Origin of the sequence: Citrobacter sp. Cf072, assembly GCF_030334485.1 — a bacterium.
Classification (GTDB): Bacteria; Pseudomonadota; Gammaproteobacteria; order Enterobacterales; family Enterobacteriaceae; genus Citrobacter; species Citrobacter freundii.
In genome coordinates this window covers 1-55,396 of the sequence record NZ_JAOWDX010000006.1, presented here as the reverse complement: position 1 = coordinate 55,396, position 55,396 = coordinate 1, and the positions used below count along the sequence as shown (strand labels likewise).

Here is a 55,396-nt window from a genome sequence, read left to right as displayed (position 1 = left end):
GAAGCTGACGACGGCGGTGCTCATCGCCACTAACCCGTCCACGTCGAGCGTAAAGCGCAGTCCCTGCTGTGACATGAGTTTATCTCCATGATATATCATCCGAAAGTCACCATACGCCAGTAAAGTCAGCACAGGTAGAACCGAAAGGTTGTTTGGGTGAGATTCAGAAAACGTTTAGGTCTGGAGATAAAAAACTATCATCAGTTTGTCGCTACTCGCGGCGGAAGCAACCTTTTACACAATCTATGATAGATGTTTTGATTAAAGTTATTTAAAAGCTAATGATTCCATTTAAAGCAAATGAACTTCTTTGATTTCTACATAAAATCCATGCGCTTCACTTTTTATTCCCCCTTCTCTTAGTGATCTACTTCACCTTTTAAACCTGGTTGCCGAATTTTGTTATTTACTCTGACAAAAAATTGCCACGATAAGGGCAGTTTTAGCGGAGGCGGTGAGCAATGGAAAAAGAACGCATTATTCAGGAATTTGTGCCGGGGAAACAGGTCACGCTGGCGCATCTCATTGCGCACCCCGGCGAGGAATTAGCGAAAAAGATCGGTGTTCCCGAAGCGGGCGCTATCGGCATCATGACGCTGACGCCAGGCGAAACCGCGATGATTGCCGGTGACTTAGCCATGAAGGCGGCGGATGTACATATCGGTTTTCTCGATAGATTCAGCGGCGCACTGGTGATCTACGGCTCGGTAGGCGCAGTAGAAGAAGCGTTATTACAGACGGTAAGCGGTCTGGGTCGATTATTAAATTTCACTTTGTGCAACCTGACAAAAAGTTAATCAGAGGCGGCGATGAAACGTATTGCGTTTGTCGGTACGGTGGGGGCGGGGAAAACAACGCTCTTTAATGCGCTACAGGGGAATTATTCCCTCGCCAGAAAAACACAGGCCGTGGAGTTTAATGAAAATGGCGATATCGATACGCCAGGGGAATATTTTAGCCATCCGCGCTGGTACCACGCCTTAATTACCACGCTGCAGGATGTCGATACGTTGATTTATATACACGCGGCAAATGATAAAGAAAGTCGCTTACCTGCCGGGCTGTTGGATATCGGTGCCAGTAAACGACAAATCGCCGTTATCAGTAAAACGGACATGCCGGATGCCGACGTCGCCGCAACGCGACAACTACTTCGCGGGATGGGGTTTCAGGAGCCGATTTTTGAGCTCAATAGCCATGACCCGCGCAGTGTGCAGCACCTGGTGGATTATCTGACTGAGCTCAGCCAAAAGGAGGAAAGGGCAGGTGAAAAAACTCATCACAGCTAACGATATTCGTGCGGCCCACGCACGCGGCGAACAGGAAATGTCGGTTGTTCTGCGCGCCAGCATCATCACCCCGGAGGCGCGCGAAGTTGCGGAGCTGCTGGGCGTTACCATCAGTGAATGCGATGAATCCGCGCCAGGAGCCGTCGCTGCTGCTCCGGCAGCGGTGACTGATGGCAAAACGGAAAGCCAGCGCATTCGCGAAACCATCATTGCGCAGTTACCGGAAGGGCAGTTTACCGAAAGCCTGGTCGCGCAGTTGATGGACAAAGTCATGAAGGAAAAGCAGTCGCTGGAGCAGGGCGGAATGCAGCCGAGCTTTAACTCGGTGACCGGCAAAGGCGGTGTGAAAGTCATCGACGGCAGCAGCGTGAAGTTTGGTCGTTTTGACGGCGCGCAGCCGCACTGCGTGGGCTTAACCGATCTGGTGACCGACCAGGACGGTAGCAGCATGGCCGCCGGGTTTATGCAGTGGGATAACGCCTTTTTCCCATGGACGCTGAACTACGACGAAATCGACATGATTCTGGAAGGAGAGCTGCATGTTCGCCACGAAGGCGAAACCATGATTGCAAAAGCCGGGGACGTGATGTTTATCCCGAAAGGCTCCAGCATCGAATTTGGTACGCCATCGACGGTGAAGTTTCTGTATGTGGCCTGGCCTGCGAACTGGCAGTCCTGCTAAGGCGGATGTATGAAGGATTTCATTACCGAAGCATGGCTCAGAGCGAATCATACGCTCAGCGAAGGGGCTGAAATTCATCTCCCCGCTGACGCTCGCCTGACGCCGTCTGCCCGGGAATTACTGGAAAGCCGACATCTGCGCATTAAGTTTATTGACGAGCAGGGCAGCCTGTTTATTGATGACGAAGAACAGCAGCCGCAGCCGGTGCATGGGTTAACCAGCAGTGATACGCATCCACAGGCCAGCTGCGAACTGTGCCATCAACCGGTGGCGAAGAAACCGGACACCCTGACGCATCTGACGGCGGACAAGATGGTCGCCAAAAGTGACCCTCGGCTGGGATTTCGCGCCGCGCTGGACAGCACCATCGCCCTGGCCGTGTGGTTGCAGATTGAGATGGCAGAACCGTGGCAGCCGTGGCTGGCGGATATCCGCTCGCGCCTGGGCAATATTATGCGCGCAGACGCCATGGATGAGCCACTGGCAGCACAAGCTGTCGTGGGTTTAAGTGACGAAGATTTACACCGTCTTTCGCATCAACCGCTGCGCTATCTGGACCACGACCATCTGGTGCCTGAAGCCAGCCATGGACGTGATTGCGCGCTGCTTAATCTGCTGCGTACCAAAGTCCGTGAAACGGAGACGGTGGCGGCCCAGGTATTCATCACTCGCAGTTTTGAGGTTATACGACCGGACATTATGCAGGCGCTCAACCGCCTTTCCAGTACGGTCTACGTGATGATGATTCTGAGTGTTGCAAAGCATCCGCTGACGGTTAGTCAAATTCAACAGAGACTGGGGGAGAAGCAATGATCATTGAACGTGCTCGTCAACTCGCCCAACGCTCACCTGCACGAGTAGTGTTCCCGGATGCGCTGGATGTCCGGGTGCTGAAGGCGGCGAATTACCTGCATCAGCACGGTCTGGCGCGCCCCATTCTCGTCGCCAGCCCGTTTGCGCTACGCCAGTTTGCGCTCAGCCATCGCGTAGCCATGGACGGTATTCAGGTTATTGATCCACAAAGCAATGTACAGATGCGTGAAGAGTTTGCCCTGCGCTGGCGGGCAACGGCGGGTGAAAAAACGCCGCCGGATGCGCGGGAGAAGCTCAACGATCCGCTGATGTTTGCCGCCGCGATGGTCAGTGCCGGTAAAGCCGATGTGTGTATTGCGGGCAACCTGTCATCAACGGCAAACGTGCTGCGTGCAGGGTTGCGCATTATCGGATTACAGCCTGGTTGCAAAACGCTGTCGTCAATTTTCCTGATGCTGCCGCAGTATCTCGGGCCGTCATTAGGATTTGCAGACTGTAGCGTTGTGCCGCAGCCCACCGCTGCACAGCTGGCGGATATCGCCATCGCCAGCGCTGAAACCTGGAAGGCGATCACAGGTGAAGAGCCGCGCGTGGCCATGCTGTCGTTTTCAAGTAATGGCAGTGCTCGCCATCCTAACGTCGCTAACGTGCAGCAGGCGACCGAGATCGTTCGTGAGCGTGCCCCGCAGCTTACAGTGGACGGTGAACTGCAATTTGATGCCGCCTTTGTTCCGGATGTCGCTGCGCAAAAAGCGCCCGCTAGTCCGTTAAAGGGCAATGCCAATGTGATGGTCTTCCCATCGCTGGAGGCAGGCAATATTGGCTACAAAATCGCTCAGCGTCTGGGAGGGTATCGCGCAGTAGGGCCATTGATTCAGGGGCTTGCCGCACCGCTTCATGATCTCTCTCGTGGCTGTAGCGTACAGGAAATTATCGAACTGGCGTTGGTGGCAGCAGTGCCGCGCCAGACTGACATGAGTCGTGAAAACGCCTCGCACACACTGGTTGTATAAGGTCCCGTTCAGGACCCCTTAATGAGAGGAAAACACAATGGAAGCATTAGGAATGATTGAAACCCGGGGCCTGGTTGCACTGATTGAGGCTTCTGACGCAATGGTTAAAGCGGCACGCGTGAAACTGGTTGGCGTGAAGCAGATCGGTGGCGGTCTGGTCACTGCCATGGTCCGTGGCGACGTAGCGGCATGTAAAGCTGCAACGGACGCAGGTGCTGCGGCAGCACAGCGTATTGGCGAGCTGGTTTCAGTGCACGTGATCCCGCGTCCGCACGGCGATCTGGAAGAAGTGTTCCCGATCAGCTTTAAAGGCGACAGCAACGACATGTAAGTCGTCCATGTGACGCCACAGACTTCATTGCTGGCGTCACCCTCTCTCCTTTTCACATTACCTTCTGCGGAGGGTAGGGGGAGGTTTTACCTGAAATATGCCACGGAGGCGCGTATGAAACTGGCAATCGTTACAGGACAAATTGTTTGTACCGTACGCCATCAGGGGCTCGCGCACGACAAGTTGCTGATGGTGGAAATGATTGACGCCCAGGGAAATCCCGACGGGCAATGTGCTGTTGCTATCGACAGCATCGGGGCGGGAACCGGAGAGTGGGTGCTGCTGGTCAGCGGAAGCTCCGCCCGTCAGGCGCACCGGAATGAATCATCGCCTGTCGATCTGTGCGTGATTGGCATTGTCGATGAAGTGGTGGCAGGTGGTCAGGTGATCTTCCATAAATAAGGCAGAAAATCATGAATCAACAGGATATTGAACAGGTCGTGAAAGCGGTACTGCTGAAAATGAAAGACAGCAGCCAACCCGTCAGTGCCGTTCAAGAAATGGGCGTTTTTGCCTCCCTGGATGACGCAGTGGCGGCAGCAAAACTGGCCCAGCAGGGGCTGAAAAGCGTCGCTATGCGCCAACTGGCTATCACGGCGCTACGTGAGGCGGGCGAAAAGCACGCCAGAGAATTAGCGGAACTTGCCGTCACTGAAACCGGCATGGGACGCGTCGAAGATAAATTTGCCAAAAACGTGGCGCAGGCGCGCGGCACGCCGGGTGTGGAATGCCTGTCTCCACAGGTTCTGACCGGCGATAACGGTCTGACGCTGATTGAAAACGCGCCGTGGGGCGTGGTGGCCTCGGTAACCCCATCCACCAACCCGGCCGCGACCGTTATTAACAACGCCATCAGCCTGATTGCCGCTGGTAACAGCGTGGTTTTCGCACCGCATCCGGCGGCGAAAAAAGTCTCTCAGCGCGCTATCACTCTGCTTAACCAGGCGGTAGTTGCCGCAGGCGGTCCGGCAAACCTGTTGGTGACGGTTGCCAACCCAGATATCGAGACTGCCCAACGTCTGTTCAAGTACCCTGGTATCGGCCTGCTGGTGGTGACCGGTGGTGAAGCCGTAGTAGATGCCGCGCGTAAGCACACCAACAAACGTTTGATTGCCGCTGGCGCAGGTAATCCGCCGGTGGTGGTTGATGAAACGGCTGACCTGGCACGCGCGGCGCAGTCGGTAGTCAAAGGCGCATCGTTTGACAACAACATCATCTGCGCTGACGAAAAAGTGCTGATCGTGGTCGATAGCGTCGCTGATGAACTGATGCGTCTGATGGAAAGCCAGCATGCGGTGAAACTCACCACGGCCCAGGCCGAACAGCTGCAGCCGGTGCTGCTGAAAAATATCGATGAGCGCGGTAAAGGCACGGTCAGTCGTGACTGGGTAGGTCGTGACGCAGGCAAAATCGCTGCGGCGATTGGTCTGAACGTACCGGATCAAACCCGTCTGTTATTCGTCGAAACCTCCGCGACGCATCCGTTTGCCGTCACCGAACTGATGATGCCGGTTCTACCAGTCGTGCGGGTCGCTAACGTCGATGAAGCCATTGAACTGGCGGTCAAGCTTGAAGGTGGTTGCCACCATACGGCGGCGATGCACTCGCGCAATATCGACAACATGAACCGTATGGCAAACGCCATTGATACCAGCATCTTCGTTAAGAACGGACCGTGCATTGCCGGTCTTGGACTCGGCGGCGAAGGCTGGACCACGATGACCATTACCACACCAACCGGGGAAGGGGTGACCAGTGCGCGTACGTTTGTGCGTCTGCGTCGCTGTGTGTTGGTAGACGCCTTCAGAATTGTATAAGGAGTAAATGAGATGGCGCACGACGAACAACGTTGGTTGACACCCAGACTGCTAAAAGCGGCAACGCTATGTAACCAGACGCCCACAAAGAGCGATTCACCGCTGTGGTTGGGCATTGATTTGGGAACGTGTGATGTGGTGTCGATGGTTGTGGACAGTGACGGACAGCCGGTCGCGGTTTGCCTGGACTGGGCCGATGTCGTGCGCGATGGCATCGTCTGGGATTTCTTTGGTGCGGTGACCATCGTTCGTCGCCATCTCGATACGCTCGAACAACAGTTGGGGTGCCGCTTTACCCATGCGGCAACCTCATTTCCACCGGGAACTGACCCTCGTATCTCTATTAACGTGCTGGAGTCTGCCGGGCTTGAAGTGAGCCATGTGCTCGACGAACCGACAGCGGTGGCGGATCTGTTGCAGCTCGATAACGCCGGCGTGGTGGATATTGGTGGTGGCACTACCGGGATTGCGATCGTTAAACAAGGCAAGGTGACCTACTCCGCTGATGAAGCAACCGGTGGGCATCATATCTCTCTGACGCTGGCCGGGAACCGTCGTATCCAGTTAGAAGAAGCCGAGCAGTACAAGCGTAGCAATGGCAAAGAAATCTGGCCGGTGGTGAAGCCTGTTTACGAAAAAATGGCGGAAATCGTGGCTCATCATATTGCGGGTCAGGGCGTTACCGATTTATGGCTGGCCGGTGGTTCCTGCATGCAGCCGGGCGTTGATGAGCTGTTCCGTAAGCGTTTCCCGGAACTGCAGGTGCATTTACCCCAGCACAGCCTGTTTATGACCCCGCTGGCGATTGCCAACAGCGGAAAAGAAAAAGCGGAAGGAATCTATGCAAGCTGAATTGCAGACCGCGCTCTTTCAGGCATTCGATACCCTGAATCTGCAACGCGTAAAAACGTTTAGCGTTCCACCGGTCACCCTTTGTGGGCTGGGAGCGCTCAGTACCTGCGGACAGGAAGCACAAACGCGCGGATTGACGCATATGTTCGTCATGGTGGACAGCTTCCTGCATCAGGCGGGGATGACCGCCGCGCTGGAACGCAGTCTGGCGATGAAAGGCGTGGCGATGACGCTATGGCCATGTCCGGTAGGCGAACCGTGTATTACGGACGTCTGCGCGGCGGTCGCGCAATTGCGTGAATCGAAGTGCGATGGTGTTGTGGCCTTTGGTGGTGGCTCCGTACTGGATGCCGCCAAGGCAGTGGCGTTGCTGGTGACCAACCCCACTCAGACGCTGGCAGACATGGACGAGCGCAGCGCGTTACGCCCACGTCTGCCGCTGATTGCCGTACCGACTACCGCCGGAACGGGCTCAGAAACCACCAACGTCACGGTAATAATCGACGCCGCGACTGGACTCAAAAAAGTGCTGGCCCACGCAACCCTGATGCCGGATGTGGCGATCCTGGACGCTGCATTGACGGAAGGCGTACCTGCACATGTAACGGCAATGACCGGGATTGATGCACTGACGCACGCCGTTGAAGCGTATAGCGCGCTGAACGCGACGCCGTTTACCGACAGTCTGGCGATTGGCGCGATTGCGATGATAGGTAAATCGCTGCCGAAGGCCGTCGGCTACGGTCAGGATCTGGCGGCGCGCGAAAGCATGCTGCTGGCTTCCTGTATGGCCGGGATGGCGTTTTCCAGCGCAGGGCTGGGCCTGTGCCATGCGATGGCACACCAGCCGGGAGCGACGTTGCATATCCCACACGGACAGGCTAACGCCATGCTGCTTCCTACGGTAATGGGGTTCAACCGCATGGTGTGTCGTGAGCGCTTCAGCCATATCGGACGCGCGTTAACCAACAAGAAATCGGACGATCGTGATGCTATCAACGCGGTCAGCGAGTTGATTAGCGAAGTGGGCCAGACCAAACGGCTCTCAGACGTTGGAGCAAAACCCGAGCATTACAGCGCATGGGCACACGCCGCGCTGGAGGATATTTGTATTCGCAGTAACCCACGCACCGCCACGCAGGAACAGATTATCGACCTGTACGCGGCTGCCGGGTAATGCCTGTAGGCCGGATAAGGTGCTCGCACCGCCATCCGGTAATAACACGGCGTTAATGCCGGAGGCGACGTAAACGTCTTATCCGGCCTACAAATCACAAATGACAGGGAGTAGGGGCTATGGGAATTAACGAAATCATCATGTACATCATGATGTTCTTTATGCTGATTGCCGCCGTGGACAGGATCCTGTCGCAGTTCGGCGGTTCGGCGCGCTTCCTCGGTAAGTTCGGTAAGAGCATTGAGGGATCGGGCGGTCAGTTTGAAGAAGGCTTTATGGCAATGGGCGCGCTGGGTCTGGCGATGGTCGGTATGACCGCGCTGGCGCCGGTACTGGCGCATGTGCTCGGGCCGGTAATTATTCCGCTGTACGAAATGCTGGGCGCGAACCCGTCGATGTTTGCCGGAACGCTGCTGGCGTGCGATATGGGCGGCTTCTTCCTGGCGAAAGAGCTGGCGGGCGGCGATGTGGCGGCGTGGTTGTACTCTGGCCTGATTCTCGGCGCGATGATGGGGCCGACGCTGGTGTTCTCCATTCCGGTTGCGCTGGGAATTATTGAACCGTCTGACCGTCGTTATCTGGCGCTGGGCGTGCTGGCCGGTATTGTCACCATTCCGATTGGCTGTATTGCGGGTGGTCTGGTCGCGATGTACTCCGGCGTGGAAATCAACGGTCAGCCGGTGGAGTTCACCTTTGCGTTGATCCTGATGAACATGATCCCGGTGCTGATCGTAGCCGTGCTGGTGGCGCTGGGACTGAAATTCATCCCGGAAAAAATGATCAACGGTTTCCAGATCTTCGCCAAGTTCCTGGTAGCGCTGATCACCCTCGGTCTGGCTGCGGCAGTCATCAAGTTCCTGCTCGGCTGGGAGCTGATCCCAGGTCTTGATCCTATTTTCATGGCGCCAGGCGACAAGCCGGGTGAAGTGATGCGCGCCATCGAAGTTATCGGTTCTATCTCCTGTGTGCTGCTGGGGGCCTACCCGATGGTGCTGCTGCTGACCCGCTGGTTTGAAAAACCGCTGATGAGCGTCGGCAACCTGTTAAAAGTCAATAACATTGCGGCTGCGGGTATGGTGGCAACGCTTGCCAACAACATCCCAATGTTCGGCATGATGAAAAACATGGATACCCGCGGCAAAGTGATCAACTGCGCCTTTGCGGTTTCCGCGGCCTTCGCTCTGGGTGACCACTTAGGTTTCGCCGCTGCCAACATGAACGCCATGATCTTCCCGATGATTGTCGGCAAGCTGATCGGCGGCGTGACGGCGATTGGCGTGGCTATGCTGTTAGTACCGAAAGACGAAGATGTTCCGGCACCAGCAGAAACCAATCCGGAGGCGCAATCGTGAATACTCGCCAGCTACTCAGCGTCGGTATCGATATCGGCACCACCACCACTCAGGTGATCTTCTCGCGCCTTGAGCTGGTTAACCGTGCGGCAGTGTCGCAGGTGCCGCGCTACGAATTCATCAAACGCGAAATTAGCTGGCAAAGCCCGGTGTTCTTTACCCCCGTTGATAAGCAGGGCGGGTTGAAAGAGGCCGAACTGAAAGCACTGATCCTCGCCCAGTATCAGGCGGCGGGGATTGCGCCAGAGACCGTCGATTCCGGCGCGATCATCATTACCGGGGAAAGTGCCAAAACGCGCAACGCGCGCCCGGCGGTGATGGCGCTCTCCCAGTCGCTGGGGGATTTCGTGGTTGCCAGCGCCGGTCCGCATCTGGAATCAGTGATTGCCGGTCACGGTGCGGGGGCGCAAACCCTTTCCGAGCAGAAGTTGTGCCGCGTACTGAATATCGACATCGGCGGCGGTACGTCGAACTACGTTCTGTTCGATGCCGGAAAAGTCAGCGGATCGGCCTGTCTGAATGTCGGCGGACGGTTACTGGAAACGGACGGTCAGGGGCGCGTGGTGCATGCGCATCAGCCGGGACAAATGATTGTGGATGACGTATTTGGTCCAGGCACTGATGCCCGAACCCTCAATGCGGCGCAGCTTGTTCAGGTGGCCCGACGGATGGCGGCGCTGATTGTGGAGGTGATTGACGGCACGCTTTCACCGCTGGCACAGGCGCTGATGCAAACCGCTCTGTTACCGGCGGGCGTGAAGCCGGAAGTGATTACGTTGTCCGGCGGGGTGGGCGAGTGCTACCGCAACCAACCTGCCGATCCGTTCTGTTTTTCCGACATTGGGCCGCTGTTAGCGACGGCGCTGCATGAACATCCGCGCCTGCGTGAGATGAACGTGCAGTTCCCGGCGCAAACCGTGCGCGCCACAGTGATTGGCGCCGGTGCGCATACGCTGTCGCTTTCGGGCAGCACTATCTGGCTGGAAGGTGTGGCGCTTCCGCTGCGCAATCTGCCGGTGGCGATTCCGGTTGATGAGGCTGATCTGGTGGCCGCCTGGCAACAGGCACTAATGCAGCTCGATCTGGACCCGCAAACGGACGCCTACGTGCTGGCGCTGCCCGGTTCTCTGCCGGTGCGCTACGCCGCGCTGTTAACGGTGATTGATGCGCTGCTGGCCTTTGTCGCGCGCTATCCGAATCCGCATCCCCTGCTGGTGGTAGCCGAGCAGGATTTTGGTAAGGCCCTGGGCATGCTGTTACGCCCACAGTTACAGCAACACCCGCTGGCGGTCATCGATGAGGTGGTTGTCCGGGCGGGGGACTATATCGACATTGGTACGCCTCTTTTTGGCGGATCGGTTGTGCCGGTGACGGTGAAATCACTCGCATTTCCTTCCTGAGGGAACGACTTATGAAACTAAAGACCACATTGTTCGGCAATGTTTATCAGTTTAAGGATGTTAAAGAGGTGCTGGCAAAAGCCAACGAACTGCGTTCGGGGGATGTGCTGGCAGGTGTCGCTGCAACCAGTTCGCAAGAGCGCGTGGCGGCTAAGCAGGTATTGTCGGAAATGACGGTAGCGGATATCCGTAATAACCCGGTGATTTCCTATGAAGAGGACTGCGTGACGCGTCTGATTCAGGATGACGTCAACGAAACGGCCTATAACCGCATCAAAAACTGGAGTATCAGCGAGCTGCGCGAGTACGTGCTAAGCGATGAAACCTCTGTTGATGATATTGCGTTTACGCGTAAAGGGTTAACGTCGGAAGTGGTCGCTGCGGTAGCAAAAATCTGCTCTAACGCGGACCTGATCTACGGCGGTAAGAAAATGCCGGTGATCAAAAAGGCTAACACCACCATCGGTCTACCGGGCACCTTTAGCTGCCGTTTGCAGCCGAACGATACCCGTGACGATGTACAGAGTATTGCGGCGCAAATCTATGAAGGACTGTCTTTCGGTGCGGGCGATGCGGTGATCGGTGTCAACCCGGTCACGGATGACGTGGAAAACTTAAGCCGTGTGCTCGATACCGTGTATGGCGTTATCGACAAGTTCAATATTCCGACCCAGGGCTGCGTACTGGCGCACGTCACCACCCAGATTGAAGCGATTCGTCGCGGTGCGCCGGGCGGGCTGATTTTCCAGAGTATCTGCGGTAGCGAAAAAGGCTTAAAAGAGTTTGGCGTTGAGCTGGCCATGCTGGATGAAGCGCGTGCAGTGGGTGCTGAATTCAACCGTATCGCCGGGGAAAACTGCCTGTACTTTGAAACCGGGCAAGGGTCTGCGCTCTCCGCTGGCGCTAACTTTGGTGCCGATCAGGTGACGATGGAAGCGCGTAACTACGGGCTGGCGCGTCACTACGATCCGTTCCTGGTGAACACCGTGGTGGGCTTTATCGGGCCGGAATATCTCTACAACGACCGTCAGATTATTCGCGCGGGCTTAGAAGATCACTTCATGGGCAAACTGAGCGGCATCTCAATGGGCTGCGACTGCTGTTACACCAACCATGCTGATGCTGACCAGAACCTCAATGAAAACCTGATGATTCTGCTCGCCACCGCTGGCTGCAACTACATCATGGGCATGCCGCTCGGTGACGACATCATGCTCAACTACCAGACCACCGCCTTCCACGACACCGCGACCGTGCGCCAGTTGCTGAACCTGCGCCCGTCGCCGGAGTTTGAACGCTGGCTGGAAACCATGGGCATTATGGCAAACGGTCGCCTGACCAAACGGGCGGGCGATCCGTCACTGTTCTTCTGATGACGCGGGGATGACACACGATGGATCAAAAACAGATTGAAGAAATTGTACGCAGCGTAATGGCGTCAATGGGAGAGCCGCAGGTTCAAGCGCCATCAGCGGAAGTGAAATGTAGCACTACGCAGTGCGCCGCGCCGACCGGTGAAAGCTGTGCGATGGACTTAGGTTCAGCTGAAGCGAAAGCGTGGATTGGCGTTGAGAATCCGCATCGTGCAGAGGTATTGACCGAACTGCGCCGTAGCACCGCTGCGCGTGTATGTACCGGTCGTGCCGGTCCACGTCCGCGTACCCAGGCGCTGCTGCGCTTCCTTGCTGACCACTCGCGTTCGAAAGATACGGTATTGAAAGAAGTGCCGGAAGAGTGGGTAAAAGCCCAGGGACTACTGGAAGTGCGCTCGGAAATCAGCGACAAAAACCTGTATCTGACGCGCCCGGACATGGGACGTCGTCTGAGTGCGGAAGCCATTGAAGCACTGAAATCACAGTGTGTAATGAATCCGGATGTGCAGGTGATTATTTCTGATGGCCTGTCTACTGACGCCATCACCGCCAACTACGAAGAGATCCTGCCGCCGCTGTTGTCGGGTTTAAAACAGGCCGGATTGAAGGTCGGGACGCCGTTCTTTGTTCGCTATGGGCGCGTGAAAATTGAAGATCAGATCGGCGAACTGCTGGGTGCAAAAGCGGTGATCCTGCTGGTTGGTGAACGTCCGGGCCTTGGCCAGTCGGAAAGTCTTTCTTGCTACGCCGTCTATTCGCCGCGTGTGGCAACCACCGTTGAGGCTGACCGTACCTGCATCTCGAACATTCACCAGGGCGGTACGCCACCGGTTGAAGCGGCGGCGGTGATTGTGGATTTGGCCAAGCGCATGCTGGAGCAAAAAGCATCCGGCATCAATATGACCCGTTAAGGAGGCATCATGCCAGCATTAGATTTGATTAGACCTTCAGTCACCGCGATGCGTGTGATTGCCTCGGTAAATGACGGTTTTGCCCGCGAACTTAAATTACCGCCACATATACGTAGCCTCGGACTCATCACAGCAGACTCTGATGACGTAGCGTATATTGCCGCAGATGAAGCGACAAAACAGGCGATGGTGGAAGTGGTTTATGGCCGCTCGCTGTATGCCGGTGCGGCGCACAGTCCCTCTCCAACCTCGGGCGAAGTGCTGATTATGCTCGGTGGACCAAACCCGGCCGAAGTTCGCGCGGGTCTGGACGCGATGGTGGCCAATATTGAAAGCGGTGCGGCATTCCAGTGGGCGAATGACGCAGAAGATACCGCCTTCCTGGCGCATGTGGTTTCGCGTACCGGTTCGTATCTTTCCGCGACCGCGGGATGCCGACTGGGCGATCCGATGGCGTATCTGGTAGCACCGCCGCTGGAAGCGACATTTGGTATTGATGCCGCGCTGAAATCTGCCGATGTACAACTGGTAACCTATGTACCACCGCCGTCAGAAACCAACTATTCAGCAGCGTTTTTGACCGGTAGCCAGGCCGCTTGTAAAGCCGCATGTAACGCCTTTGCCGATGCCGTTCTGGATATTGCCCGTAATCCAATCCAGCGCGCGTAAGAGAGGTAGTGATGATCAATGCACTGGGATTACTGGAAGTGGATGGCATGGTGGCTGCCGTGGACGCGGCCGATGCCATGCTGAAAGCCGCGAATGTGCGCCTGCTTAGCCACGAAGTGCTCGATCCTGGTCGGCTGACGCTGGTGGTGGAAGGCGATCTGGCGGCATGCCGAGCAGCGCTGGATGCTGGCAGTGCAGCTGCAGCGCGTACAGGCCGTGTTATCAGCCGTAAGGAAATAGGCCGGCCGGACGATGACACCCAGTGGCTGATCGGCGGTTTTAAACGCCAGCCGAAGAAACCAGAACCGAAGAAACCAGAGCAGAAGCCTGAAGTGAAGTCAGATGTGGCCCCAGAGAAGACGCAGGAAGCACCTGTGTCATCTGAATCCTCTGATGAATTGCTGGCGCTGTTAACATCGGTCCGTCAAGGAATGACGGCAGGGGAAGTGGCTGCCCACTTTGGCTGGTCACTTGATGAAGCCAGAAATGCGCTGGAACAGCTCTTTTCTGACGGAGCGTTGCGTAAACGCAGTAGTCGCTATCGCTTAAAAAATTAACCTGTCGGAGGGCCGGGGGCTTCGTTGAAGCTTCCGGCTTAAAAGATCATGAAAAAGAACCGTACTGCAAACTTGCACCATCTTTATCATGAAGTATTACCCGAAGACGTTAAATTGACGCCGAAAGTGGAAGTGGACAACGTTCACCAACGGCGAACAACGGATGTGTATGAGCACGCGCTGACGATTACAGCCTGGCAGCAGATCTACGACCAGCTGCATCCGGGAAAATTTCATGGCGAGTTCACGGAAATCCTGCTCGATGATATTCAGGTGTTCCGTGAATACACCGGACTGGCGCTGCGTCAGTCATGCCTTGTCTGGCCAAACTCATTTTGGTTTGGCATTCCGGCCACGCGCGGCGAGCAGGGATTTATTGGTACCCAGTGTTTGGGTAACGCTGAAATTGCCACCCGCCCAGGCGGGACGGAGTTTGAACTAAGTACGCCGGATGACTACACCATTTTGGGAGTCGTCATTTCTGAAGAGGCCATTGCCCGTCAGGCCAACTTCCTGCATAACCCGGAAAGGGTGTTGCATATGCTGCGCAACCAGTCGGCGCTGGAAGTGAAAGAACAACACAAAGCCGCGCTATGGGGCTTTGTGCAGCAGGCGCTGGCGACGTTTAGCGAAAACCCGGAAAACCTTCGCCAACCTGCGGTACGCAAAGTGTTGGGCGATAACCTGCTGCTGGCGATGGGGACTATGCTGGAAGAAGCGCAGCCGATTATGACTGCGGAGAGCATCAGCCATCAGAGCTATCGTCGCTTGCTGTCGCGTGCGCGCGAATATGTGCTGGAAAATATGTCAGAGCCGCTGACTGTGCTCGACTTATGCAATCAACTGCACGTTAGCCGCCGGACGTTGCAAAACGCCTTTCACGCGATCCTCGGTATTGGCCCGAATGCCTGGTTGAAACGTATTCGCCTGAACGCCGTGCGCCGTGAGTTGATAAGCCCGTGGTCGCAGAGTGCGACGGTGAAAGACGCCGCCATGCAGTGGGGATTCTGGCATTTAGGGCAGTTTGCTACCGACTACCAGCAACTGTTTGCGGAGAAACCGTCGCTGACGCTGCATCAGCGTATGCGCCAGTGGGCGTGATGGTATAGCTTGAGTAGGCCTGATAAGGCGTTAGCCGCCATCAGGCAATTGTGCTTGCTGCGCTGCCGGATGGCGACGCCTTGCGTCTTATCCGGCCTACGAATTGTGTCGCTATCAGGCCATTACACCCAGTCGCGGACCTGAATAAACTCGCTAAGGGCGGCTTCCGGGCTGTTCGCTTCTGGCTGCCAGTCATACTCCCAGCGTACCAGCGGCGGCATCGACATCAGAATCGATTCCGTGCGCCCGCCGGTTTGCAAACCGAATAATGTGCCGCGATCCCACACCAGGTTAAATTCCACATAGCGTCCGCGACGATAAAGCTGAAAATTGCGTTCACGCTCGCCCCAGCTCATTGCTTTGCGGCGCTCAACGATGGGCAAATACGCCTCGGTATAACCCTTTCCAACAGCCTGCATAAAGGCGAAGCAGTGGTCGAAATCTGGCGTATTCAAATCATCGAAGAACAGCCCGCCAATACCGCGCTGCTCGTTGCGGTGCTTGAGGAAGAAGTAGTCATCGCACCACTTTTTGTAACGGGGATAAATATCTTCGCCGAACGGCTGGCATAGATCCCGCGCCGTGCGGTGCCAGTGAACTGCATCCTCATCAAAGCCGTAGTAGGGCGTTAAGTCAAAGCCGCCGCCAAACCACCACACCGGGTCGGCGTCCGGTTTCTCCGCGATAAAAAAACGTACGTTGGCATGGCTGGTCGGAATGTAAGGATTCTGCGGATGCACCACCAACGAGACGCCCATCGCTTCAAAGCTACGCCCGGCAAGCTCCGGGCGATGTGCAGTAGCCGAGGCCGGCATTGCATCGCCATGGACATGAGAGAAGTTGACGCCTGCTTGCTCGAAAATACCGCCGTTACGCAACACTCGACTGCGCCCGCCGCCGCCCGCTTCGCGTTGCCAGTTATCCTCAACAAATTCGGTGCCGTCTACGGTGGATAACTGCTGACAAATCTCATCCTGCAGGCTGAGCAGGAACTGTTTTACGCGTTGTACATCGGGCTTCATGGTTAACGTTTCTTCGAGTGTGCTTTCTGGTTATCAAACCAGTGGAAATAGCTGATGATGCCATTGGCGATAGCGGTGGCGATTTTCTGACGAAACGCAGCCGTCCCCAGTAATCGTTCTTCTTCCGGGTTGGTGATGAACGAGGTTTCGACCAGGACCGACGGAATCGAAGGTGATTTTAGCACCACGAAGGCGGCTTGTTCCGTGCTGCGACTGTGCAGACGGTGTACCGGCTTGATCTTCTTAAGAATATGCGAGCCTAACGTCAGGCTGTTTTTTATGGTGTCAGTTTGCACCAGATCGAACAGCACCTGCTGCAACAAATGATCTTTGTCGGTGGCCTTCTTCCCGGCGACTTCATCGGCCCGGTTTTCACGATCGGACAAATATTTCGCCATGGCGCTACTGGCACCGCGATTGGATAAGGCAAAGACTGAAGCACCCGCAGCGCTCGGATTGGTAAAACCGTCGGCGTGGATCGACATGAAAAGATCGGCGCCATGTTTGTGGGCGATCTCGACGCGATCGTAGAGCGGAATAAACGTATCGCCGGAGCGGGTCAGGCGTGCATCAATCCCCTGGTTGCGTAGGATTGAGCGCACGTTTTTGGCAATCGCCAGCACCACGTGCTTTTCTTTCGATCCGTTGCGACCAATTGCACCGGTATCAATCCCGCCGTGCCCCGGATCAAGAACAACAACGCGCTTAGCGCCTGATTTTTTCGCTTTCGGTTTGCTGTGTCCATTACTGGTCTTTAGCGCTTCTTCTTTAGCAATGGCTTGCGACATGCCTGACAGCGTCAGGGCGGCCAGCCCGGCTTTCAGCACCTGGCGGCGCGATGTGAGTGTTTTTAGTGGTTTAAAAGTGCTCATACGGCCTGAGTTGTAAAAAAAAGGTTCTAAACGTTATATCGTATCGCGTAGTCCGTTGCGACGGATCGAGATAAGAATTGTTTTACTTTTCATTTCAATACGTGACAATTCCGTATTATGCCATTTTTTCCGCCGCTTCGCGTCAGATATTGGCTAAATCAGCCGTTCGCGCCATAATCGCTTTTTAACGTCCTGAAAAGGTAACCAATACCATGGAAATACGCGTTTTTCGCCAGGAAGATTTCGAAGAGGTGATCACCCTCTGGGAGCGTTGTGATTTGCTGCGTCCATGGAACGACCCTGAAATGGACATCGAACGTAAAGTCAATCATGACGTCAGCTTATTCCTCGTCGCTGAAGTGAACGGTGAGGTGGTCGGTACGGTGATGGGCGGATACGACGGGCACCGCGGTTCCGCCTATTACCTGGGCGTGCATCCTGAGTTTCGCGGTCGCGGTATCGCTAATGCGCTACTCAACCGGTTGGAGAAAAAGCTCATTGCCCGCGGTTGCCCGAAGATTCAAATCATGGTGCGTGACGATAACGATGTCGTACAGGGCATGTATGAACGTCTGGGCTATGAACATGCGGATGTACTCAATCTGGGCAAGCGTTTGATTGAAGATGAAGAGTACTGAGTTTCATCCGGCCGACTATGACGGTCATGGGCGTCTGCGCCTGCCTTTTCTCTTCTGGTGCGTGCTGTTGTTACAGGCACGCACCTGGGTTTTGTTTGTGATTGCCGGTTCTTCCCGTGAGCAGGGCAACACGTTGCTGAATCTGTTTTATCCCGATCATGACGCATTCTGGCTGGGTTTGCTCCCCGGCGTTCCCGCCGTGTTGGCGTTTTTACTCAGCGGGCGACGCTTTGCGTTTCCGGGAATCTGGCGCTGGCTGCGCGGATTATTGATTCTCGCTCAACTGGTGCTGCTGTGCTGGCAGCCGGTGATGTGGCTGGCAGGCGATCCGCTCAACGGTGTCGGGCTGGCGCTGCTGGTGGCGGATATCGTCGCACTGATCTGGCTGTTAACCAATCAACGTCTGCGGGCCTGTTTTTCCCTTGAGAAAGAATGACGGCACTTTTTGGGGAAACCGGACTCCAAGCAACGTTGATAAATAAGGAAGGAAGTGAAATGAAATCACTGCGTTTGACTTTATGCGCGATGCCGCTGCTACTGGCCGGATGTTCAACGTTGTCCTCGGTGAACTGGTCTGCCGCTAATCCGTGGAACTGGTTTGGTTCTTCAACGCAGGTCACAGAGCAGGGCGTCGGAGCGTTAACGGGCGCGACACCGCTGGATGAAAAAGCCATTGCTGATGCGCTGGACGGTGATTACCGCCTGCGTAGCGGGATGAAGACTGATAACGGAAATGTGGTGCGCTTCTATGAAGCGATGAAAGACGACAAGCTGGCGATAGTCATCAATGGCAGCCAGGGAACCATTAGTCGTATTGATGTGTTAGACCACGATATTTCGTCAGTCGCGGGTGTCGAAATCGGTACACCGTTTAGCGACCTTTACACTAAAGCTTTCGGTAATTGCCAAAAGGCAACCGGCGATGACAGCGCGGGCGTTGAGTGTAAAGCTGAAGGAAGTCAACATATTAGCTATATTTTTTCCGGTGAATGGAGCGGGCCTGAGGATATAATGCCGTCTGACGACACGCTGAAAGCGTGGAAAGTAAGCAAAATTATCTGGCGGCGTTAATTTGCGTCTGAACAAATCGGCTTGTTAAAAAAACAGGTAGAATAGCGCCAATCAATGCCACGATGTCGTGGCATCTTTTTTTCAGGAGGAACAATGTCTCAGGTTCAGAGTGGCATTTTGCCAGAACATTGCCGTGCGGCGATTTGGATTGAAGCCAATGTTAAAGGCGACGTTGAGGCCCTGCGTGCGGCCAGCAAAACCTTCGCCGATAAGCTGGCGACCTTTGAAGCTAAGTTCCCGGATGCGCATCTGGGCGCGGTTGTCGCTTTTGGCAACAACACCTGGCGTGCATTGAGCGGCGGCGTCGGTGCTGAAGAGTTAAAAGACTTTATCCCTTACGGTAAAGGTCTGGCACCAGCAACCCAATATGACGTGTTGATCCATATTCTATCTTTGCGTCATGACGTGAATTTCTCCGTTGCGCAGGCGGCAATGGAAGCATTTGGCGACTGTATTGAAGTCAAAGAAGAAATCCACGGTTTCCGTTGGGTCGAAGAGCGCGATCTCAGCGGCTTTGTTGACGGTACGGAAAACCCGGCAGGCGAAGAAACGCGCCGTGAAGTCGCCGTTATCAAAGATGGTGTGGATGCCGGTGGCAGCTATGTGTTTGTGCAGCGTTGGGAACATAACCTGAAGCAGCTTAATCGCATGAGCATCCATGACCAGGAAATGATGATTGGCCGCACCAAGGAAGCCAACGAAGAGATCGACGGTGATGACCGTCCGGTCACCTCTCACCTGAGCCGTGTTGACCTCAAAGAAGACGGTAAAGGGCTGAAAATTGTGCGCCAGAGCCTGCCATACGGCACTGCCAGCGGCACGCATGGTCTCTATTTCTGCGCCTACTGCGCCCGTCTGCACAACATTGAACAACAGTTGCTGAGCATGTTTGGTGACACCGACGGTAAGCGTGATGCAATGCTGCGCTTCACCAAACCGGTAACCGGCGGCTATTACTTTGCACCGTCGCTGGACCGTTTAATGGCGCTGTAATGGCGAGCTGATCCTGTTATCGGCCACGAAATAGACATCCCCGCATCGTCGGGGATTTTTTTTACCTGAGATTAACCTGATTTAGTGAGCTATTCCTCAGCACTAATTTGTTATTGCTGTATCTTCTGCGTGAATGAAGCGAAGGCTTCATATTCAAAAGGAGAATATTGAAATGGGAAAACTCACGGGCAAAACAGCATTGATTACGGGCGCATCTCAGGGTATTGGCGAGGGTATCGCCAGAACGTTTGCCCGCCATGGTGCGAACTTAATTCTGCTGGATATCTCCGATGAGATTGAAAAACTGGCGGATGAGTTGGCTGGGCGAGGGCACCGTTGCACAGCCGTTCACGCTGACGTCAGAGATTTTGCGTCGGTCAAGGAAGCGGTGATGCGCGCGAAGCAGATTGAAGGCAAAATCGATATTCTGGTGAACAATGCCGGCGTATGCCGCCTCGGCAACTTCCTTGATATGAGCGATGAAGATCGCGATTTCCACATTGATATCAACATTAAAGGCGTCTGGAATGTGACGAAAGCCGTTCTGCCGGAGATGATTGCGCGCAAAGATGGGCGCATCGTGATGATGTCATCGGTGACCGGCGATATGGTTGCCGACCCGGGCGAAACGGCCTACGCACTGTCGAAAGCCGCAATCATCGGTTTGACCAAATCCCTGGCGGTAGAATATGCGCAGTCAGGCATTCGCGTTAATGCCATTTGCCCAGGCTACGTTCGTACGCCGATGGCGGAAAGCATTGCGCGTCAATCTAACCCGGAAGATCCTGAATCCGTATTAGTCGAAATGGCGAAAGCGATCCCGATGTGTCGTCTGGCCTGTCCGCTTGAGGTCGGTGAACTGGCGGCGTTCCTGGCGTCGGATGAGTCCAGTTACTTAACTGGCACGCAAAACGTGATTGATGGCGGTAGCACCCTGCCAGAAAGCGTTAGCGTCGGCGTCTGATTGATGCCGGTCTCCTCCTCACTCGATGTGGGGAGGGATTCTCTTATTCTCTTTTCAACTTTCAAATCATCAAACGGTATATAAAACCGTTACTCCTTTAGCACTGGTTATAAATATGATGACCATAAGAAAGTCATTAAATTTATAAGGGTGCGCAATGGCCGTTAACTTACTGAAAAAAAGAACACTGACGCTGGCAGCCATGCTGTTGCTGGTGGGGCAGGCGCAGGCAACGGAACTGCTGAACAGTTCATACGATGTTTCCCGTGAGCTTTTTGCCGCCCTTAATCCGCCGTTTGAACAGCAATGGGCGAAGGATAACGGCGGTGACAAACTGACGATTAAACAATCTCATGCCGGGTCATCAAAACAGGCTCTGGCGATTCTGCAGGGGCTGAAAGCCGATGTGGTGACCTATAACCAGGTCACCGACGTGCAGATCCTGCATGACAAAGGCAAACTGATCCCCGCCGACTGGCAAAGCCGTCTGCCGAATAACAGCTCGCCGTTCTATTCCACCATGGGTTTCCTGGTGCGTAAGGGGAATCCGAAAAACATTCATGACTGGAATGACCTTGTGCGTTCTGATGTGAAACTGATTTTCCCGAACCCAAAAACCTCCGGTAACGCGCGCTATACCTATCTGGCGGCGTGGGGTGCTGCGGATAAAGCTGACGGTGGTGATAAAACCAAAACCGAACAGTTCATGACCCAGTTTCTGAAAAACGTCGAAGTGTTTGATACCGGCGGTCGCGGTGCTACCACCACCTTTGCAGAGCGCGGTCTGGGCGATGTGCTGATCAGCTTCGAATCAGAAGTGAACAACATTCGTAAACAGTATGAAGCGCAGGGTTTTGAAGTGGTTATCCCGAAAACCAATATTCTCGCTGAATTCCCGGTAGCCTGGGTAGATAAAAATGTGCAAGCCAACGGTACTGAAAAAGCAGCTAAAGCGTACCTGACCTGGCTGTACAGCCCACAGGCGCAAACCATTATTACCGATTTCTACTACCGCGTGAATAACCCGCAGGTGATGGACAAACAGCAAGATAAATTCCCGCAGACCGAATTGTTCCGTGTGGAAGATAAGTTTGGTTCGTGGCCTGAAGTGATGAAAACACACTTTGTCAGCGGTGGAGAGCTGGACAAACTGCTGGCGGCGGGGCGTAAGTAAATGTTTGCTGTTTCTTCCCGACGCGTGCTGCCCGGCTTCACTTTAAGCCTGGGCACAAGCTTACTGTTTGTCTGCCTGATATTGCTGCTGCCGCTGAGCGCGCTGGTGATGCAACTGGCGCAAATGAGCTGGGCGCAATACTGGGATGTGATTACCAATCCGCAGGTGGTGGCGGCTTATAAAGTGACGCTGCTGTCGGCGTTTGTCGCGTCGATTTTTAACGGCGTGTTCGGTTTGCTGATGGCGTGGATCTTAACCCGCTATCGCTTTCCGGGCCGTACGCTGTTGGATGCACTGATGGATCTGCCGTTTGCGCTGCCTACAGCGGTGGCGGGTCTGACGCTGGCGTCGCTGTTTTCGGTTAATGGCTTCTACGGCGAGTGGCTGGCGAAGCTGGATATCAAGGTGACCTACACCTGGCTTGGTATCGCGGTGGCGATGGCGTTTACCAGCATTCCGTTTGTGGTGCGTACCGTCCAGCCGGTGCTGGAAGAATTAGGTCCCGAATATGAAGAAGCCGCAGAAACGCTCGGTGCTACGCGCTGGCAGAGTTTCCGTAAAGTGGTGCTGCCGGAGCTGTCCCCCGCGCTGGTGGCGGGCGTTGCGCTTTCGTTTACCCGAAGCCTCGGTGAGTTTGGCGCGGTTATCTTTATCGCTGGGAACATCGCATGGAAAACGGAAGTAACCTCGCTGATGATTTTTGTTCGCTTGCAGGAGTTTGACTACCCGGCCGCCAGCGCGATTGCTTCTGTGATCCTCGGGGCTTCGTTGTTGCTGCTGTTTTCAATTAACACCCTGCAAAGTCGCTTTGGTCGACGTGTGGTAGGTCACTGATGGCAGACATTACCCAATTGAAACGCTATGGCGCACCCCGCATCAACTGGGGTAAATGGTTTCTGATCGGCACGGGCATGCTGGTCTCCGCGTTTATTTTGCTGGTGCCGATGATTTACATCTTCGTGCAGGCGTTCAGCAAGGGATTAATGCCGGTATTACAGAACCTGGCAGACCCGGACATGCTGCATGCCATCTGGCTGACGGTGCTGATTGCGCTGATTGCGGTGCCGGTGAACCTGGTGTTTGGTGTGTTGCTGGCCTGGCTGGTGACCCGTTTTAACTTCCCAGGACGCCAACTTCTGCTGACGTTACTGGATATTCCGTTTGCCGTCTCGCCGGTGGTTGCCGGCCTGGTGTATCTGCTGTTTTACGGCTCTAACGGTCCGCTGGGTGGATGGCTGGATGAGCATAATCTGCAAATTATGTTTGCCTGGCCGGGGATGGTGCTGGTGACGGTATTCGTGACCTGTCCGTTTGTGGTGCGCGAGTTGGTGCCGGTGATGTTAAGCCAGGGCAGTAATGAAGATGAAGCGGCTGTGTTGCTGGGCGCGTCCGGCTGGCAGATGTTCCGCCGCGTTACGCTGCCGAATATTCGTTGGGCGCTGCTGTACGGCGTGGTGTTGACCAACGCCCGTGCGATTGGCGAGTTTGGCGCGGTGTCGGTGGTTTCCGGCTCGATTCGCGGCGAAACCCTATCGCTACCGCTACAAATTGAATTACTGGAGCAGGACTACAACACGGTCGGCTCTTTTACCGCCGCGGCGCTATTAACGCTGATGGCGATTATTACCCTGTTTTTGAAGAGCATGTTGCAATGGCGTCTGGAGAACCAGGAGAAACGCGCGCAGCAGGAGGAAAATCATGAGCATTGAGATTGCCAATATTAAGAAGTCTTTTGGTCGCACCCAGGTGCTGAACGATATCTCGCTGGATATTCCTTCAGGTCAGATGGTCGCGCTGCTGGGGCCATCCGGCTCGGGCAAAACCACGCTGCTGCGCATTATTGCCGGGCTGGAGCATCAGTCCAGCGGGCATATCCGTTTTCACGGCACCGACGTCAGTCGTTTGCATGCTCGCGACCGTAAAGTGGGATTCGTATTCCAGCACTATGCGCTGTTTCGTCATATGACCGTTTTCGACAATATCGCGTTTGGTCTGACGGTCCTGCCACGGCGTGAGCGCCCGAATGCGGCGGCCATCAAAGCAAAAGTCACCAAACTGCTGGAGATGGTTCAATTGGCTCATCTGGCGGACCGCTTCCCGGCGCAGCTTTCTGGTGGGCAAAAGCAGCGTGTGGCGTTGGCGCGTGCGCTGGCGGTAGAGCCGCAGATCCTGCTGCTCGACGAGCCGTTTGGCGCGCTCGATGCGCAGGTGCGTAAAGAGCTGCGTCGTTGGCTGCGTCAGCTGCATGAAGAGCTGAAGTTCACCAGCGTGTTTGTTACCCACGACCAGGAAGAAGCGACGGAAGTTGCCGATCGCGTGGTAGTGATGAGTCAGGGTCATATCGAGCAGGCCGATGCGCCCGATCAGGTATGGCGCGAACCAGCTACCCGTTTTGTCCTGGAATTTATGGGCGAGGTTAACCGCCTACAAGGAACGATTCGCGGTGGACAATTCCACGTGGGCGCACACCGCTGGCCGCTGGGTTATACGCCTGGTTATCAGGGACCGGTGGATCTGTTTCTGCGTCCGTGGGAAGTGGACGTGAGCCGTCGTACTAGCCTGGATTCGCCGTTGCCGGTACAGGTACTGGAAGCCAGCCCGAAAGGACACTACACCCAATTAGTTGTGCAACCGCTGGGGTGGTATAACGAACCGCTGACGGTCATCATGCAGGGCGATGATTCCCCAAGCCGCGGCGAGCGGCTGTTTGTCGGGCTGCAAAATGCGCGTCTGTATAACGGCGACCAGCGCATTGAAACGCGTGAAGAGGAACTTGCTCTGGCGCAAAGTGCCTGATAGGTTAAAAAGTATGTTTATCGCCCGGTAAGCGCTGCGCCCCCGGGCTTTTTTACGAGCTCAAAACGTGAACACATTAGAACAAACAATTGGCAATACGCCTCTGGTGAAACTACAACGTCTGGCGCCGGATAACGGCAGTGAAATTTGGGTCAAGCTGGAAGGCAATAATCCCGCGGGTTCGGTGAAAGACCGGGCTGCGCTGTCGATGATTGTCGAAGCGGAAAAACGTGGAGAAATTAAGCCTGGTGATGTGCTGATCGAGGCTACCAGCGGTAATACCGGAATTGCTCTGGCAATGATCGCCGCGCTGAAGGGCTACCGCATGAAGCTGCTGATGCCAGACAACATGAGCCAGGAGCGCCGAGCGGCGATGCGTGCTTACGGGGCTGAACTGGTTCTGGTGACCAAAGAGCAGGGGATGGAAGGCGCGCGTGACTTAGCTCTTGAAATGGCGCAGCGCGGAGAAGGTAAACTTCTCGACCAATTTAATAATCCGGATAACCCGTACGCGCATTACACCACCACCGGACCGGAAATCTGGCAGCAGACGTCAGGTCGTATTACCCACTTTGTCTCCAGTATGGGAACAACAGGCACCATTACCGGTGTGTCGCGTTTTCTGCGTGAGCAAGAAAAAGCGGTTACCATCGTTGGCCTGCAGCCGGAAGAGGGCAGTAGTATTCCGGGAATTCGCCGCTGGCCTGCGGAATATATGCCGGGCATTTTTAACGCCTCGCTGGTGGATGAGGTATTGGATATTCATCAGAACGATGCGGAAAACACCATGCGCGCGCTGGCGGTGAAAGAGGGTGTATTCTGCGGCGTTAGTTCCGGCGGCGCGGTAGCCGGAGCGATTCGCGTGGCCGAACAAAATCCGGGAGCGGTGGTGGTGGCGATCATCTGCGATCGTGGCGATCGCTACCTTTCAACCGGCGTGTTTGGCGAAGAGCACTTTAACCAGGGATCAGGGATTTAGTTTGTAGGCCTGATAAGCATATTGCCATCAGGCAAACGTACGGCACGATCGCCGGATGACGACGCAAAGCGTCTTATCCGGCCTGCCACAATCAATCGTTACGTTTTTCCACAAGCTTATCAAGGAATTGCCACAGCTTCTCATTCATCTGCTGATAATCCCATGCGCGCATCTCTTCAACGGAGCGGATGAAGCGCTTGCCTTTAGCTTCCGCCAGTTCTTGTTCGGAGTGTTGAATAAGCCCTTCTATAGCATCAGCCGTAAATTCCATATGGCACTGAAAACCATAGACGAAATTACCGTATTGTACGATTTGTCGCGGGCAGCCCTCGCTTGTGGCGAGAATTGTCGCCTGGTCGGTTAATCCAGGCATATCGTTGTGCCAGTGACCGACGGTAAGCGGTGAACCAAAATGGCTGAACAACGGATGCTGTTGGCCTGCTTCGGTCAGGGTGATCGGGTAGTGACCAATCTCTTTTTCCGGACTCTGGCACACCTTCGCACCCAGCGCTTCGCCGATTAACTGTGAACCCAGGCAGATCCCCACCACAATTTTACGTGCCGCAATCGCCTGATTGATCAGATGCTGCTCGGCATGAGAATCAAAGTACGGACACTCTGCCAGCGTGGTTCGTGGTGACTGCGGACCGCCAAACACCACCAACATATCGAAGCCATCCGCGTTCGCAGGGACCGCTTCCCCGGCGTAAACGTGCGACCAGGTGATGGTATAGCCGCGTGATTCAGCCCACGGCAGATACGCGCCAGCAGATTCAAAAGACTCATGAATAACAAAATGAACTCGCACTTTTTCTCTCCTGTTAGCGCTTTAGCGCCTGATGGATATCAGTCGCCAGCTTATCAATGTCGCTGTCTGATAATGTTGACAGCGTAATGCGCAGGCCGTGCGCAGGCGTATTGACGCCAAACACTTCGCCTTCGCGTACCAGCCAGCCGGACTTTGCCAGCGCAAAAGCGATCGCCTGGCTGTTATCTTCCAGCGGTAGCCACATATTCAGACCGTCACCAACGGGCAACTCAATGCCATGTCGCCGCAGAGCTGCCGTCAACTTTTGCTGCTGGGCGGCGTAAAATTGCTGAGTTTGCGCCAGCGTGTGTTGGTAAGTCTCGTCATTCAGGCAGGCACAGGCCAAATCCTGCAGCAGATGGCTGACCCACTGACTGCCGGAGTTAAGCCTTAAACGTAGCTTCCCTGAAGTGAGCGGATCGCTGGCCACAATGGCCAGGCGTAAATCTGGTCCTAACGTTTTTGACATCGAGCGGACAACCGCCCAGTGCGTGGTTTCCTTCGCAATCACCGGATACCAGCGGCAAGCAGATAGCAGCGCAAAGTGGTCGTCGACAATCACCAGCGTCTGCGGATAGCGGGCCAGAATTTCCTGCAATTGCGCCGCGCGTGAGGCGCTCAGGCTGCATCCTGTCGGGTTATGCGCGCGCGGTGTCAGAATTACTGCCCGCGCGCCTTTCTGTAGCGCGAGTTCCAGCTGGTCCGGCAGCATGCCTTCGCGGTCAACGCTGGCCGGGTTTGCTGAGAATCCGGCATAGCGCAGCATGTTGATGCTGCTTAAAAAGCATGGATCTTCTACGACAACGCTATCACCAGGCAGCAAATGGGCGCACAGTAGCCGTTCGATAGCATCAATGGCACCGCTGGTAATATCAATTTCCCCTTTGCCGGGCATTGCATTTTGCATCCATTCTGATGCCCACGCCTTAAGTCCAGGTGACACAGCGGCATCGCCGTACAAGCGCGGACTCTTATTTATCTTCGCAAAATAATTACGCAGGTCAGGAAGTCGCGAGGGCGCTGGATTACCGCCGGAAAGATCGATAAGCGGGGTATCCGGATTACCACCTTCCAGTGCTACGGGGGCAGTAATCCCCTTAATCACCGTACCGTTGCGTCCCAGGCTCTGTGCCAACCCGGAGGTGACCAGGCGTTTGTAAGCCGCCGCGACAGTATTGCGGTTCACGTTTAATTCCGTTGCCAGTTCCCGCACTGGCGGTAACGTTTCTCCCACTGCCAGCGTGCCTGTAGTGACATGTTGACGGATACTGTCAAAAATTTCGTTAGCGGTTTTTCCGTCGATCATTATTGACCTATGACAAAATGAATTTTAGCATATGACGATAATAGTGAGGCGTAGACCCGCTGTCCAGCGAGAGGAGAAATTTATGGAGCAGGAGAGTGATATCCAGTCAGTGCTCTTCGACGACACGCATCGGGCGTTACAGACCGATATCGTCGCCGTTCAGTCACAGGTGGTTTATGGCAGCGTAGGTAACAGCATCGCCGTCCCGGCCATTAAAGCGCAGGGGTTACGCGTGACAGCAGTACCTACGGTGCTGTTCAGTAATACCCCGCATTATGAAACCTTCTACGGCGGCGTTATTCCAGCAGACTGGTTTAGCGGTTATCTCCGCGCCTTAAACGAGCGTGATGCCTTGCGCGAGCTAAAGGCGGTGACTACAGGGTACATGGGCAGCGCGGAACAAATCGCCTTGCTGGCACAGTGGCTGAAAACCGTTCTGACCACGCATCCGGACCTGTGCATTTTGGTCGACCCCGTGATTGGCGATACGGATAGCGGTATGTATGTTAAAGCCGAAATTCCGGAGGCTTATCGTCAGCACCTGCTGCCGCTGGCTCAGGGGCTGACTCCAAATGTGTTCGAGCTGCAAATGCTGAGCGGAAAGCCGTGTCGTACGCTTGATGAAGCCATTACGGCGGCACAATCACTGCTCACCGACACCCTGAAATGGGTAGTGATCACCAGTGCGCCGGGGGAGACGGAAGAGATTATTCATGTTGCGGTGGTGACGGCTGACACGGTTGAGGTGTTAGCTCATCCGCGAGTGAAAACGGATCTGAAGGGGACTGGCGATCTGTTCTGTGCCGAGCTGGTGAGCGGCCTTGTGATGGGGAAAGCGCTGACGACCGCGACGCACGATGCTGCACAGCGGGTGCTGGACGTGATGACGTGGACGCACCAGTGCGGTTGTGATGAATTAATTCTGCCACCGGCAGGGGAGGCGCGATGAAGAGTTACCGGCTGGTAGTTCGCCAGAATGGGCGTATGGTTGGACACTTTGATACCTGCGGGACAGCGGCACTGGAAGATATCTGCGTGGCGCGGGCTATGTTCGGCATTGCGGGTGGTTACGACTGTGAGTTGTTAGTGGCGGATTCGGAACGACGGATGCTGGAGAGCGGGCCGGAGGGCATGAAAATCCTGATGCGCGAGGCGTGTTATCGCCCGGTGACTGCACACATTTAATTGCGGATGGCGCTACGCTTATCCGGCCTACGATACGAGATTCTTTGTAGGCCGGATAAGCGTAGCGCCATCCGGCAAGGTACTGCCTGATTGCCGGATGGCGGCGTAAACGCCTTATCCGGCCTACGCAAGAATTACTTCTTGATGCGGATAACCGGGGTTTCACCCACGGTCACGCTACCGGACAGTTTGATCAGTTCTTTGATTTCGTCCATGTTGGAGATAACAACCGGAGTCAGGGTAGACTTGGCTTTTTCTTCCAGCAGCGGCAGATCGAATTCAATAACCGGGTCGCCCACTTTCACGCGCTGACCTTCTTCAGCGATGCGTTTGAAGCCTTCGCCTTTCAGTTCAACGGTATCAATACCGAAGTGAACAAACAGCTCAATGCCGCTGTCGGATTCGATAGAGAAAGCGTGGTTGGTTTCAAAGATTTTGCCGATGGTGCCGTCAACAGGAGCAACCATTTTGTTACCGGTTGGTTTGATAGCGATGCCATCACCAACGATTTTTTCAGCAAAAACTACATCCGGCACGTCTTCGATGTTGACGATCTCGCCAGAGAGCGGAGCAACAATCTCAATAGTTCCGGTGTCTTTCTTATCATCAGAAACCAGAGATTTCAGTTTATCGAACAAACCCATGATCTTCTCCTAAGCAGTAAATTGGGCCGCATCTCGTGGATTAGCAGATTGTTTTTTCTTCAATGAACTTGTTAACCAGCGTCATTAACTCGTCCGTTGTCGGTTGAGCAAGAGCCTGCTCTGCTAACACCTTCGCATCTTCGAAGTTCGTGTTACGGATAATCTTCTTAATGCGCGGGATAGAAATGGCGCTCATAGAGAATTCGTCCAGACCCATCCCCAGCAACAGAAGTGTAGCACGTTCGTCGCCTGCAAGCTCACCACACATGCCAGTCCATTTGCCTTCAGCATGAGAAGCATCAATAACTTGCTTGATCAGCGTCAGCACAGATGGCGACATCGGTTGGTAAAGGTGTGAAATCATATCATTACCACGGTCAACTGCCAGGGTGTACTGCGTTAAATCATTGGTGCCGATACTAAAGAAATCAACTTCTTTGGCTAAATGACGCGCAATTGTTGCCGCAGCCGGTGTTTCCACCATCACGCCAATCTCAATGCTCTCGTCAAATGCTTTACCTTCGTCGCGCAGTTCCTGTTTGTAGATTTCAATCTCTTTGCGCAGTGCACGCACTTCTTCAACAGAGATGATCATTGGGAACATAATGCGCAGTTTACCGAAAGCAGAGGCGCGCAGAATCGCGCGAACCTGGTCACGCAGGATCTCTTTACGATCCATGGCGATACGCACGGCACGCCAGCCCAGGAACGGGTTCTCTTCTTTCGGGAAATTCATGTACGGCAGTTCTTTATCGCCGCCGATGTCCATGGTGCGAACGATGACCGCCTGAGAGCCACAGGCTTCAGCAACGGCTTTATACGCAGCAAACTGTTCTTCTTCAGTTGGCAGCGATTCACGGTCCATGAACAGGAATTCGGTGCGGTACAGACCCACACCTTCAGCGCCGTTACGTTCAGCGCCTTCAACGTCACGAACGGTACCGATATTGGCGCAAACTTCAACCTGATGTCCGTCCAGCGTGATAGCCGGCAGATCTTTCAGCTTAGCGAGTTCCGCTTTCTCGGTTGCAACCTGCTCCTGAACGGCACGCAGTTGCTCGATAACGTCGTTGGTCGGATTGACGTAAACCTGATTGTTTACGGCATCCAGAATCAGATAGTCGTCGTTTTTAACCTGAGAGGTGACGCTACCCGTACCGACGATGGCAGGCAGTTCCAGAGAACGCGCCATGATAGAGGTATGGGAGGTACGTCCGCCCGCGTCAGTAATGAAACCCAGCACCTTGTTCAGGTTCAGCTGTGCGGTTTCTGACGGGGTCAGGTCTGCGGCTACCAGGATAACTTCTTCCTGAATAGCGCTCAGGTCGATAATTGCCAGACCCAGGATGTTACGCAGCAGGCGTTTACCGATGTCACGTACGTCAGCCGCACGTTCTTTCAGGTATTCATCATCCAGCTCTTCCAGGGCTGTGGCCTGACCTTCGATAACTTCATGCGCGGCTGCATCAGCCGTCATGTGCTTATCTTTAATCAGGGCTATGATTTCCTGCTCCAGCTCCTCATCTTCGAGCAGCATGATATGCCCTTCAAAGATGGCTTCTTTTTCTTCACCGAACGTTTCACCAGCTTTGGTTTTGATCGCTTCCAGTTGCGCAGATGCCTTGGCACGACCGCTCAGAAAACGTTCAACTTCCTGATCAACCTTGTCGGCAGAAATTTTTTTCCGGTCAATGACGATTTCGTCTTCTTTCAGTAGCAATGCTTTACCGAAAGCGATACCCGGGGATGCTAAAATGCCTGAAATCATAACCCTACCTTACTTGTGACTGATATTTAAAAGAACTCGTTGAACTTACTCGAGTTCAGCCATCAGTTTAACCAGATGCTCAACTGCTTTCTGCTCGTCTTCACCTTCTGCGGACAGGGTAACAACGGTACCCTGAGTCAGGCCCAGAGTCTGCAGTTTAAACAGGCTTTTGGCGCTAGCGCTTTTGCCGTTGGAAGTCACAGTAATATCAGAAGTAAAGCCTTTTGCTTCTTTAACAAACTGAGCAGCAGGGCGAGTATGCAGACCGTTCGGAGCGGTAATGGTAACTTCTTGCTGGAACATTATATTTCCCCAACTTATAGGTTTAGTGTTGTGGAACTAAAGTCTAGCCTGGCGGTTCAACTTTAGCCTGTATTGTTAGCATCGGCGTAAACTGGACGCGACACAAAAGGAGTTCGGTGCAATCCGTTGCTGGCAACTTCTTGCCGCTGACGTTTCGTTCGTCATTAAACATTATGCCGCGAAAGGAAGAGTTGAACCAAATCATAAAATCGATTCAGCTAACGCTTTTCCTGTAACGATTAATTTCGCGCATCAAAATAATTAGCTTGGTTAAATACCAGTTCTGGTGGGTTGAATCAATGCCAGGCGAGTTGAAACTTTGAAGCAGGCCACAAAAAAGCACCCAAAAGGGTGCTTTTTTACGCGTTTTTAACATGCTGGCATTACTGTTGCAGTTCTTTCTCTGTGAAGAGATCGGCAAACAGTGCAGTGCTCAGATAACGCTCACCCGATGACGGTAGAATAACCACTATATTCTTATTGGTAAAGGTTTCATCTTCCTGCAGCTTAAGCGCGGCAGCAACAGCAGCGCCGGAAGAAATGCCCGCCAGAATACCTTCTTCTTCCATCAGGCGACGCGCAGTAGAGATTGCTTCATCATTGGTGATGGCGACGACTTTATCGATAAGTTTCAGATCAAGGTTGCCTGGAATGAAACCCGCGCCAATCCCCTGAATTTTATGTGGGCCCGGTTTAAGTTCTTCACCCGCCAGCGCCTGGGCGATAACCGGGGAGTCGGTAGGTTCAACCGCGACGGTGATCAGATCGGTTTTGCCTTTAGTGCCTTTGATGTAACGGGTCACACCAGTCAATGTACCGCCGGTACCGACGCCGGAAATAAAGACATCAACCTGGCCATCGGTATCTTCCCAGATTTCCGGGCCGGTGGTTTTTTCGTGAATTTCCGGGTTCGCCGGGTTGCTGAACTGCTGCAGCAGCAGGAACTTCTCCGGATCGCTGGCGACAATTTCTTCCGCTTTCTGGATTGCACCCTTCATCCCTTTTGCGCCTTCGGTCAGCACCAGATTCGCACCCAGAGCTTTCAACAGCTTGCGGCGCTCAATGCTCATCGTTTCCGGCATGGTCAGAGTCAGTTTGTAACCGCGGGCTGCGGCAACGTAGGCTAGCGCAATCCCCGTGTTGCCGCTGGTCGGTTCTACCAGCTCAACACCCGGTTTCAGTACACCACGTTTTTCGGCATCCCAAATCATATTGGCACCGATACGGCATTTGACGCTAAAGCTCGGGTTACGAGATTCCACCTTCGCCAGAATGCGTCCGTTACCGATACGGTTCAGTCGAACCAGCGGCGTATGACCGATAGTCAGCGAGTTGTCTTCAAAAATCTTACTCATGGCCTGTCCTTAACTGTATGAAATTGGGATACCGCTTCAGCATACCTGTTGAGAAAGTATGGGGAAGTAAGGAAATCGCATATCTATATGCTGATGGGAAATAATGCCTTGCAGTATGGAATAAGAGCGGGCATAAGCCAGCCCGCTTTTACACATTTTTGCATTACTTCCATAACGCGTGCTTAGCACGATAGCAGTCTACCCACATCGCCGTAGCACCACAAACCGCGACCGGCATGATGAACAGATTGAGCACCGGAATCATGGTGAACAAACTGGTTAATGCGCCAAATTGCATATTGGTGACCTTGCGTGTACGCAGCGCGACGCGCATCTCCTTAAAAGGCACCTTATGGTTATCAAACGGATAATCGCAGTACTGAATGGCCAGCATCCATGCGCTGAACAGGAACCACAGCACCGGGGCGACGGTCTGCCCAATACCCGGAATGAAATAGAGGATCAGCAACACGATGGCGCGCGGGAGATACCACGCCAGCTTTTGCCATTCACGTTTCATAATACGGGGAACATCTTTCATGATGCCGAGAACACCGGTGTCAGGCGGTGTTGCGCCTGTTAAGCGCGCTTCCAGTTGTTCAGCCAGCAGACCGTTAAACGGCGCGGCAATCCAGTTGGCTATGGTGGAAAAGAGGTAGCCGAACACCAGTAGTACGGAGATAGTGACAATCGGCCACAGCAAGTAGCTGAGCCACTGAAGCCAGTCAGGGACGTGACTCATCAGCGCGGGGATCCAGCTATCGAGTTGTGTGAATAGCCACCAGAATGCGCCGCCCATCAGCAGGATATTCACCAGCAAAGGCAGGATGACAAAGCGACGAATGCCCGGTTGGGTGATGAGCTTCCATCCCTGTGAAAAGTAATAAAGGCCGCTGCGAGGTACGACTGCAGATGATGAAACCATGGTCAGGACATACTCCTTGTTATATAAGCTCTGGTAAACTTTGCGTATCTTACCGGGTTGTTGAGCGTTAAGCTGTTCAGAAATGTTCGAAAAAACAGCAAAAAGCACAATTTTGTTCATCTTTATGCCGTGAAAGCCAAGAGTGCACTTGCACTTGGCGTAATCGACAAATACTCTTAGTGAGTAAATGTTTGCCGTGGTGGCAAGGTGTTAGAACAACAGAGAATATAATGATGCAGGATTTGCGTCTGATATTAATCATTGTTGGCGCGATCGCCATAATCGCTTTACTGGTACATGGTTTTTGGACTAGCCGTAAAGAGCGGTCTTCTATATTCCGCGATCGCCCACTGAAACGCATGAAGTCTAAACGTGAAGACGAGGATTCGTTCGACGACAACGTCGAGGAAGACGAAGGCGTGGGCGAAGTTCGCGTTCATCGTGTGAATCATGCTCCCGGTAACGCGCAGGAACATGGTGTTCCTCCTCAGTCGCCGCAACACCAGTACCAGCCGCCTTATGCGTCGGCTCAGCCGCGTCAACCCGCGCAGCAGCCTGCACAAGCGCCGGTACCGCCGCCGCATGCTCAGCCGCAGCCTGTACAACCGCAGCAGCCGGTGCAACATCAGCCTGTTCAGCAACAACCTGTACAGCAGCCGATGCAGCATCAGCCCGTTGCTCCGCAGGTTCAGCAGCCCGTGCAGCAAGCACCGCAACCTGCGCCGCAGACTTTCCAGCCCGCAGAGCCTGCCGTTGAACATCAACCGCAGCCTGAGCCGGTAGTTGAAGAAGCGCCTGCTGCTGAAAAACCGCAGCGTAAAGAAGCGGTCATTATTATGAACGTTGCGGCGCATCACGGTAGCGAGCTCAACGGTGAAGTGCTGCTCAATAGCATTCAGCAAGCCGGCTTTAAATTTGGCGATATGAATATTTTCCATCGTCATTTGAGCCCGGATGGCAGCGGTCCGTCGCTGTTCAGTCTTGCCAATATGGTTAACCCAGGAACGTTTGACCCCGAAATGACGGGTGATTTCAGCACCCCTGGCGTAACTATTTTTATGCAGGTTCCGTCCTATGGGGACGAGCTGCAAAACTTTAAGCTGATGCTGCAGTCAGCACAGCACATCGCCGATGAAGTGGGTGGTGTGGTGCTTGACGATCAACGTCGCATGATGACGCCGCAGAAACTGCGCGAGTATCAGGACCGCATCCGCGAAGTTAAAGAATCTCGCGCCTGATTCTCCTTTGGCGTGACATCTCCTTGCTAAACCCCCGCCTGTCGGGGGTTTTTTATCATTGATGGTGCGATATGGAATCAATCGAACAACAACTGACAGAACTGCGAACCACGCTTCGCCATCATGAGTATCTCTACCATGTGATGGACGCGCCGGAAATTCCCGATGCGGAATACGATCGTCTGCTGCGCGAACTCCGCGAGCTGGAAGCGCAGCATCCGGACCTTATTACCCCTGACTCGCCAACTCAACGCGTTGGCGCCGCCCCGTTAACGGCGTTCAGTCAGATTCGCCATGAAGTGCCGATGCTGTCGCTGGATAACGTGTTTGATGAAGAGAGTTTTCTCGCCTTTAACAAGCGCGTACAGGACCGACTGAAGAGTACGGACAAACTAACCTGGTGCTGTGAGCTGAAGCTTGACGGGCTGGCGGTGAGTATTCTCTATGAAAACGGCGTGCTGGTTAGCGCCGCAACGCGCGGCGATGGCACCACCGGGGAAGACATTACCTCGAACGTGCGCACCATTCGTGCGATCCCGTTAAAACTGCGCGGCGATAACATTCCGACGCGTCTGGAAGTGCGCGGCGAGGTGTTCCTCCCGCAGGCCGGGTTTGAAAAAATCAACGAAGAGGCCCGCCGTACTGGCAACAAAGTGTTTGCTAACCCGCGAAATGCGGCGGCTGGGTCATTACGCCAGCTCGATCCGCGTATCACAGCGAAGCGACCGCTTACTTTCTTCTGCTATGGCGTTGGTGTGCTGGAAGGTGGTGTGTTGCCCGATACCCATCTGGGCCGTCTGCTGCAATTTAAAGAGTGGGGATTGCCGGTGAGCGACAGAGTGGCGCTTTGCGACTCTCCGGAGGAAGTACTTGCTTACTATCATAAGGTTGAAGAAGACCGACCGACGCTGGGATTCGATATCGATGGTGTGGTGATCAAAGTCAACTCTATGGCCTTGCAGGAACAACTGGGTTTTGTTGCCCGCGCGCCGCGTTGGGCGGTGGCCTTTAAGTTCCCGGCGCAGGAGCAGATGACCTTTGTCCGCGATGTTGAGTTTCAGGTTGGACGTACAGGGGCGATTACGCCTGTCGCCCGCCTTGAGCCAGTTCAGGTTGCAGGGGTGTTGGTCAGTAACGCCACCTTGCACAATGCGGATGAAATTGAGCGTCTTGGTTTGCGTATTGGCGATAAAGTCGTCATTCGCCGTGCGGGCGATGTCATCCCGCAGGTAGTGAACGTCGTGCTTTCCGAGCGCCCGGACAATACCCGCGAAATCGAGTTTCCCACCCACTGTCCGGTATGCAACTCTGACGTTGAGCGTGTGGAAGGCGAAGCGGTTGCTCGCTGTACCGGAGGTTTAATCTGCGGGGCACAGCGGAAGGAATCATTGAAACACTTCGTTTCCCGCCGTGCGCTGGACGTCGACGGCATGGGCGACAAAATTATCGATCAACTGGTCGAGAAAGAGTATGTCCACACGCCAGCGGATCTCTTCACGCTAACCGCAGGTAAGCTGACCGGTCTTGATCGCATGGGGCCGAAGTCGGCGCAAAACGTAGTGAATGCGCTGGAAAAAGCGAAAGAGACCACGTTTGCCCGTTTCCTCTATGCGCTGGGTATTCGTGAAGTCGGCGAAGCGACGGCTGCAGGTCTGGCTGCATATTTCGGCACGCTCGACGCGCTGGAAGCCGCCTCTGTTGAAGAGCTGCAAAAAGTGCCGGATGTCGGCATCGTGGTGGCGACCCACGTGTTTAATTTCTTTGCCGAAGAGAGTAACCGCGAGGTGATCGTCCAGCTTTTGGAGCAGGGGATTCACTGGCCAGCGCCGGTGGTTATCAACGCTGAAGAAATCGACAGCCCCTTTGCGGGTAAGACGGTGGTGCTGACCGGGAGCCTGAGCCTGATGTCACGCGATGATGCCAAAGCACGACTGACCGAGCTGGGGGCAAAAGTGGCCGGTAGCGTGTCAAAGAAAACCGATCTAGTGATTGCGGGGGAAGCGGCGGGCTCTAAACTGGCAAAAGCGCAGGAGTTGGGCATTGAAGTGATCGACGAAGCTGAAATGATCCGCTTACTGGGTGCCTGAGATGGAAAAAGAGCAGCTGGTTGAAATCGCCAATACCGTGATGCCCTTTGGCAAATATAAAGGGCGTCGGCTGATTGATGTACCGGAAGAGTATCTGCTGTGGTTTGCCCGTAAGGATGAATTCCCGCCGGGCAAGCTCGGCGAACTGATGCAAATCACGCTGCTGATTAAAACTGAAGGGCTGACGCAACTGGTGCAGCCCCTGAAACGCCCGCTTTAAGCTTTTGCGGCGCGGCTTTTCTGCTGCGCCTGCAATGCGTCCGTCTGTTGCTTGTAGCGACGTGCCAGCACCGCACAAACCATCAACTGAATTTGATGGAAGATCATCAGCGGCAGCACCATCATTCCTATCACTGACGTCGGGAACAGAATATTTGCCATTGGGATCCCATTCGCCAGGCTCTTTTTCGATCCGCAAAAGACAATGGTGATCTCATCGGCCTTGTTGAAGCCGCATTTACGCGCAACAAAGACGTTGATGCCAATCACGATTGCCAGCAATACGATGCTGACCACCACGATAAACAGCAGTGAGCCAATCCCCACTTTGTGCCAGATCCCGTTCACCACGGCTTCACTGAAGGCGGAGTAAACCACCAGTAAAATGGATGATTGATCCGTTTTTGCAATCCATTTTTTATGTCGGGACACCCAGTTACCAATCCACGGACGCGAAAGATGTCCCAGTACGAACGGCAGCAGCAGCTGCAGCATGATTTTCCCCACCTGCTCCAGGCTGCCTTCTGCGCCGTGCATATTCATTACCAGGCCAACCAGCAACGGCGAGAGAAAAATACCCAGCAGGCTGGAGGCCGAAGCGGAACACACGGCGGCGGCAACGTTACCCCCCGCCAGCGACGTAAAGGCGATTGCCGACTGCACCGTGGCCGGCAAAATACACAGGTACAGGAAACCGGTGTACAGCATCGGGTCAACATTAACCGGCGCCCACCAGGCGAACAGAACGCCCAGCACCGGGAAAACAACAAACGTGCTGCACATCACCCACAGATGCAAACGCCAGTGACTACCGCCGGCAATAATTGCCTCACGAGAGAGCTTCGCCCCGTGCATAAAAAACAGCAGGGCAATGGCAGCGGTGGTTAAGCCTTCAAAGAAAGGCACAAAGCCACCTTCGGCTGGGAAAAAGGACGCCAGTAATACGACCGTAATCAACGTAATCGTGAACGGATCAAGGATACGAAAAAGTTTCATAAAAGCTCCTGAAATTCAGTAGCAACATTTTGCGTTTTTCCATTTGAGAAATAAAATTGATTTATTGCATCCATATATGAATCGAATAGATGAATTACTCTCTGCGTCAGTTGCGTATCTTTGTTACCGTCGCTCAGGCCAAAAGCTTTAGCCGGGCGGGGGATATTATTGGCTTAAGCCAGTCTGCGGTCAGCCACAGCGTTAAAGAGCTTGAAGCTCAGACGGGGGTGCGGTTGTTAGATAGAACAACGCGGGAAGTGGTTCTGACGGAAGCGGGGCACCAGTTGGCGACGCGGCTGGAACGTATTCTGGATGAACTGCACAGCACGCTGCGTGAAGCAGGCCAGGTGGGGACACAGTTAACCGGAACGGTGCGTGTTGCCGCCAGCCAGACAATCTCTGCTCACCTTATTCCACAGTGTATTGCCCAGAGTAATGAGCTTTATCCTGCGATCGATTTTGTGCTGCACGACAGGCCCCAGCAGTGGGTGCTGGAAAGTATTCGCCAGGGAGAAGTCGATTTTGGCATTGTGATAGATCCTGGTGCCGTGACCGATCTGCAGTGTGAAGCCGTACTGTCCGAACCGTTCCTGCTGCTGTGTCGCGAGGATCATCCGTTAGCCCAACGTGAGTGGGTGAACTGGCAGGATTTGTATCACGAACGTTTGGTGTTACAGGATTACGCTTCCGGTAGTCGACCGCTGATCGATGCGGCGTTGGCCCATTTTTCCATTGATGCCAACATCGTTCAGGAGATTGGTCATCCCGCCACGCTGTTCCCGATGGTGGAGGCGGGGATTGGCATCAGCGTGCTGCCCGCACTGGCGCTTCCCTTACCGCAGGGCAGTCACTTGCAGGTTAAGCGCCTGACGCCGGTAGTTGAACGGCAACTGATGCTGGCTCGACGTAAAAACCGCTCTTTATCAACCGCGGCTCAGGCGCTGTGGGACGTGGTGCGTATGCAGGCCAGTGAATTAACCGCCGGTCGTGCCCGTGATCCGTTGTATCAGATATAAATATCGACCTGATGTTGGTCGGAAACCGTGTTGATGCCCTCAGCTTTTCTCTGATCGGCGCTTTGCTTTTGCTGTGACTCCTCGGCCTGCCGTCGCAACAGTTGAGCCAGCTGTGCTTGTAACATTTTGATTTGTGTCTGAATAAGTTCCTGCTGTTCGCGCTTCTGCTCAACGCTGCCACTACTATTGGGAATATCTTTGAGCTGCTGAGTTAGCTTGGTTATCTTTTGGGTGACTTGTGCAATCTGAGCGGAGATGTCATTCCCGGCTGGGGCTTTTCCACCACCACTACTGCTTTGAACAGTTGGGGTGGAAACGTTAATCGTTGTCATACGGATTCCTCACACCATAAAACATGAGTATCGGCATTAGTGAACAGAACTTCAGTTACAATATGGCGGAGCGGAGTTTAATAATACAAGTTCCAAATCTTCATGTATCTCTATTCCTGTGCCATTTCTGGCCCGAAAAAAATGTGATTTCAGGCTGGTTTAGTGCGACTCATCGATACCGATTTACTATCGGTTGTCGGGATAAACGGTATTGGTAATCGATTGCGTAGTCTCGCTATAACAGTGCGGTACGCGACATTATTTTCGACTACTCAGTATTAAGGATATCTCATGAGTCACTCTCTTTTCTCGCAAAATCCCTGGTATAGCGCCGACATCATTCGTAGTTACAAACCCGATTTTACCCCGCGCGTAGCCTTTATCCTTGGCTCTGGCCTCGGTGCTCTGGCGGATCAAATCGAGGATGCAGTGGCCATCTCTTACGAAAAATTGCCGGGATTCCCTGTCAGTACTGTACATGGTCATGCCGGTGAGCTGGTGCTGGGAAATCTGGCGGGTATTCCGGTGGCTTGTATGAAAGGGCGTGGGCATTTTTATGAAGGTCGCGGCATGACGGTGATGACCGACGCCATTCGCACCCTGAAGCTACTGGGCTGCGAACTGTTATTTTGTACTAATGCCGCAGGTTCTTTGCGCCCCGAAGTCGGACCAGGTAGTCTCGTTGCGCTTAGCGATCACATTAATACGATGCCAGGTACACCAATGGTCGGACTAAACGATGAGCGTTTTGGTGAGCGATTCTTTTCGCTGGCGAATGCCTATGATGCTGACTATCGTGCGATCCTGCAAACCGTCGCCGCAGAAGAAGGGTTTCCGCTGAGCGAAGGGGTGTTTGTTTCTTATCCGGGACCGAACTTTGAAACGGCGGCAGAAATCCGCATGATGCAAATTATTGGCGGCGACGTGGTGGGGATGTCGGTGGTGCCTGAAGTTATCTCTGCGCGTCACTGCGGTCTGAAAGTGGTTGCGGTGGCTGCCATCACCAACCTGGCGGAAGGTTTGGGGGATGTGAAGTTATCTCACGCACAGACGTTGGCTGCAGCAGAACTCTCCCGGCAGAACTTCATCAATCTGATCTGTGGCTTCTTGCGCAAACTGGCCTGAATAATTAAAACATGACCCCGCTTGCGGGGTCTTACTTTATGGCAAGGAACGGAAAAATGGGTATCGCATCTCGCTTAAAGCTCATGTCGTTTTTGCAATATTTCATCTGGGGAAGCTGGCTGGTAACCCTGGGTTCTTACATGATTAACACCCTGGATTTTACCGGCGCGAATGTGGGTATGGTCTACAGCTCGAAAGGGCTGGCAGCGATTATTATGCCGGGCATTATGGGGATCATCGCCGATAAGTGGCTGCGTGCCGAGCGCGCTTATATGCTGTGCCATCTGGTGTGTGCTGGCGTGTTGCTGTACGCCACAACCGTTACCGATCCACAGACCATGTTCTGGGTAATGTTGGTTAACGCGATGGCGTATATGCCGACGATTGCGTTATCGAACAGCGTCTCATATTCATGCCTTGCACAATCGGGTCAGGATCCGGCTACCGCATTCCCGCCAATTCGTGTATTTGGCACGATAGGTTTTATTGTGGCGATGTGGACGGTCAGCTTAATGGGGCTGGAACTGAGCAGCGCACAGCTTTATATTGCTTCAGGCGCATCGCTGCTGCTGGCTCTGTATGCGCTGACGTTACCAAAAATACCGGTTGCGGAGAAAAAAGAGTCCGCCACGTTGGCCAGTAAACTGGGGCTGGATGCGTTTGTTTTGTTTAAAAATCCACGTATGGCAATTTTCTTTTTGTTTGCCATGATGCTGGGGGCAGTGCTGCAAATCACCAACGTCTTTGGCAATCCGTTCCTGCATGATTTTGCCCGTAACCCTGAGTTTGCCAACAGCTTTGTGGTGAAATATCCCTCCATTTTGCTGTCAGTTTCGCAGATGGCGGAAGTGGGCTTTATCCTCACTATCCCGTTCTTCCTCAAACGTTTTGGCATCAAAACGGTGATGCTGATGAGCATGCTGGCGTGGACGCTGCGCTTTGGCTTCTTTGCCTTTGGCGATCCGTCCCCGTTTGGCTTTGTGTTGCTGCTGATGTCGATGATCGTTTACGGCTGCGCGTTTGATTTCTTCAACATCTCCGGGTCGGTATTTGTCGAGCAGGAAGTTGACTCAAGCATTCGCGCCAGCGCCCAGGGGCTGTTTATGACGATGGTAAATGGCATTGGCGCGTGGGTGGGTTCAATCCTGAGCGGGATGGCGGTGGACTATTTTTCTGTCGATGGCGTCAAGGATTGGCAAACTATCTGGCTGGTGTTTGCCGCTTACGCGCTGGTCCTGGCGGTTATCTTTGCATTGTTCTTTAAATATAAGCATGAGCCTGAACGACTGGCGCAGAAATCACCGGCACATTAATGCTCCTTTAGCGGCGGGTTCTGATACCCGCCGTTTCATTTTCTGCGATGCAATGTGGTAACTTTGCGCATTATTCTTCACTCAGGAGCGCATTATCCATGGAACGCACGCACCGCATCGATCTGAAGTTACTGCGTTATTTTCTTGCCGTCGCAGAAGAACTGCATTTTGGACGCGCTGCTGCTCGCCTGAATATGTCGCAACCGCCGCTCAGTACGCATATCAAAGAGCTGGAACAGCAGCTCGGCACGTTGCTATTTATCCGTCATTCCCGCAGCGTGGCGTTAACCCACGCCGGAAAAATTTTGATGGAAGAATCGCGCAGACTGTTATCCAGTGCTAATCAGGCGCTGGCACGAGTGGAACAGATTGGTCGCGGTGAGGCAGGGCGAATTGAGCTAGGCGTCATTGGTACCGCAATGTGGGGAAAAATGCGTCCGGTGATGCGGCGTTTTCTGAAGGAAAATCCCAACGTTGAGGTGCAGTTTCGCGAGAACATGCCCGCAATGCAGATGACGATGCTGGAAAGACGTGAACTGGATGCGGGGATTTGGCGCATGGCTACTGAACCCTCTCCCGGATTTACCAGCCTGCGCTTACATGAGTCCTCATTTTTGGTGGCCATACCAGAAGAACATGCTCTTACCGCCTGTGAATCCGTACCGCTGGAAGCGTTGAGAAATGAATATTTTGTCACGATGCCCTCCATTCATACCGACTGGGCATTTTTGCAGCGAGTTTGCCTGAGCGCTGGATTTTCCCCGATGATTATCCGTGAGGTGAGGGAGCCGCAAACGGTGCTGGCGATGATCAGCATGGGGATTGGTATTACGTTAATTGCTGACAGTTATGCGCAGATGAGTTGGCCAGGCGTGGTATTCCGACCGTTAGAGGAACGTATTCCGGCGGATTTATATATTGTGTATGACCAACAGCAGGCGACACCCGCGCTGGAGAAACTGGTAGCGGCATTGACGATGTGAATCTGTGCCGGATGGCGACTAACGTCTTATCCGGCCTACGAGGGGAGTATTGTCAGTAGGCCTGATAAGCGTAGCGCATCAGGCAGTTGTATAAATCGCAGATAGCAAAAAGGCGCCGCCAGCGCCCTTTTTACATTGGTGGGTCGTGCAGGATTCTCTTTTGAATCCTAATTCTTTGAATAGAAAGAAAATCACACAACAGATTCGATTACTGTGGGCCTAAGTATAGGCCCATTTTGAAAGCTGCAAGTAGTAATCTGATTCGTATGGTTCAACCGCGTAATTTTTAGACGTCGTGAGCATTGCTGACATACACTGGGGCATAATACTGATTTACCTGCATCAACATACTCACAGCTACAACTCAATACAAATAGTTGTCCCACCATCGCGTACTTTTGTTCACTGTGACAGTGGTTCTAAGGTACCACCGTATTACTCGCTGGCGTCCAGCTCTGTAACCACAAATACTACGCCGGGGCGCTTTCGCTGCAATATGCCTGATCCCATCCCAGTTGTGGTGCAGGGACGTCTGGCGGTGGATCAATCGTTGCGGGGACAAGGTATTGGGCGGGCACTGGTGCGCGATGCCGGGTTGCGGGTGATTCAGTGGCTGACACTATAGGCATTCGCGAAATGCTGGTTCATGCTCTGTCTGATGAGGCGCGGGTATTTTACCTGACAGTGGGCTTTGAGCCGTCGCCGATGGACTCAATGATGCTGATGGTGACACTGGGGGATCTGAATAATTGTGGCTAAATCCTTCTGTTAGCTGTCTCCTAAATGATTATTCATAGTGAAGGTGCCACAAAATATATGTGACGGATAAAAATAAACAGAAAAGCAAGTATCATATTTTTTATTGAGTTTTTTATTCGCGGGAGTATGATGCAGTAAAGTAAGTGGAGGTTGTTATGTGCGAAAGTATATTAAGAAATTTCTCTGTTGATAATAACGAAGCCATCCTGAGAAATAGCCAATATCTGTCTGTAGAACCACCGTCACAATCCCAATCTGGTGCTGAAATGTTCAGAGCTCTAACTTCTGGAGAGATAAAACTGGCGCAAACAGTATTTCAGAATATCATTAACTATGACAGAGTAAAAATATATTGTCATAGCAGTCAATCCCGAATACAACCCAGAGTTATCACTACCACTAAAAATGGGAAAGTGCTTTTAAGCGTGAATGAATACCGACCTGATTTTTCTGGTGATTATACAAGTCATCATGATTCGGTAAAATATCCTCATTTATTTATTTTTGCGATGTCTTTTGTCTGGCAGTATTTCAGATATGATTCTTCTTTTCGTGATCCGTATACATCATCCGTCTGGTATTCCTACAAATTAGATGAGCCAGCATTTAATTTTTATACTATGGAACAGCAGGCTTCAATTATTGCTGATTACTGGTTGTTAAATAAATATGATCTTACGGAATATGAAGAACTGAGCAACCATCAGGAATATGATAGAATTGGAATAGACATCAAGGAAAATTTATTGATGAACTATGCGTCTGTGATAAGGATGCATATTCAGTATATGGAATAGAAAATTTATAACATTCACGAGTGTATTAATACACACTTATTCAATAGTTAGGAACTATTCCCGGAAAATCACTTCGCATGAAGGGTAAATAACCTTCTATCCTCAGAGTGCAAGGTGAGTTCGCCGGGCGTTTACGATTATAAAATAAATATTTTTTTTAATTTCTCAATAAAAATATTAACAACAATATCCTCGGACTTCCCAAAAAGGTCAGTGTCATCAATAAATTCATCTTTTACATATAATAATGCATCATCTACATTACTGATAGATTCACCATCGTTATCTTGAGGGAAAGTTGGGGTTAATCTATATCTATCCAATCGAAAAATAGCCCCTTTAAAAATATCAGATTGTTTATAGATATCTAATTTAAAATAAAACGGCTCAACTTGCCCATGAACTTCATAGGTATATGTGGCTACCAATTTACGTTGTATTATCATCATTTAGCCTTTAGCACACCTACATTGACAATGTCTGGTATAAGTTCCTCTAGGGGCACTCTGAGTGGCATCTCGTTTGGCATTCTCACATGCTTCTGCTTGAGATGAACCTTTTCCTGAACCTGTTGCTCTTAGCGGAACTTTACCATCTAAGGATTTATCGATAACAGTTACATTACAGGATGAACTACATGTCCACCTAGCACTACGAGACGCACACATGAACAGAGCTAACACAATAATATTAACTTCAAGCGTCTCTGTTTGTGCCACTCTATCATTCCACCATTTTGTCAATGCTTTTGCAGCATTAGCATCTGCTTCCTGCTGCTCAGGACTTTTTGGCCATGGTAGTGGCGGGAAGAACGGATTCAAAAGAGTTGCTAACCCCAGAGGGTCTATATTTTCGACTGGATTCAGCGGATAACTATACAAATTCCATCCCCCTTTCAGCCCTATCGGATCCTGCGTTATATATCTGCCCTGCAACGGATCAAGATATCTGTGACGATTATAGTACAATCCCGTCTCCTTATCCCACTGCAGCCCCGGCAACCGGGTAAGCTGTTGCAGATTATTCGGGTTATTCTCCCGCAGCACATTCCCCCATTCATCAAACTCCGCGTTCCAGGCTATATCTCCGTTAATATCAACCAGCGCCAGCGGCAGTCTCCGGAGGTCGCAGTGGTACAGATGAATTTTCCTCACTGGCGCGAGTTCCGGCTCCACCTGATTTCTCATCTGCTCCACGCTCAGCCCGCACATCTTCAGCCATTGCTGATTTTGTTCGCTGATTGCCCCGCGTTTCAGTTCGGCTTCCAGAGTATCCAGCATCGTCACCAGTTCCGGCGGGAAGGTCACGTTTGCATCCTGCTGAAATTGTTCCGCCAGCGTGCGGCGGACTGCTTTTGCCAGCTCTGCGGTCTGGGTTTCAATTCTCACCAGCGGCGTGAAACTGCCCGGAGTGTAAATCGTCCAGATGCACTGTGCATCAGTCTGTGTGGTGTGGCTACCACTATCGCATAGCTGGAATTCCATATAATTGATTTTCAGACGTATGGATCAAAATCAAGTGACGCTCCTGCTGCACTGAGTCGACTTATTGTCCGCGCATCAATATCAAACGCAGGCCTAAAACCGTCTTCATCAGAAGTAATAGCAATTGATAATTCAACATGTAATTTTCTTAAACCTTCCAGACCATTACTAGTATACGTGGCACCTTCATCCAAAACTTTATTAATAATATAGAGTAAAAAATCGTGATCATACTGATCAGCTTCGCGCTTAGATATGCTGACCCACTCACCTTTAACAGGGTCTATGCCGTGTAACTCAACAGTTAATTTCATAAATTATTTCCAATTAAATTCTGTAGAGGATGCAATGTTTCCTTTACAGCCCTGAGCCTTAATTACTACTCTACCATCTTTACAACCACAAAGATCAAATCTCGATATTTGTGCTTTATCTCCCATCCAATCCCTCTTCACTTGATGAGGATCAAATATGTTGGCTTTTGAAAGTAAACTCTTATCAAGTTTTTTATCACACGGGTCTTCTGGTGGATCGCTTTTACAATTACTTAAACTATTTGCTGTATTTGTTAAAGCTTGTTTACCAGCTGGCGTAGACACTACTGCTGCTGCAAATAATCCCGTCGATATCCAGGCAACAGCCTGAGCACTTAAATAGTAGCCGCCAATAACTAAAGGCACAAACAATCCCAATGGGTCAGTATCAGTTACCGGATCCAGCGGATATTGATATACATTCCATCCGCCTTCCAGACCAATCGGATCCTGAGTAATATACCTCCCCAATAGCGGATCATAGTAGCGATACCGGTTATAGTATAACCCCGTCTCCTCATCATACTGCTGCCCCGGCAGGCGAATGTGCTGCACCAGATTGTGCGGATTATCCTCCCGCAGCACATTACCCCATGCATCATATTCTGCCGACCACTCGATTTTTCCGTCCTGATTTATCAGCGCCAGCGGCAGGCCCCGGTGGTCGCAGTGGTACAGGTGGATTTTCCGCTGCGGCGTGTATTCCGGCTCCATCTGATTTTGTATCTGCTCCGGCGTCAGGCCGCACAGGGTCAGCCACGCCCGGTTTTCTTCACTGAGTTCCCCGCGTGTAAGTTCCGCCTCCAGACTGTTCACCATCGCCACCAGTTCCGGCGGGAAGGTCACGTTTGCATCCTGCTGGAGTTTCTCCGCCAGCGTGCGGCGGACGGTTCTGGTCAGTTCCGTCGTGGCTGTTTCAATGCAGATGAGCGGCGTAAAACTTCCTGGCTGATACACTGTCTGAATGCGGGTGGCGTCCGTCTGCGTGGTGGTCAGGCGGTCGCCGTCCCAGCCGTACCACTCGGTTTCCTTTAGTTCCGGCTGCGTGCATGAGCCATCGTGATATACCGTACACGTCCATACCCGTTTGCTGGTGCGGCGGCCCAGCGGGTCATAAGCATAACGGCTCTCCGTCAGTGTGTTGCCGTTCTGTATCAGGCGGTACTGTGTGAGCCTGTGCTGATGGTCATAGCTGTAATGATGCGTATAGCTGCCGCCATTGCGGACGCGTCGCTCGTCTTTTTCCGTCAGCCTGCCGTGTTTATCGTAATGGTAAAAATAATCCGCGTCCTGGGCGATGCGGTTATCGCGCCAGGCCTCCGGCAGCATCGGGTATTTATCCCGCTCCGCTATCCGGTTGCCCGCCGGGTCGGTGAGCGTCCACTGTGTCAGGTCATGATGCGGGGATTTGATGTGCGTGCTGATCAGCCGCCCGGCGTCGCTGTACTGATAATCGCGTTGCTCATGCTGACTATTGATACGGATAAGCTGCCCGGTATCGTTCCAGGTATAGTCGCGGTTAAGCTGCGGTTTATTGAAGTGATAACTCTCCGGCTTCCCGGCAGCAGTATAGGCCGTCGTTCTTTCGTACTGGCCAAAATTGCGCAGTGTTTCACGGTGCAGGCGGTCGCGGGTGAAATCAACCAGCGGTTCGTCGCCGAGCTTCATTCCGGCAATATAGCCGGAGCCGTAAGTGAGCCACTCTACCGGCGACAGGTGGTCGGGGGTGGTGATGGTCGCCAGCCCCTTATCGCTGTAATCCTGCCTGGTTTCGTGCTGCCACAGCAGTTCGCCGCTTTCCGGATGATGCACCGTCTGGCGTTCGCTGATGAGACGGCCCCGGTTGTCATGATCGTAATGCACGGCAACGTGGTGTCCGTCGCTGAAGTGACTGATTTCTTCCGGCCAGCCGCGTTCGTTGTACTGCCAGCGTTCTGCCTCTTCATCATTCACGGTTCTGTACGTCAGGCGGTCAGATTCATCGTAATGCCACACCGTGACGAGATTTTCATCCTCGCTGCGCACAACCTGCCCGGTGTTGCTGTAGCGGTAACGCTTCTCCCTGCCGTCAAAGCCGGTTTCCTGCGTCAGCCTGTCCAGCACATCATACGTGAATGCCGTATGGCTGCCGTTCTCGTTGATGAGTTGCGTCACGCGGCCTGCGGCGTCGTATTCCATCCGGCGCGTCAGCCCGCCCTGCGTGGTGCTGACGGCGTTGCCCCGGTTATCAAAGGTGGTTTCGCTGCGGCTGCCGTCAGGGGAGACCGTCGCCGTCAGGTCGCCTGCTGCATTGTATTCGTAATGGGTTTCCTGGTCTGCGGTATTACGCTGACTGACCAGTCTGCCGCGGTTATCATACGTCCGGTACAGGCTTAATCCTTCCTCCTGATGCGTCGCCGTTAACTGCCCAAAACGGTCATATTCATAGCGGGTCCGGTAGCCGGAGCAGTCGGTGAAGGCCAGCAACTGCCCGTAGTGACTCCACACCATCTGCTTCTGGCTGCCGGTGGCGTCTTCGGTGGCGCTGGGATGTTCACTGCACGGGTCATCATAAAAATAACGGGTCGTACTGCCGTCGCGCGCCGTTTCGCTGGTCAGCCTGCCCTGACCGTCGTATTCCTGCCGGGTTTTTAGTCCGTCCGGATACGTGGTACTGGTTAGCTGGCGCTGGCTGTTGTAGTAAAGTTCGGTGCGCCTGCCATCCGGTGTGGCGACCTCTTTCAGCAGACCAGAACCGGGACTCAGGCGGTATTCCGTCCGGCGGCCTGTCGCATCCGTCTGCGCGATAAGTCTGCCCGCCGGGTCATACTCGCTGTGCGTGGCGCTGCCGTCCGCACGTTCCTGTGTTACCACCCGTTTCAGTCCGCCGTCACCTTCGGTATGCAGCACCTCGCGGCGGTTCAGGCTGTCGGTGATGGTGATACTGTTTTTTTCGTAGGCATAGGCGTAGCTTAAGCCAGCCGGGTTGTGCTGCTCCACGACCTGTCCGGCAGCATTGTAGCGATAGCGTATCTCCGGTCTGCCCGTGTGGCGGTGCGCCACCATCCGCCCCGGATGCTTTGCGTCATAAACAAAATCGCGCACCACGGTATTGCTGCGGTCATACACCACCACCAGTTCGCCACGCGGCGAATAGGCATAACGCACCAGCGGCTGCGCAGGCAGATTATCCGGGTATGCCGGGTCGCGGGTCAGCCACACTTCCGCCAGTCGGACACCGTTGTCTGCGCCGTACTCCGTGGCGGACAGCACATCAGGAGCCGGGGGCTGTTTTGTGGCGCGGTACTGCGCTGCCCGTTGTGCCTGCGTGGTCAGCACCAGCCGGAAACGGCGGCCTGCGCCATCCGTCACGCCGGTGATATTTCCTGCGAATTCACCTGAGGCGGCGCGATGGAAAGTTATTTCCCGCCCGAAATTATCCACCAGCGCAGTCAGCACCCGGTACGGCGGCAGCGGGGCGGGCAGTATTTCGTCCGGCGCGGGAACGCGCTCAGACCAGCCGAGTATCCACCACGGCCCCTGTAAACTGTTGGTGGCGAGGTAAATATGCGGGCTGATGCGCAGTGCTTCCGGCAACCGTTGCCAGAGAAGATGCAGCGGATTGCTTTCATGCATTGCCGGAGCGCCGCCCCGCGCCAGCCAGAACGATTCGCTGCGGCTGAAGGCCGTTTCACCGGGAAACAGTGGGTCAAAGTGAATGCTGCGCCCGCCATTGTCATTGAGTATCAGTTCATCTTCGCGTATCTGTAAGCGGATATCGAAAGGCGCTTTCCAGCCGGGGCCGAATATGCCCACCGGCGCGGGCGTTTTTGTGCGGTAGCTGCTGTAAGCGCGGGAAAGCACAAACGGCAGCGGGCCGGGCAGGGCGAAATCGGTTTCGCCGGGCTGCACCTTCGCGCCCAGCAGCGGGTTGACCGGGTTGCCGGAGGTCATGCCGCCTGGGCATACTGAACAGGCGACACCGGTGGGCGCGCCAATCATCACCCCCGCCGAACCCTGAATTATCGGGCCACCCTTCAGGGTGCCGTCGCCCTGACGTGCCGCCGGTTTTCCGCTCATTCGCCTGCTCCTTCCCGTTCCTGTTTTTATTCTGTTTTATCGCTGTATCGCTGAATTGCTCAGTATTACCGCATATCCGGCGGTGAAGTGCTGTCTTCTTTCGGTGCCTCAGGCGGGTCTTCCGCCGCACCGCAGTTCCAGTTAATCATCAGCGCATCGCCGCTGAGCGTCTGGACGCCCTGGAGATTAATGGCGGTGCCGTTTAGGAATATTTTACCGTCCTGCGTCAGCACCAGCCGCGCCCGCCCGCAGCGCAGCTCCAGGTGTTCCCCGGCGGAATAGACCGCCACCTTCCCGGTGCTCTCGGTTTTGCTTTTACCCACCGTAAAGGTGACGTTTTCCCCGACGCTGACGTTATAGCCCCTGCCGACCAGCAGGGATTTCTGTATCCCCACCTGCGAGGATTGCGTCAGCGCAACCGAGGTGTTCATCACGCCGCCGACGGTGGTCTGGTACGCCACGCCGACCGTCAGTGCCCGCGCGACGCCCACCGTTTCCGACTGGTTCTGGCCGACAGTAATGCTCTGGTTCTGGCCCACGGTTTCCTGCTGGTTCTGCACCACAGTCTGCACCTGGTTCTGCTTCACGGTGATAACCTGATTGCCGCCGATGGTTTCGCGGTGGCTGGCCGTCACATCAGTGGTACGGTTGTTCAGTACATCGGTATCCATATCCTTCTGCGCATGGATATAAACCTGCTCCTGCCCGGTGGCATCGTCAAAGCGCAACTCATTAAACCCACTGCCCCGGTAGGTTTTTGAGCGAATGGTCATCTGCGTTTTGGTCGCGGGTAAATCACCCGGCGAGCGGTTATCTTCGTGATATGTGCGTCCCATAATAATGGGCTGGTCGGGGTCGCCGTTGAGGAAGTCCACGATAACCTCCTGGCCCACGCGCGGAATAGCAAGATTGCCAAATCCGGCCCCCGCCCATGCCTGCGACACGCGTATCCAGCAGGAGCTGTCCTCGTTTCCTGTACCGTAGCGGTCCCAGTGAAAGCGCACCCGCACCCGGCCATGTTCGTCGCAGAAAATCTCTTCTTCCGGCGGCCCGGTGACAATGGCGCTCTGCGGGCCGTCCACCTTCGGCTTCAGCAGGGGCTGCGGTCGCCAGGTCCGGCCAGCGGGAATGACGTCGAATTTGTTCTCCAGCGTGGTGCCCAGTCCCCGGCTGCCTTTCAGCGCCTGCGGCTGTTTACCCGTCAGAACGCTACTGATAACTTGCCATTGCCGGTTGAGCTCCCTGACCGGATGTCCGGTCAGGGTAAAGATAACGCCCGGCCATAATGCCGGTGAATTGCTGACGCAGGAGGCTGTCTCCGCATTGTTGCGCCAGCCCTCCATCTGATAGCGGGCGAAATCCTGCCCGTGTTGCTCATCCTTAAATCGTCCGGGATAATCGAAGACTTCATACTGCGTGCGCTGGCCGTTTAGGTGTTCGCCATCATGCCCGTAATACGCCGGCCATCCCGGCACCTTAAAGGTGTAGTCCTGGGTTTCCACCGAAGAGGGACGTATCTGCGCCTGATAACGGAAGGTGCTGATGGTCAGGGGTAAAAGGGTGGTTGTGGGATTGGGATTAAAGGGAATTTCATCCGTGCGGGGCAGTCCGGCCGCATCATCGCACAATGTCAGCGTCTGCGACAGAGTATCAGTAACATGCCGGTCAAAAAAGAAAATGCCTTCCTCTGACCACAGGCGGGTGAGAAACGCCAGGTCGGTCTCGCCATACTGCACGCAGAATTCCCGCGCCGGGTGGTCCTCATAAAACAGCGGTTTCCAGCTGGTTATCCCGTTTTCATCCAGCAACGTGGCGGAAATGGTCTGAATATCCTGCTGCTGGAAGATGCGGAAATTTTGCCGCAGCCCGGCGCGCCAGAGAGGCGGACTGAGGGTCAGGCTGTAACACATCTGCCAGCCGTTGTATTCCTTCATTCCGAAGCGGGTGACAATACCGCTGATATGGCGCTGCGGGGTATCGTCCTGCCAGATGGTCAGGGTGGCGTTCTTTTCCAGCAGGTTTTCTGCCGTTTCCCTGAAGGAGTCGCTGGCAACGTCCACGTCCAGCATAAACGGGAAAGAGTGGCGCTGTTTCAGCAGAAAGCTCACCACGGCGAAGGTCTCTGGCCCCAGCCCGTCCACTTCCAGCGTGAAACGTAATCCTGTCGGCATAAGCGCCTCCCTGAATAAATAAAACGGGGTATTTTTTGGCGGCATCGCAACAGACGTTATCGAACTCTCTTATTTGCGAGTAACCGGGAAAATGATTAGCAACACTGATAAATGATGAGTTATTTAAAAACGACTCCCTGTTCTGTTTTATGATTTCTGTCAATAAATGATAATCTTTGTTTCATTTATTTTGAAAATGTATTTCATGTTTATTTAATTATTGTGAATATATAACCTGTGCAAGGGCCGGATTTTCCCGGCAATCCTGTACCTGCTGATTTTCAGCACCCTTTAGCTTTACGGGCTGTGGCCTGCATTGCCGTCAGGCTTTGCTGCTGCGTGACCGTAAAACTGCACCAGAGAAATCAACAACATTCATCCGTAACGGCATTCTAATGCGCCCTTTCAGGCCATTTTTTAACCATTAAGGAGAACGTGAACCGGTATCAGAGGGGGGATCTGGATGATCCAAGGGATAACCCGCGCAAGCGGGCGACTGCTTTGAAAGCACAACCGACGACCCGCCACACCTCAACAGTCGTCGCCCCGGCGCTCAGATACTGTTCGCAGCCCCGACTCAGAAACAGGGGCTATCGGCCTACGCGCCGGGGAAGCTGTATCAGTTTTGGGGCAGTAATTTGTTGCAGTCATAAAGGGGGAATAAATGGCAATGCTGGAGCGGGAAATATCAGGCAGTACAGGAAAACGCCTGCCTGAAAGCTCCGGGGCTGGCAAGGCTGATGGGGCTGCGCTTGCAGGAGGCGATCCGTTATTATCTGGCGCAGGGATTCAGCGAGAAAGAAGCGCTGGCGCTGACTGCGATGGATTTGGGGTACGGTGACGGGCGCGGGAGATATGTGGCACAGGTTTACGGGCGACGGGCAGAGGCTGACTGATAGCCATTACCTTATAAAATGGCACCTTTCATTGTTTCCGTACAAAATTTTCTATCAATAGCAGAGTTATGAAAGGTATTTTCGATGAGAGCCGTTATGATTACGCCAGCAAAAGGCTAAAAGTCAAAAGGGAAAGGGACATTTAAGGGTAACTGCGCCTGACCGGAAAAGGTCAAAGGGCTTAAAAGGTTATCACTGGTGCAGATCGATATTTACCCGATGATATCTGGCGCAATCCTGCCGTACAGAGACAACCGTAAGCTGGTGCAGATAAAGGTGGGGGGAAGTAAACTGGTGCAGTCATAGTGAGCGGTTTTCTGGTACAGGTTGTCTGAAAACTATCGCCTGAAATTATTAACCGTGGATAATTTTCGACATTTTCCTGTTGATTGTGTGGCATTGATAGTTTTTGACCCGTAATTATTTGGCCCAAATAATTATGTATACTTTCCGATTAATAACTTAAAAATAAGGGTGAGTCTTTTCAATGCAAAAAGCAGATCCGTACTCAATCAGGATCTGCTTTTATGTTTATAAAGATGTTTTGCCTGTTCCGGCCCAACTCGTGATATTACAGCGCTGAACTTCGAGCCGCCTCGCTACTTTTTTGCCCCACCAGTCCATCACCTCATTTTTGCGCCACGTACCAGTACAGGCTCCAGCGCATTCACCAGCGTATACGCTTTCAATTCTGTAACGTGTATCTGCCCGATAACCGGGAACACATCGCGCTGGAACGATTTCCAGATATCGTCCGCGTAGTCGGCTGAAACTTTGGTTTTTTCACGACAAACCATTTTGTCGCCACGTTGATAAACAGGCCATCCATCGCACGCCGTTCCCGCTCGGCTTCCTCCTGCTCATCAATACCTTTTACCAGCAGGGCAAGCTTGTCAGCGTGCAGCGCTCTGGCGCTGGCGAGCAACATAGCGGGATAGTAACCGAGGGTGACGGTGGTTCTGGCATCCGAACCGGGGCGTTTATAGTGAAAACGCCAGATTTTTTTTGCCGCTGGAGCGGAAGAATAGGGTCAGTCCCTGACTGTCAAACAGTGCATAGTCTTTTTCGGCGGTTTTGCTTTCTGGACTTCGGAAGTACTCAGGGGACGGGTAAGAACGGCCATAGAAGACTCCTTTAATGTCAGTTGAAAATGACAGTAACGAAGTTGTGCAATATTCTGTTTTCATAAGAATTTTTCAGCCCGAAACTAAAAATGGGCCTACGACATTTCCACCGCCAGCGGCGTAGGCCCATTGGTAGGCCCATTTGCGCTGGCTTCCCCAACATTCGGAGAGATACATACAGACGAAAAAAAAACCGTATACCTTTGACAGTAATACGGTTTCTTTACTTCCCCGGATGTCCTGAAACACCCCAGGAATGTATGTTGGTGGGTCGTGCAGGATGACTCGCTTCGCTCGCCCTTCGGGCCGTCGCCGTAAATGGCTCCGTTGTTTCGCTGCGCTC

Annotated in this window: 53 protein-coding genes and 4 pseudogenes; 39 read left to right on the top strand and 18 right to left on the bottom strand. The window is 53.5% G+C overall.

The features are described from left to right. Positions 1-461: 461 nt before the first annotated feature. The 17 genes from eutS (at position 462) to eutR (ending at position 15,337) form a co-directional block, all read left to right on the top strand. A complete protein-coding gene (eutS, locus tag OGX66_RS00320) occupies positions 462-797 on the top strand; it encodes an ethanolamine utilization microcompartment protein EutS (protein WP_003037995.1) in 336 nt (111 codons plus the stop codon). A 12-nt stretch (positions 798-809) separates the two neighbouring features. Continuing rightward, positions 810-1,289: an ethanolamine utilization acetate kinase EutP gene (eutP, locus tag OGX66_RS00315; protein WP_003037998.1), complete on the top strand. Its 480-nt coding sequence runs from the start codon at positions 810-812 to the stop codon at positions 1,287-1,289. Next, positions 1,267-1,971, top strand: a complete 705-nt coding sequence (gene eutQ, locus OGX66_RS00310) for an ethanolamine utilization acetate kinase EutQ (RefSeq protein ID WP_003847253.1) — start codon at positions 1,267-1,269, stop codon at positions 1,969-1,971. Before eutP ends, eutQ begins: the two co-directional genes overlap by 23 nt. A gap of 9 nt (positions 1,972-1,980) precedes the next feature. Next, entirely contained in the window at positions 1,981-2,784 is an 804-nt protein-coding gene (gene eutT, locus OGX66_RS00305; RefSeq protein WP_003838524.1) for an ethanolamine utilization cob(I)yrinic acid a,c-diamide adenosyltransferase EutT, read from the top strand. Next, the gene (gene pta, locus OGX66_RS00300) at positions 2,781-3,797 is read left to right on the top strand and encodes a phosphate acetyltransferase (RefSeq protein WP_003847257.1); all 1,017 of its coding nucleotides are present in this window, start codon (positions 2,781-2,783) and stop codon (positions 3,795-3,797) included. The genes eutT and pta overlap by 4 nt, the downstream gene beginning before the upstream one ends. A gap of 37 nt (positions 3,798-3,834) precedes the next feature. Continuing rightward, positions 3,835-4,128 (top strand): ethanolamine utilization microcompartment protein EutM, encoded by a 294-nt coding sequence (gene eutM / locus OGX66_RS00295; protein WP_003835054.1) that lies wholly within the window; start codon positions 3,835-3,837, stop codon positions 4,126-4,128. Positions 4,129-4,242: 114 nt separating this feature from the next. After that, positions 4,243-4,530 (top strand): ethanolamine utilization microcompartment protein EutN, encoded by a 288-nt coding sequence (eutN, locus tag OGX66_RS00290; protein WP_003038011.1) that lies wholly within the window; start codon positions 4,243-4,245, stop codon positions 4,528-4,530. 11 nt (positions 4,531-4,541) lie between these two features. After that, positions 4,542-5,945, top strand: a complete 1,404-nt coding sequence (locus OGX66_RS00285; RefSeq protein ID WP_044714144.1) for an aldehyde dehydrogenase family protein — start codon at positions 4,542-4,544, stop codon at positions 5,943-5,945. A 12-nt stretch (positions 5,946-5,957) separates the two neighbouring features. Further along, positions 5,958-6,797 carry an ethanolamine utilization protein EutJ gene (gene eutJ / locus OGX66_RS00280; protein ID WP_003838530.1) on the top strand — a complete coding sequence of 280 codons (840 nt, stop codon included), beginning with the start codon at positions 5,958-5,960 and terminating at the stop codon, positions 6,795-6,797. Then, positions 6,787-7,974 (top strand): ethanolamine utilization ethanol dehydrogenase EutG, encoded by a 1,188-nt coding sequence (gene eutG, locus OGX66_RS00275; protein WP_003038020.1) that lies wholly within the window; start codon positions 6,787-6,789, stop codon positions 7,972-7,974. The genes eutJ and eutG overlap by 11 nt, the downstream gene beginning before the upstream one ends. A 119-nt stretch (positions 7,975-8,093) precedes the next feature. Continuing rightward, on the top strand, positions 8,094-9,326 hold the full coding sequence (gene eutH / locus OGX66_RS00270) for an ethanolamine utilization protein EutH (RefSeq protein WP_003038023.1): 1,233 nt from the start codon (positions 8,094-8,096) through the stop codon (positions 9,324-9,326). Continuing rightward, complete coding sequence (eutA, locus tag OGX66_RS00265; RefSeq protein ID WP_088903197.1) at positions 9,323-10,726, top strand: ethanolamine ammonia-lyase reactivating factor EutA; 1,404 nt, start codon at positions 9,323-9,325, stop codon at positions 10,724-10,726. The genes eutH and eutA overlap by 4 nt, the downstream gene beginning before the upstream one ends. An 11-nt stretch (positions 10,727-10,737) precedes the next feature. Continuing rightward, complete coding sequence (gene eutB / locus OGX66_RS00260; protein ID WP_003038029.1) at positions 10,738-12,099, top strand: ethanolamine ammonia-lyase subunit alpha; 1,362 nt, start codon at positions 10,738-10,740, stop codon at positions 12,097-12,099. Positions 12,100-12,119: 20 nt separating this feature from the next. After that, on the top strand, positions 12,120-13,010 hold the full coding sequence (gene eutC / locus OGX66_RS00255; RefSeq protein WP_003038033.1) for an ethanolamine ammonia-lyase subunit EutC: 891 nt from the start codon (positions 12,120-12,122) through the stop codon (positions 13,008-13,010). 9 nt (positions 13,011-13,019) lie between these two features. Beyond that, the gene (gene eutL, locus OGX66_RS00250) at positions 13,020-13,679 is read left to right on the top strand and encodes an ethanolamine utilization microcompartment protein EutL (RefSeq protein WP_003838537.1); all 660 of its coding nucleotides are present in this window, start codon (positions 13,020-13,022) and stop codon (positions 13,677-13,679) included. Between the two features lie 11 nt (positions 13,680-13,690). Beyond that, a complete protein-coding gene (locus tag OGX66_RS00245) occupies positions 13,691-14,236 on the top strand; it encodes an ethanolamine utilization microcompartment protein EutK (protein ID WP_003838538.1) in 546 nt (181 codons plus the stop codon). 48 nt (positions 14,237-14,284) lie between these two features. Further along, positions 14,285-15,337: an HTH-type transcriptional regulator EutR gene (gene eutR / locus OGX66_RS00240; protein WP_003038041.1), complete on the top strand. Its 1,053-nt coding sequence runs from the start codon at positions 14,285-14,287 to the stop codon at positions 15,335-15,337. 122 nt (positions 15,338-15,459) lie between these two features. On the opposite strand, the gene hemF is transcribed toward eutR, so the two are convergent. Together hemF and amiA are read right to left on the bottom strand one after the other, a co-directional pair. After that, positions 15,460-16,359, bottom strand: coding sequence for an oxygen-dependent coproporphyrinogen oxidase (hemF, locus tag OGX66_RS00235; protein WP_088903198.1), 900 nt, complete (start codon positions 16,357-16,359; stop codon positions 15,460-15,462). 2 nt (positions 16,360-16,361) lie between these two features. Then, complete coding sequence (gene amiA, locus OGX66_RS00230; RefSeq protein ID WP_003038046.1) at positions 16,362-17,231, bottom strand: N-acetylmuramoyl-L-alanine amidase AmiA; 870 nt, start codon at positions 17,229-17,231, stop codon at positions 16,362-16,364. Between the two features lie 212 nt (positions 17,232-17,443). Here amiA and OGX66_RS00225 point away from each other — a divergent pair, with 212 nt between their 5' ends. The 10 genes from OGX66_RS00225 to cysM all read left to right on the top strand — a co-directional run bounded on the left by OGX66_RS00225 (position 17,444) and on the right by cysM (position 25,846). Then, the gene (locus OGX66_RS00225) at positions 17,444-17,869 is read left to right on the top strand and encodes a GNAT family acetyltransferase (protein WP_003038048.1); all 426 of its coding nucleotides are present in this window, start codon (positions 17,444-17,446) and stop codon (positions 17,867-17,869) included. After that, positions 17,856-18,305: a DUF2919 domain-containing protein gene (locus tag OGX66_RS00220; RefSeq protein ID WP_003847269.1), complete on the top strand. Its 450-nt coding sequence runs from the start codon at positions 17,856-17,858 to the stop codon at positions 18,303-18,305. The genes OGX66_RS00225 and OGX66_RS00220 overlap by 14 nt, the downstream gene beginning before the upstream one ends. Positions 18,306-18,364: 59 nt before the next feature. Then, positions 18,365-18,940, top strand: a complete 576-nt coding sequence (locus OGX66_RS00215) for an RpoE-regulated lipoprotein (protein WP_016150735.1) — start codon at positions 18,365-18,367, stop codon at positions 18,938-18,940. A 93-nt stretch (positions 18,941-19,033) separates the two neighbouring features. Further along, the gene (yfeX, locus tag OGX66_RS00210; protein ID WP_003838547.1) at positions 19,034-19,933 is read left to right on the top strand and encodes a porphyrinogen peroxidase; all 900 of its coding nucleotides are present in this window, start codon (positions 19,034-19,036) and stop codon (positions 19,931-19,933) included. Between the two features lie 172 nt (positions 19,934-20,105). Then, entirely contained in the window at positions 20,106-20,897 is a 792-nt protein-coding gene (gene ucpA, locus OGX66_RS00205; protein ID WP_270935405.1) for an SDR family oxidoreductase UcpA, read from the top strand. A gap of 157 nt (positions 20,898-21,054) precedes the next feature. Beyond that, the gene (cysP, locus tag OGX66_RS00200; RefSeq protein ID WP_003038059.1) at positions 21,055-22,071 is read left to right on the top strand and encodes a thiosulfate/sulfate ABC transporter substrate-binding protein CysP; all 1,017 of its coding nucleotides are present in this window, start codon (positions 21,055-21,057) and stop codon (positions 22,069-22,071) included. Further along, the gene (gene cysT / locus OGX66_RS00195) at positions 22,072-22,905 is read left to right on the top strand and encodes a sulfate/thiosulfate ABC transporter permease CysT (RefSeq protein WP_003038061.1); all 834 of its coding nucleotides are present in this window, start codon (positions 22,072-22,074) and stop codon (positions 22,903-22,905) included. It begins immediately after the preceding gene. Further along, positions 22,905-23,780: a sulfate/thiosulfate ABC transporter permease CysW gene (cysW, locus tag OGX66_RS00190; RefSeq protein ID WP_003038064.1), complete on the top strand. Its 876-nt coding sequence runs from the start codon at positions 22,905-22,907 to the stop codon at positions 23,778-23,780. The genes cysT and cysW overlap by 1 nt, the downstream gene beginning before the upstream one ends. Then, on the top strand, positions 23,770-24,867 hold the full coding sequence (cysA, locus tag OGX66_RS00185) for a sulfate/thiosulfate ABC transporter ATP-binding protein CysA (protein ID WP_003038066.1): 1,098 nt from the start codon (positions 23,770-23,772) through the stop codon (positions 24,865-24,867). Before cysW ends, cysA begins: the two co-directional genes overlap by 11 nt. Before the next feature lie 67 nt (positions 24,868-24,934). Continuing rightward, on the top strand, positions 24,935-25,846 hold the full coding sequence (cysM, locus tag OGX66_RS00180; RefSeq protein ID WP_003838552.1) for a cysteine synthase CysM: 912 nt from the start codon (positions 24,935-24,937) through the stop codon (positions 25,844-25,846). Positions 25,847-25,937: 91 nt separating this feature from the next. Here cysM and OGX66_RS00175 read toward each other — a convergent pair whose 3' ends face one another. Together OGX66_RS00175 and ptsJ are read right to left on the bottom strand one after the other, a co-directional pair. After that, entirely contained in the window at positions 25,938-26,654 is a 717-nt protein-coding gene (locus OGX66_RS00175) for a type 1 glutamine amidotransferase (RefSeq protein ID WP_003038070.1), read from the bottom strand. 13 nt (positions 26,655-26,667) lie between these two features. Beyond that, positions 26,668-27,960, bottom strand: a complete 1,293-nt coding sequence (gene ptsJ / locus OGX66_RS00170; protein ID WP_088903199.1) for a MocR-like B6 salvage transcription factor PtsJ — start codon at positions 27,958-27,960, stop codon at positions 26,668-26,670. An 82-nt stretch (positions 27,961-28,042) separates the two neighbouring features. Between ptsJ and pdxK the strand changes: the two genes are divergently transcribed. Both pdxK and OGX66_RS00160 read left to right on the top strand, forming a co-directional pair. Beyond that, positions 28,043-28,909, top strand: a complete 867-nt coding sequence (gene pdxK / locus OGX66_RS00165) for a pyridoxine/pyridoxal/pyridoxamine kinase (protein WP_136346091.1) — start codon at positions 28,043-28,045, stop codon at positions 28,907-28,909. Next, a complete protein-coding gene (locus OGX66_RS00160; protein ID WP_003038077.1) occupies positions 28,906-29,145 on the top strand; it encodes a hypothetical protein in 240 nt (79 codons plus the stop codon). The genes pdxK and OGX66_RS00160 overlap by 4 nt, the downstream gene beginning before the upstream one ends. 134 nt (positions 29,146-29,279) lie before the next feature. Here OGX66_RS00160 and crr read toward each other — a convergent pair whose 3' ends face one another. The 5 genes from crr to cysZ form a co-directional block, all read right to left on the bottom strand. Next, positions 29,280-29,789, bottom strand: coding sequence for a PTS glucose transporter subunit IIA (crr, locus tag OGX66_RS00155; RefSeq protein ID WP_000522253.1), 510 nt, complete (start codon positions 29,787-29,789; stop codon positions 29,280-29,282). Positions 29,790-29,829: 40 nt separating this feature from the next. Beyond that, a complete protein-coding gene (gene ptsI, locus OGX66_RS00150) occupies positions 29,830-31,557 on the bottom strand; it encodes a phosphoenolpyruvate-protein phosphotransferase PtsI (protein WP_003038080.1) in 1,728 nt (575 codons plus the stop codon). Between the two features lie 45 nt (positions 31,558-31,602). Beyond that, positions 31,603-31,860, bottom strand: a complete 258-nt coding sequence (gene ptsH / locus OGX66_RS00145; RefSeq protein WP_003038086.1) for a phosphocarrier protein Hpr — start codon at positions 31,858-31,860, stop codon at positions 31,603-31,605. Positions 31,861-32,243: 383 nt separating this feature from the next. Then, the gene (gene cysK, locus OGX66_RS00140; RefSeq protein WP_003038091.1) at positions 32,244-33,215 is read right to left on the bottom strand and encodes a cysteine synthase A; all 972 of its coding nucleotides are present in this window, start codon (positions 33,213-33,215) and stop codon (positions 32,244-32,246) included. Between the two features lie 163 nt (positions 33,216-33,378). Then, entirely contained in the window at positions 33,379-34,140 is a 762-nt protein-coding gene (gene cysZ / locus OGX66_RS00135) for a sulfate transporter CysZ (RefSeq protein ID WP_003838567.1), read from the bottom strand. A gap of 230 nt (positions 34,141-34,370) precedes the next feature. Between cysZ and zipA the strand changes: the two genes are divergently transcribed. The 3 genes from zipA (at position 34,371) to OGX66_RS00120 (ending at position 37,685) form a co-directional block, all read left to right on the top strand. Beyond that, on the top strand, positions 34,371-35,378 hold the full coding sequence (gene zipA, locus OGX66_RS00130) for a cell division protein ZipA (RefSeq protein WP_003038097.1): 1,008 nt from the start codon (positions 34,371-34,373) through the stop codon (positions 35,376-35,378). A 71-nt stretch (positions 35,379-35,449) separates the two neighbouring features. Beyond that, positions 35,450-37,465 carry an NAD-dependent DNA ligase LigA gene (gene ligA / locus OGX66_RS00125; RefSeq protein ID WP_071685008.1) on the top strand — a complete coding sequence of 672 codons (2,016 nt, stop codon included), beginning with the start codon at positions 35,450-35,452 and terminating at the stop codon, positions 37,463-37,465. Between the two features lies 1 nt (position 37,466). Further along, positions 37,467-37,685 carry a DUF3820 family protein gene (locus OGX66_RS00120; protein WP_003038102.1) on the top strand — a complete coding sequence of 73 codons (219 nt, stop codon included), beginning with the start codon at positions 37,467-37,469 and terminating at the stop codon, positions 37,683-37,685. Here OGX66_RS00120 and OGX66_RS00115 read toward each other — a convergent pair. Next, positions 37,682-38,680 (bottom strand): bile acid:sodium symporter family protein, encoded by a 999-nt coding sequence (locus OGX66_RS00115; protein WP_003038103.1) that lies wholly within the window; start codon positions 38,678-38,680, stop codon positions 37,682-37,684. The two genes, OGX66_RS00120 and OGX66_RS00115, sit on opposite strands and share 4 nt — an antisense overlap. A gap of 89 nt (positions 38,681-38,769) precedes the next feature. Between OGX66_RS00115 and OGX66_RS00110 the strand changes: the two genes are divergently transcribed. Continuing rightward, positions 38,770-39,696 (top strand): LysR family transcriptional regulator, encoded by a 927-nt coding sequence (locus tag OGX66_RS00110; RefSeq protein WP_046670126.1) that lies wholly within the window; start codon positions 38,770-38,772, stop codon positions 39,694-39,696. Here the strand turns inward: OGX66_RS00110 and OGX66_RS00105 are convergent. Then, positions 39,687-40,028 carry a FlxA-like family protein gene (locus OGX66_RS00105; protein WP_049000830.1) on the bottom strand — a complete coding sequence of 114 codons (342 nt, stop codon included), beginning with the start codon at positions 40,026-40,028 and terminating at the stop codon, positions 39,687-39,689. The two genes, OGX66_RS00110 and OGX66_RS00105, sit on opposite strands and share 10 nt — an antisense overlap. 291 nt (positions 40,029-40,319) lie before the next feature. Between OGX66_RS00105 and xapA the strand changes: the two genes are divergently transcribed. The 5 genes and pseudogenes from xapA to OGX66_RS00080 all read left to right on the top strand — a co-directional run bounded on the left by xapA (position 40,320) and on the right by OGX66_RS00080 (position 45,005). Next, positions 40,320-41,153 carry a xanthosine phosphorylase gene (gene xapA / locus OGX66_RS00100; protein ID WP_003838576.1) on the top strand — a complete coding sequence of 278 codons (834 nt, stop codon included), beginning with the start codon at positions 40,320-40,322 and terminating at the stop codon, positions 41,151-41,153. A 56-nt stretch (positions 41,154-41,209) separates the two neighbouring features. Continuing rightward, positions 41,210-42,466 (top strand): nucleoside permease, encoded by a 1,257-nt coding sequence (locus tag OGX66_RS00095; protein ID WP_061068295.1) that lies wholly within the window; start codon positions 41,210-41,212, stop codon positions 42,464-42,466. A gap of 98 nt (positions 42,467-42,564) precedes the next feature. Continuing rightward, on the top strand, positions 42,565-43,449 hold the full coding sequence (locus OGX66_RS00090; RefSeq protein ID WP_003838579.1) for a LysR family transcriptional regulator: 885 nt from the start codon (positions 42,565-42,567) through the stop codon (positions 43,447-43,449). Positions 43,450-43,837: 388 nt separating this feature from the next. Beyond that, a pseudogene (locus OGX66_RS00085) lies at positions 43,838-44,208 on the top strand (GNAT family N-acetyltransferase); the annotation flags it as partial. 155 nt (positions 44,209-44,363) lie between these two features. Beyond that, positions 44,364-45,005, top strand: coding sequence for a hypothetical protein (locus tag OGX66_RS00080; RefSeq protein WP_225990937.1), 642 nt, complete (start codon positions 44,364-44,366; stop codon positions 45,003-45,005). 137 nt (positions 45,006-45,142) lie between these two features. On the opposite strand, the gene OGX66_RS00075 is transcribed toward OGX66_RS00080, so the two are convergent. The 5 genes and pseudogenes from OGX66_RS00075 to tssI form a co-directional block, all read right to left on the bottom strand. Further along, positions 45,143-45,454: a hypothetical protein gene (locus OGX66_RS00075; RefSeq protein ID WP_088903202.1), complete on the bottom strand. Its 312-nt coding sequence runs from the start codon at positions 45,452-45,454 to the stop codon at positions 45,143-45,145. Between the two features lie 372 nt (positions 45,455-45,826). Then, positions 45,827-46,456: pseudogene (locus tag OGX66_RS24565) on the bottom strand (RHS repeat-associated core domain-containing protein); the annotation flags it as partial. A 44-nt stretch (positions 46,457-46,500) separates the two neighbouring features. Beyond that, positions 46,501-46,803: a YbbD family protein gene (locus OGX66_RS00065; RefSeq protein ID WP_088903204.1), complete on the bottom strand. Its 303-nt coding sequence runs from the start codon at positions 46,801-46,803 to the stop codon at positions 46,501-46,503. Between the two features lie 3 nt (positions 46,804-46,806). Then, entirely contained in the window at positions 46,807-50,862 is a 4,056-nt protein-coding gene (locus tag OGX66_RS00060; protein ID WP_286510705.1) for an RHS element core protein, read from the bottom strand. A gap of 65 nt (positions 50,863-50,927) precedes the next feature. Continuing rightward, positions 50,928-53,033, bottom strand: coding sequence for a type VI secretion system tip protein TssI/VgrG (tssI, locus tag OGX66_RS00055; RefSeq protein WP_088903205.1), 2,106 nt, complete (start codon positions 53,031-53,033; stop codon positions 50,928-50,930). 755 nt (positions 53,034-53,788) lie between these two features. On the opposite strand from tssI, the pseudogene OGX66_RS00050 reads away from it, so the two are divergent. Then, positions 53,789-53,929 (top strand): annotated as a pseudogene (locus OGX66_RS00050) (integrase domain-containing protein); the annotation flags it as partial. A 623-nt stretch (positions 53,930-54,552) separates the two neighbouring features. On the opposite strand, the gene OGX66_RS00045 reads toward OGX66_RS00050, so the two are convergent. Then, positions 54,553-54,726 (bottom strand): phage integrase central domain-containing protein, encoded by a 174-nt coding sequence (locus tag OGX66_RS00045; RefSeq protein ID WP_225990938.1) that lies wholly within the window; start codon positions 54,724-54,726, stop codon positions 54,553-54,555. 104 nt (positions 54,727-54,830) lie between these two features. Then, a pseudogene (locus OGX66_RS00040) lies at positions 54,831-54,929 on the bottom strand (integrase arm-type DNA-binding domain-containing protein); the annotation flags it as partial. Positions 54,930-55,396 lie beyond the last annotated feature (467 nt).

Bases quoted from the DNA above. Each gene is read 5' to 3' on its own strand.
- eutN (WP_003038011.1), top strand. From the start codon at position 4,243: ATGAAACTGGCAATCGTTACAGGACAAATTGTTTGTACCGTACGCCAT.
- crr (WP_000522253.1), bottom strand. From the start codon at position 29,789: ATGGGTTTGTTCGATAAACTGAAATCTCTGGTTTCTGATGATAAGAAA.
- eutG (WP_003038020.1), top strand. From the start codon at position 6,787: ATGCAAGCTGAATTGCAGACCGCGCTCTTTCAGGCATTCGATACCCTG.
- pdxK (WP_136346091.1), top strand. From the start codon at position 28,043: ATGGAGCAGGAGAGTGATATCCAGTCAGTGCTCTTCGACGACACGCAT.
- OGX66_RS00220 (WP_003847269.1), top strand. From the start codon at position 17,856: ATGAAGAGTACTGAGTTTCATCCGGCCGACTATGACGGTCATGGGCGT.
- eutP (WP_003037998.1), top strand. From the start codon at position 810: ATGAAACGTATTGCGTTTGTCGGTACGGTGGGGGCGGGGAAAACAACG.
- OGX66_RS00105 (WP_049000830.1), bottom strand. From the start codon at position 40,028: ATGACAACGATTAACGTTTCCACCCCAACTGTTCAAAGCAGTAGTGGT.
- ligA (WP_071685008.1), top strand. From the start codon at position 35,450: ATGGAATCAATCGAACAACAACTGACAGAACTGCGAACCACGCTTCGC.
- OGX66_RS00090 (WP_003838579.1), top strand. From the start codon at position 42,565: ATGGAACGCACGCACCGCATCGATCTGAAGTTACTGCGTTATTTTCTT.
- ptsI (WP_003038080.1), bottom strand. From the start codon at position 31,557: ATGATTTCAGGCATTTTAGCATCCCCGGGTATCGCTTTCGGTAAAGCA.
- cysK (WP_003038091.1), bottom strand. From the start codon at position 33,215: ATGAGTAAGATTTTTGAAGACAACTCGCTGACTATCGGTCATACGCCG.
- tssI (WP_088903205.1), bottom strand. From the start codon at position 53,033: ATGCCGACAGGATTACGTTTCACGCTGGAAGTGGACGGGCTGGGGCCA.
- OGX66_RS00075 (WP_088903202.1), bottom strand. From the start codon at position 45,454: ATGATGATAATACAACGTAAATTGGTAGCCACATATACCTATGAAGTT.
- eutL (WP_003838537.1), top strand. From the start codon at position 13,020: ATGCCAGCATTAGATTTGATTAGACCTTCAGTCACCGCGATGCGTGTG.
- ptsH (WP_003038086.1), bottom strand. From the start codon at position 31,860: ATGTTCCAGCAAGAAGTTACCATTACCGCTCCGAACGGTCTGCATACT.
- ucpA (WP_270935405.1), top strand. From the start codon at position 20,106: ATGGGAAAACTCACGGGCAAAACAGCATTGATTACGGGCGCATCTCAG.
- eutB (WP_003038029.1), top strand. From the start codon at position 10,738: ATGAAACTAAAGACCACATTGTTCGGCAATGTTTATCAGTTTAAGGAT.
- xapA (WP_003838576.1), top strand. From the start codon at position 40,320: ATGAGTCACTCTCTTTTCTCGCAAAATCCCTGGTATAGCGCCGACATC.
- OGX66_RS00080 (WP_225990937.1), top strand. From the start codon at position 44,364: ATGTGCGAAAGTATATTAAGAAATTTCTCTGTTGATAATAACGAAGCC.
- cysA (WP_003038066.1), top strand. From the start codon at position 23,770: ATGAGCATTGAGATTGCCAATATTAAGAAGTCTTTTGGTCGCACCCAG.
- zipA (WP_003038097.1), top strand. From the start codon at position 34,371: ATGATGCAGGATTTGCGTCTGATATTAATCATTGTTGGCGCGATCGCC.
- OGX66_RS00110 (WP_046670126.1), top strand. From the start codon at position 38,770: ATGAATTACTCTCTGCGTCAGTTGCGTATCTTTGTTACCGTCGCTCAG.
- cysZ (WP_003838567.1), bottom strand. From the start codon at position 34,140: ATGGTTTCATCATCTGCAGTCGTACCTCGCAGCGGCCTTTATTACTTT.
- eutC (WP_003038033.1), top strand. From the start codon at position 12,120: ATGGATCAAAAACAGATTGAAGAAATTGTACGCAGCGTAATGGCGTCA.
- OGX66_RS00095 (WP_061068295.1), top strand. From the start codon at position 41,210: ATGGGTATCGCATCTCGCTTAAAGCTCATGTCGTTTTTGCAATATTTC.
- OGX66_RS00215 (WP_016150735.1), top strand. From the start codon at position 18,365: ATGAAATCACTGCGTTTGACTTTATGCGCGATGCCGCTGCTACTGGCC.
- eutS (WP_003037995.1), top strand. From the start codon at position 462: ATGGAAAAAGAACGCATTATTCAGGAATTTGTGCCGGGGAAACAGGTC.
- OGX66_RS00285 (WP_044714144.1), top strand. From the start codon at position 4,542: ATGAATCAACAGGATATTGAACAGGTCGTGAAAGCGGTACTGCTGAAA.
- eutR (WP_003038041.1), top strand. From the start codon at position 14,285: ATGAAAAAGAACCGTACTGCAAACTTGCACCATCTTTATCATGAAGTA.
- OGX66_RS00225 (WP_003038048.1), top strand. From the start codon at position 17,444: ATGGAAATACGCGTTTTTCGCCAGGAAGATTTCGAAGAGGTGATCACC.
- eutT (WP_003838524.1), top strand. From the start codon at position 1,981: ATGAAGGATTTCATTACCGAAGCATGGCTCAGAGCGAATCATACGCTC.
- cysW (WP_003038064.1), top strand. From the start codon at position 22,905: ATGGCAGACATTACCCAATTGAAACGCTATGGCGCACCCCGCATCAAC.
- yfeX (WP_003838547.1), top strand. From the start codon at position 19,034: ATGTCTCAGGTTCAGAGTGGCATTTTGCCAGAACATTGCCGTGCGGCG.
- cysT (WP_003038061.1), top strand. From the start codon at position 22,072: ATGTTTGCTGTTTCTTCCCGACGCGTGCTGCCCGGCTTCACTTTAAGC.
- cysP (WP_003038059.1), top strand. From the start codon at position 21,055: ATGGCCGTTAACTTACTGAAAAAAAGAACACTGACGCTGGCAGCCATG.
- eutJ (WP_003838530.1), top strand. From the start codon at position 5,958: ATGGCGCACGACGAACAACGTTGGTTGACACCCAGACTGCTAAAAGCG.
- OGX66_RS00120 (WP_003038102.1), top strand. From the start codon at position 37,467: ATGGAAAAAGAGCAGCTGGTTGAAATCGCCAATACCGTGATGCCCTTT.
- OGX66_RS00065 (WP_088903204.1), bottom strand. From the start codon at position 46,803: ATGAAATTAACTGTTGAGTTACACGGCATAGACCCTGTTAAAGGTGAG.
- OGX66_RS00045 (WP_225990938.1), bottom strand. From the start codon at position 54,726: ATGGTTTGTCGTGAAAAAACCAAAGTTTCAGCCGACTACGCGGACGAT.
- eutH (WP_003038023.1), top strand. From the start codon at position 8,094: ATGGGAATTAACGAAATCATCATGTACATCATGATGTTCTTTATGCTG.
- OGX66_RS00245 (WP_003838538.1), top strand. From the start codon at position 13,691: ATGATCAATGCACTGGGATTACTGGAAGTGGATGGCATGGTGGCTGCC.
- hemF (WP_088903198.1), bottom strand. From the start codon at position 16,359: ATGAAGCCCGATGTACAACGCGTAAAACAGTTCCTGCTCAGCCTGCAG.
- ptsJ (WP_088903199.1), bottom strand. From the start codon at position 27,960: ATGATCGACGGAAAAACCGCTAACGAAATTTTTGACAGTATCCGTCAA.
- OGX66_RS00160 (WP_003038077.1), top strand. From the start codon at position 28,906: ATGAAGAGTTACCGGCTGGTAGTTCGCCAGAATGGGCGTATGGTTGGA.
- OGX66_RS00115 (WP_003038103.1), bottom strand. From the start codon at position 38,680: ATGAAACTTTTTCGTATCCTTGATCCGTTCACGATTACGTTGATTACG.
- eutM (WP_003835054.1), top strand. From the start codon at position 3,835: ATGGAAGCATTAGGAATGATTGAAACCCGGGGCCTGGTTGCACTGATT.
- amiA (WP_003038046.1), bottom strand. From the start codon at position 17,231: ATGAGCACTTTTAAACCACTAAAAACACTCACATCGCGCCGCCAGGTG.
- pta (WP_003847257.1), top strand. From the start codon at position 2,781: ATGATCATTGAACGTGCTCGTCAACTCGCCCAACGCTCACCTGCACGA.
- OGX66_RS00060 (WP_286510705.1), bottom strand. From the start codon at position 50,862: ATGAGCGGAAAACCGGCGGCACGTCAGGGCGACGGCACCCTGAAGGGT.